This is a genomic window from Petrotoga sp. 8T1HF07.NaAc.6.1 (assembly GCF_016772115.1).
Taxonomy (GTDB): Bacteria; Thermotogota; Thermotogae; order Petrotogales; family Petrotogaceae; genus Petrotoga; species Petrotoga mobilis.
Genome location: NZ_AUPG01000004.1, coordinates 57,672 through 115,342 on the forward strand (window position 1 = coordinate 57,672; position 57,671 = coordinate 115,342).

The window sequence follows — 57,671 nt, forward strand, 5'->3', positions numbered from 1 at the left end:
TAAGTATGTATGAAATCATTTTTGTTTTTTCTTCTGGATTTTTGCAAATTTTTACTGAATAGATGGCACGTCCGAAGTAATTAAAATAAGCAATTTTTCTTTCTTTTTCATTTAAAAGATGCTCGTAATTCAACAGAATTTTATGTAATCCGATTATTCTTCTAAAACTTCCTATATGCTTAGATGTAACATTGTTACTATGTTCGTATCTAAATGATAGATCCTTGAAAACAAACTTTGGCTTAGAAATATTTACTAGTTTTAAGTAAATATAATAATCATAACCGTATAAACCTTTTTGAGATAGAAACTCGTCCTTGTCGTTAAGATAATCAATTTTCATTAAGTTTTCTTTATTAAATAGTACATTGGAATCTGTTCCTACATAATTTCCTTTTATAACTAAAAATTTTAATAAATCTTCTTTGTTCAACTTGTTAGGATCTAATTCGAAATTATTCCAAATTTTCTTCAAATAATTTGAAACTATATTCTCGTCGGTTATATAAGTAAAATCATTTACTATAAAAGAATATTTATAAACATCATTTATTCGTGAAATTTCCACGGCATAACTTTCATATAATCCATCGTCTTGATGAACAACTTTAACAAAATCTCCGTTAGCCTTCTTCAATAATTCTTTCGTAGTTTGCAATCCTCCAAGATTTGTGTTATTTCTAAATAATTTTATATTCTGAAATCGTTTTTGATATTTACTAAGTATTTTATAACTATTATCAGTTGATGCATCATCAATGACTATTATTTCATATGGTTCAATTTTTTGCTTTAAGATCGAACTTAATGATTTTTCTATAAACTTTTCACCATTGTATACAGGCATCACATAACTTATTTTCAAATCATTAACATTTTTTTTTAGATAATTGATAGATAAATCCTTCTTTGGATAAGAAATAATTTCTTCGATTTCATATATTTGCTGCTCCAACGTGTAATTATCTTCGATAAACCTACGGTAACTTTCTGAGTCGTAAGTTTCTTCTGTTACTTTTTCTACCGCTTCATCGATTGTGTTATATATAAGCTCATTAGGCCATTGTTCTTTTGAACCACTATAATTTAAAATTACTGGTTTTATTCCTCTTGCCATGCTTTCTAAAATGTTGTAAGGATGGCCTTCATGTATGCTTGTTGAAATTATGTAGTTTTTATCTTCCAAAAATTTTTCTACTTCGTTTATCCAACCATGTAGAATGAAATTGTCTTCCATTTTCATTTCTTTTTTTATGTGTTCAAAGTATACTTTGTATCTAGGGTCTTGAAAATCTCCTCCAATGTGTAATTTGTATTTGTTATCTATTTCTTTTAATTTGCTTATTATTTGGATCCAAGCTGCTGGATTCTTTTTGTAGTTTATGTGAGCTAACACCGCTAAATTGTATCCTGGATTGTGTATAGAGAATTTGAATTTGTCTAAGTCAACACCGTTGTAAACAATTTCTTCTTTGCATGATTGAAGATCAAGAACAGAATGTAATTGGTGAAAAATCTTTTTTATTGGTTCTGATACAAAGATCAATTGATCGATATTTTCCCAATTTATTTTTTCAGGAAATTGAGTGAAACTTCGTAACTATGCAACCTACAAATAACTTTTTTATTTGCTATTTCAGGCACCTTGTTTGTTGCAAATATTGTTAAGTCATTCGCCCATTCAAGCCAGACTATGTCTGCCCATTTTATCGCTTGTGTTATTTCGTTTGCGTCTGTTGATACTACGAGTTTGACATCGTATCCAAGCGAGAAGGTTTCTACTATGTCTTTTAGGAAGTTGTCTAAGCCAGGTAAGCAAAGGAAGGCTATCTTTGTGTCTTTTTTTATCTTGTTTCTTATTTCTAAGAATTTCTTTTTCATTTGTGGGTTATCTGTTAGTTCTGCTGCTTTTATGTAAAATCTCAAAGATGCTAGTTTGCTTCTGTTTTTGAATTCTATGTCTCCTAAGAGGTCATAAGTTGCCCAGTCTTTGTCGTGTATCCTCATGAGGTATCTCCATGCTTGGCTTTCTTGGTTCATTTCTTTTAGTAGATACCCATAATTGAATAATAGGTCTGGGTCAACGGGGTTTATTGCTAATCCTTTTTCGAATTCTTCTTTGGCTTTTTCGAGTTCTTTTTTGTTGAAGTGTATTAGTCCTTTTAAGTTGTATTTTTTCGGGTCATCATCGGATATTTTTTCTATTTGTTCTTGAGCTTTGTTTATTTCTCCTTTGTTTATCAATTCAATGATTTCTTCGTACATGGGAATCCTCCTTAGCTTTTGAAGTTGTCTTTAGAAGTTCTAAAACTTGTGTTAGCGCCCCTTCGCCCCGCAGCCCACCCTTTAAGGATGAGCAAAAGGCTTTGCCCTTCGCCCTGCAGCCAGTCCATAAGGATGATCGTATTTTTCATTGCCTTTTAATATTTCTTTTTAAGTAATTGTTTATCCTATTTTTATCGACTGAAATTGAGGGATTTTTAGCAGAGTTTTTTGAAAGTGATGTTTTTGACTAAAATTTTTGCTAAAAACTGTTGCTTTTAATTTTTTGTATGGTATAATATTTATAAGATTTTTATATGTGTCGTTTATTGGTATAAGGGTTCCATTAACAGGGCTTTTTGCCCGGAGGAGGAAGGGTCATGGCAGAGGAAAAAAAGAAAAAACAAGATAAGCCAAAAGATAAACCAAAGAAGTAGATAAGTGATATTGATCGAATAGGAGGCAGATAATTATTTATCTGCCTTCTACTTTTATTAGCACCATTTCCCCCCTCCCCACCCTTTGACGTTAAGGGGTTAACCCCTTAAAACCCCAAGTTCAAACTCAGAGTTTATTATAAAAAACATTTTGCACAAATCAGCAAAAGGGCTATGCCCTGTGAACCTTTGAAAATTACGAAGTTTCTAAAATAATTATTCTATCTATGTTTGCGCCCCTTCGCCCCGCAGCCCGCCCATATGTTGACTTCTTAGGTAAAATTATGTATAATGTTATATATATGTATGCCTAAGGAGGAAGTTTTATGTATTTTTTTGATAATCTTTTGGATATTAAAGGGCGAGAGGAGGAGTTTTTTAATAAGAAGATAAGCATAAAAGGCAAAATTTTTTATGTTGATGAGGCAAAGGATTTTTATTATTTGTTTGTTACTGATTATAGTTATTCTTTTTTGTGTAAGTCAGAAAGCAGGAAAACGCCCAGAACAGGGTCAAGAAAAGGTGAATGGTTTAGATTTGAAGGGGTATTAGAGTACGATAGTGAAATGGGGAGTTATTGCTTGAATGTGGGTGCAATAAAAGCCGCTGTTCCATTGGCTTGGCACGATCTTTCGGTAGAAAAGAGGGCTGAACTTCATGCGCATTCAAAGATGAGCTCAAAGCTCTCCATATTGGATATGGAGGAGTTAGTGGATGCTGTTTCTTCGTTTGGGCAAAAGGCGGTTGCCATTACAGATAACGAGAATGTGCAGATAATTCCTTATTTCCATGAGTATGCTAAGAAAAAGGGTGTAAAAGCCATTTTTGGTTGTGAGTTGAATGTGCACGATGAGAGAAGAGGGATCGTAAAACACGTGAATGTGCTGGTTAAGAATAAAGAGGGGTTGAAGAATCTTTATAAGATAGTATCGATTTCTCATATGAACGTTGTGAATAAAAGTGCGATAATTTCACTTTCTGATTTGAAGAGTTTAAGAAAAGGGCTACTTTTAGGCTCGTCACTGGATGGATTTTTGCTTTACGACTTTCTGAATAAGTATTCTACCGACAATTTAAAAGAATGGATAACCTTTTTTGATTATATAGAGCTTTTCCCGATGGATTGTTATAACGATTTATGTTTGGAGAAGGGTAAGATTATCGATTATTCTAAAACAGTATATGAGATTGCAAAAGCTTTCAAAAAGCCTGTTGTTATGTCCGGTGATGTTCATTATTTGAGAGAAGAAGATCGAGAGTATTTAAACGCTATGATCGTTGGTACCTCCACAAAGAGTAAACCAAGAAAGACTACGCGAAGTGTTAATTATTTTAGAAGCACTTCTCAGATGTACGATGCGGCATTTGAGATCTTTAAAAAGCACGGCATTGCAAAAGAAATCGTTGTGAAAAATCCGAATAAAATCGCTGGTGAGGTAGAGGAGTTTGCCCCTTTTGATTTTAAATTGAAGGCGCCTATTATCCCTTCTGCCGACCAAAATTTGAGAGATATCGTTTATAACAACGCAAAAAAGATGTATGGAGAAAAGTTGCACCGTATAATTATAGATAGGATAGAGAAGGAATTGAAAAGTATAATAGATAACGGGTATGCAGTGATATTTTTGATCTCAGCAGATATGGTCAAGAAGTCTTTAGAGATGGGCTATCCAATCGGTTCGAGGGGTTCGGTTGGTTCTTCGCTTGTGGCTTTTCTTTTGGGGATAACTGAGGTTAATCCGTTGCCACCACATTATTTTTGTGAGAGTTGCGGGTTTATAGAGTTCAGTGAGGATTTGAACTTGAGTGGTTTTGATTTAAAAGAGAAGTCATGCCCGAATTGTGGTGCGATTTTGAACTCCGATGGGCATAATATAAAGTTTGAGGTTTTTATGGGGTATTCCGGTGAGAAGATCCCAGATATAGACGTGAATTTTTCGGCTGAGATCTTCAACGATATACAGAGGTTCTTAGAAGAGAAATTTGGTAGGAATTATTGTTACAAAGCAGGTACGATAAGTACCATCTCAAGGTACAACGCTTTGAAGATGGCGTTCAATTATTTCAAGGATGAAGATATGAATTTTGCACATCTTTTTTGGGTTTCTCAGAAAATAAAAGGGGCAAAGTTGAATACAGGTCAACATCCATCGGCTATGATAATAATTCCTCAAGAGTACGATGTTCACGATTTTACTCCCTATCAATATTCTGCAAATTCTCCTGAGATTGGTATTGTTACGACACATTACGATTTTAAGGCTTTAGAAAATGATTTGTTGAAAATAGATGTGTTGTCTCACGATGGGCCAACATTTTTAAAAATGCTTAAGGATTTAACCGGTTACGATTACAACGATATTTCTATGCACGATGAGCGGATTCTCTCACTTTTCTCTTCTACAAAGGAGTTGGAAGTGGATCTTTCAGAGATAGGTACGGAGATTGGAACGTTGGGTGTACCGGAAGTTTGGACACCTTTTTCCCACAAGATGCTCACCGAGACAAGGCCCAAAACTTTTTACGATCTGTGTAGGACGAATTCACTTGCACACGGAACGGATATTTGGTTCAACAACGCCCGCGAGATAGTTTTGAAGAATGTTGCAGGTATCGATCAGATCGTTAGCTGCAGAGACGATATTTTGACAACGCTTGAGTATTTTGGAGTGGAACCAAAAACGGCCTTTATGATTATGGAAAAAGTGAGAAAGGGGAAAGAGCTTACAGAGAAAGAGTTGAAGGAGATAGATGATTCAGAAGCTCCCGAATGGTATCTTGATTCTCTGAAGAAGATTCATTATCTATTCCCAAAGGCACATGCGGTTGCCTACATGATAATGGCGTACAAGATAGCGTTTTACAAGCTGTATTATCCTCTTGAGTTTTACAGCGTTTATTTCACTATCAGAGCGAGGTTTTTTGATATAGATATTATAATGGATGAAGACTTGACTGTTAAAACGATTAAGAAGCTTTCAAAAAACGAATACCAACATAATTACGAAGAGTCCAACTTTTATTCCACACTTAAAACCGCCTACGAGATGAGAAAGAGAGGTTTTGGCTTTTTAAGACCGGATCTTTACAAGAGTGAAGCAAAGGTTTTTAAAATTGAAGGGAAATATTTGAGGATACCTCTGACCAAAGTGAGAAATATTGGGAGTAAGAATGCCCAGCGGATCCTAAAGGAAAGGGCAGGGTCCACAGATAAAACTCTCCTTTCAAAATAATGTTATTACTAAAGAAATTAATAAAAATTTAATAAATTTATGATATTATGTTTGTGTTACTTTTCTTGCATTTTTGAAAAAAATCAACATCAGGAGGGATACGTATGAAAAAGATAGTGGTTTCTTTATTTGCTTTAATAGTTTTAACTGCGGTTGTTTTTTCGGCTCCATTAGGTTTAGGTGTAAAAGTTGGTGAACCAACGGGGTTGTATATAAGGAGTTATACTAGTTCAACGAGTTTTGCCGGTATCACGGCTGCCTGGTCTTTTACTGACGAAAGCTTTTTAATTGACAGTGATTTCAACGCACTTTCTCCTAATTTGTTTGGCGATATAGGTTTTAGTTATGGAGCTGGTTTGCATGTTGGAGTAGCTTCCAGTAAATTAAGTGTGGGGGTAAGAATGCCTTTAGCTTTAAATTTTGAAATTCCGAGTACACCTGTTTTAACATTTTTAGAATTGGCTCCTGGCTTTAATATAATTCCAGAGACCAAATTTAACTTATCTGGCGGATTAGGTTTTGGTTATATTTTTTAATTTGACATAATTATCAGATTATGATATAATAAAGTGATAAGAAATATAGCTTAAGGAGTGTTAGAAGTGAAACAAGGTATTCATCCAGAAATGAAACTTATAACCGTAAAATGCGCCTGCGGTGCTGAACATACTATGTATTCAACAGTTGACAATTTCAGATTAGATGTTTGTTCTGAATGTCATCCTTTCTACAAAGGAGAATTAGGTTCACAAATATTGGATACAGAAGGTAGAGTTCAGAAGTTTAAGAACAAATACAAAGATTTTCTTGAAAACTAAAATCTCTAATTTTCTTATTGGGGGGGATTTATTAGAGTTAAGAAATAAAAGTATCGAGAGATGAAAAGCGTTATCCAGTTGGTCCTTGCTATTGGTAAATTTTTACCAATATCCATCTGGAAACACAACAAAAAATTTCGGAGGTGAAAACCAACGCCCGGACCCAGGCCATCCGTTTAGAAAGGGTGATATCACGACTTAGCAAGGTTCTCGTGATTAAGAAAAAAGGGCAAGGTAATTATTTTGGTAAATGAAAGTTTAGCAACAGGGGATTCTGTGAAAGGTAAAGTAGTCGATATCAAAAAGTTTGGTGCTTTTTTAGAACTTGAAAATGGTGAAGAAGGATTTGTACACATTTCAAAGATTTCAAAAAAGTATGTTAGAGAGATATCCAGCTTTTTAAAAATTGGTGATGAAGTTCAAGGAAAAGTCATTGGAAGAACGAAAGACGGAAAGTATGAGATTTCTTTAAAAGATTTTGATGAGGAAAAAGAGGATACGGGAAAATCACACAACTTTGAAAAAAGATTGAATCAGTATCTAAAAGACAGTGAAAAGAAGATATCCGAGTATAAAAAGCACCTAGATAAGAAAAAGAATACACGTAAAAGATAATTAATTATAGGTTATGCATATATAGAATAATATCTGAGAGGGAGATTTTCTCCCTCTCAATTATTTTTACAGCCTTAAAAATTCTTAACTTTGATCTTTTCTTTTAAAGTTATAAACTTTGTGGTAAAATAATTGAGAAAGCGCGGAGCGGGGCGAAGGGGAGCTAAAATAAGTTTTAAAGTGTCTACAAACAAGTACTACAATCAAGATCTAAGGAGGATTACTATTTGAGTACTTACACTAGAATAAAAGGTACAAAAGACATTTTTGGCGAAGAAGTTAAGTATTGGGAATACATCGAAAATACCGCAAAGAAACTTTTTAAAATATACGGATACAAAGAGATAAGAACCCCGTTAATTGAAAAAACCGAACTTTTTAGCAGAGGAATAGGCCAAGAAACAGATATTGTTCAAAAAGAAATGTACACTTTTGATGATAAAAAAGGAAGGTCACTAACTTTAAGGCCTGAAGGAACCGCTTCGGTAGCAAGGGCTTATATAGAAAACTCTTTAATAACCTTTGGATCTCCTCAAAAATTATTTTACATGGGTCCTATGTTCAGATACGAAAAACCCCAAGCCGGCCGTTATAGAGAGTTTTATCAAATAGGAGCAGAGATTTTTGGAACAGATCATCCCTTAGCGGATGCTGAATTAATCACATTTGTTTACGATTTCTTCAATAAGTTAAAATTGAGCAATTTTAAAGTGAAAATCAACAACATAGGCACCTTTGAAAGTAGAGAAAAATACAAAGAAGTATTGAAAACGTATTATCAACCGTTGTTACCCAACCTATGTGAAGATTGCCAAAGACGTTTCAACACCAATATTATGCGGTTGTTGGACTGTAAAATCGACGTGGAAGCTGCAAAAAATGCTCCTTCAATCTTGGATTATTTAGATGAAGAAAGTCGTGATCATTTCAATAGTCTCCAAAAGTATTTAAAGGCTTACAATGTACCCTTTCAAGTTGATCCAAAGATAGTTAGAGGTTTAGATTATTACACGAAAACCGCATTTGAGGTAGAACATTCTGATTTGGGTGAACAAGCTGTCGTAGCAGGTGGTGGTAGGTACGACGATCTCGTTGAACAATTAGGGGGTCCCAAAACTCCTGGGGTTGGTTTCGCTATAGGGATTGAAAGGGTAATAGAAGCATTAAAAAAAGAGAATGTCGAGGTCGAGAGTGAAAGCGAAATAGATGTTTACATAGCTTTTCAAGGTGAAAAGGGGGAAATGGCGGCAGTTACTTTAACGAAAGAACTGAGAAAGAAAGGCTTAAATACTTTCCTAAATATATCGAAAAGGAATTTATCGGGCAATTTAAACATGCCAACAGATTGAACGCTAAATACGTGGTAGTAATAGGAGAGGAAGAGATTTCTAGGGATATCGTTACAATAAAGAATATGAAAAGCGGAGAACAGACCCAGATCGAAAGAAATTGGGTGTCTGAAATCATTGTGGAAAAGCTTAGAGAAGAATAAAGACTTTTTTAACTGGAGGAAATGGAATGATTTTGCTGAGACCTTTTATTATTTTTATAACCTTTGTTTTATCATACATACCTGTCCTACAATTCGTTGGAGTGGCGTTATTATTTTTTATTTATCACGTTTTGATCAGAAATAGAAATCTTCATATTGAACGAATGAAGAAGGTCTATGAAACAAATAATTTGAGTTTTCCTGATTTAAAAGAGAAGAATCCCATAATTTGGTTAGTTTTGTACATGGTTTCTTTTTTGGTATTAAATGTTTTTTATTTATACTTGATACAACAAGTAGGAAGTTTAACATTTGAAGAAATGCAAACTTTCACACTACCAAGTTGGCAGATTTATTTATTTTTGGGAAGTTTTCTATTAAGCTGGATCTCCTATGCTAGTTTGATAAATAGGATTGACAAAGACCAATGGCAGCTTCAAGAGTCTGAAATTAGTAATAAAATAGTTAAAAATCGTTTCATTAAATTGAGAGACGGAAACGTCGTGATGTTATTGAGAATTGTTACCCTTGATGTATACCAGTGGTTTCTTTTGTTTTTCTTAATAAGAGAAACAACAATACATTATTTTGAGGATGGAACCGCTACTGGAAGGTATCTTGAACTAATTAAAAGAGAGGAAAAAGAATCACAAAACGATACCTTAACAGATGGCATAGCCGAAAAACCGACACAAGAGGATCCTTATGAAAAAATAATCAATCAAATTAAAAATATGGGGAAAGATGAAAGATATAGCACAATTTTTTCTCATGTTACGTCCATACCAGACAAAAAGAAAGCCGAAGAGATATTAGAAAAGTTGCTGGAAGATGGTTATATAAAAGAGGAAGAATACAAAAAACTCCAACAATTTTTGTAATTTTTGTTGGGTGGGCAGCGGGGCGAAGGGGCGCTATATAAAGGATTATAAAATATTTTTGTAAGATCTTAAGGGGCAAAGCCCTCGTGCAGCTTTGTGCAAAAAATTTTTTTTAAATAAAACTAGGTTTTGGGGTTTTTAAGGGGGATACCCCTTAAGTCCAATTGTGGGCGGGCTGCGGGGCGAAGGGGCGCTATATAAAGAATTATAGAATATTTTTATAGGATCTTAAGGGGGAACCCCCTTAATGCTTGGAGGTGAAATACCAGCTATGTTTGTCCCATTATCAGGTACAGATATTACCGACTTAGAGAAAAGAACCGTTATGGATGTTTTGAATTCTGAAAGACTTGCTTTGGGCCCTTATTTAGAAAAGTTCCAAAAAATAATAAAAGAATATGCTGGTACGAAATACGCTCTGGCTGTGAACAGTGGGACATCAGCCTTACATTTGGTTTTAAGGGCTTTAGATTTTCAACAAAATCAAAAGATGATCGTAACGCCTTTCACTTTTATTTCTTCAGCCAACGTGGCTTTGTTTGAGAAGGGAGTACCTGTCTTTGTTGATATAGATCCTCATACTTACAACTTATCCGTTAAAAATTTAAAAGAGTTCATAGACAAAGATTACGATGACGACGTTACCACTTTTATGGGTGTGGATATTTTTGGAGTCCCCTTGGAATGGGATGAGATACTTAAGATTCTTCCAGATAAAATTAAAATAATCGAAGATTCATGCGAAGCATTAGGTGGAGAATATAAAGGGCGTAAATTAGGAACTTTTGGAAAAGCTGGTACATATGCCTTTTATCCAAATAAACAGATAACCACCGGTGAAGGTGGGATTATAGTTACTGATGACGAAGAAATATTTGACTTATGTAAGTCCATGTGTAACCAAGGTAGAGGCAAGAGTGGTGAATGGTTAGTAAGTGAAAGGCTCGGATACAATTATCGAATGGATGAAATGTCTGCGGCACTCGGTTTTGCTCAAATGAAACGAATCGAAGAAATAAGTTCTAAAAGAAAAGAGAAAGCGATGAATTATTTTGAGTTGTTCAAAGGTGAAGAAAGAGTAGTTCTACCTTTTATTCCTCGAGAAGTTACTTCTCAGAGTTGGTTTGTCTTCGTTTTGAGATTGAACTTAGATTGGGTATCAGAGTTAATTGATATACCTACATGGGTTAGAAAGTTTGACTTACCTATGAAAATTGAAGGGGAACAGAATCGAAAAGAATGGAAAGAATTGGTAAATAAAATTAGAAATATCTTACAAACCTTCTTAAAAAAATTGGGTGAAAAAGGTGTTGAATCCAAAAATTACTTTTACCCTGTTCACTTGCAACCTTTTTATAGAAAAATGTTTGGATATGAAGAAGGAGATTACCCTGTTACAGAGCTAATCTCATCTTTAACTTTTGCGATCCCATTTTTCTCCAATATCAGTCTTGAAGAACAGAATTACGTATATCAAAAAATAACAGATAGCTTAACGGAGATGAAAGATGAAACATTTGTCTAAAAGATCTTTTAGATTGATGATAATTGACTATATTTTGTTTTTCCTTGCTTACATTGTTGCAATGTTCATAAGGTTTCAATTTGACTTTGTAGAGATGAGAAAGTACATCTCCCCAATATTTTTCTTTCCTTTGATTATGGTAATTGTTTTTTATTACTCTGGAATATATAGGTACATTTGGAGATTTGCCACTCTCAACGAATTAAGACCTGTATTCAACAGTGGTTTCATAGGTTTTCTTATCAACTTTTTTGTTTTTGAGTTTGTAAGAAGATATATAAGCGATACTTTCACTCTTCCTTTCAGTGTGGCTGCGACTGCATCGGTGGTTGGAGTTGTCTTTGTTTCAGCTAGTAGAATATATTGGTTTTCAAGGCATTCTCGAAATTATAAAAAGCGACTAAACGGAATTAAAAATATCCTTATAATCGGCGCAGGCGATGCGGGGACAGAATTGTTGGGAGAATACGAGAGGCATCCAGAAGAGGGATCAGTTGTAGGGTTTTTGGATGATGATCCAGAAAAGATAGGAAGAAACATTCGAGGCTATCCTGTACTGGGGAAGATAAACCAAGTTATGGATTTTGTTGAAAAATACAACGTTGAAGAGGTTATAATAGCTATTCCCAGCGCTTCATCAGATCAGATAAAAAAAATCATAGATTATGTTGATACAACAAAGGTTAGGCTAAAAACTTTGCCTGGAATCTTGGAAATTTTAGATAACAAGCTTTCGCTTGGTTTTCTACGAGAGGTTGATATTTCCGATTTATTAGGTAGAAAGGAAGTTAGCGTTGATTTAAAAGAGATCAAAGATTACATAAAAGGCAAAAAAATACTCGTTACTGGTGCAGGGGGAAGTATAGGCTCTGAAATATGTAGACAGGTTTTACCAATGGGGCCTAAAGCTCTTTTCTTACTTGGAAAAGGTGAAAACAGTATTTTTGAAATATCAAATGAATTGAGAGACAAGTTCTCAGATGCGTTTATAGAAGAAATTATCGCAGATGTATCCGATGAAAACAGAATGAGATATTTGTTTTCAAAATATAAATTTGATGTTGTTTTTCATGCCGCTGCTCATAAACATGTACCTCTCATGCAAAAAAATCCAACAGAAGCCTTCAGGGTCAACACAATTGGAACTTACACTGTGGCAAAACTTTCTGGAGAATATAATGTAGAAAGATTTGTATTTATTTCTACCGACAAAGCTATTAAACCAACATCTATAATGGGTGCTTCAAAGAGACTTGGAGAAATTATAGTAAAGACATTGTCTAATTTTTATCAAACAAAGTATGGAATAGTGAGGTTCGGCAACGTTTTAGGAAGTAGAGGGAGTGTAATTCCAATTTTCAAAGAACAGATACAAAAGGGTGGTCCCGTGACGGTCACACATCCCAATATGAAAAGGTATTTCATGACTATTCCGGAGGCTGTCTCTTTAGTATTACAATGTGGACAGTTTGCTCAAAAGGCTGAAATATTCGTTTTAGAAATGGGAGAGCCTGTAAATATTGATCGATTAGCCAGGGATTTGATCAGACTTTCGGGGTACATTCCTGATCAAGATATAAAAATAGTTTATACAGGAATCAGGCCTGGTGAGAAATTATACGAAGAAATATTTTTAGAAGATGAAGATTACGAAAAAACTAGAAACAGAAGAATCTTTATTTCAAAATCTAACAATCAAGAAATAAACGAAGAAAAACTAAATGAATTGATAGAGCGAATAAATATTATGATAAAAAATAACGATTACAACAGTGTTATTGAGATAATAAAAGATTACATACCAGATTCAAATATATCAGAGATCAGCTAAGAGGCGCTAACAACTACAACCATCATACAAGGAGGCAAAAAACTATGAAAGCATTAATACTCTGTGCAGGAAAAGGGACAAGACTTCGACCACTCACCTTCACAAACGCTAAACCATTGATACCAATAGCTAACAAACCAACCATCATGTACAGCTTAGAAAAAATAAGAGACGCAGGGGTTACAGAGATCGGTTTGGTAGTAAATTCAGAAAATATAGAAGATTTTAAAAACGTCTTGGGAGACGGTAGTCAGTTAGGTGTAAGATTATCATATATTATACAAGAACATCCAAAAGGTTTGGCTCATGCGGTAAAGGTTTCAAAAGAATTCCTTGACAACGATGACTTTATAATGTATCTAGGGGATAACCTGATAAATTTTGATCTTAAGAATTTTATAGACCAGTTTAAGCAAGGAAATTATGAATCTTTTATACTATTGACTTCTGTCGATAATCCTTCACAATTTGGAATAGCAGTGATGGAAGATTCGAAAGTGACAAAAGTTGTTGAAAAACCAAAAGATGCTCCATCGAATCTTGCAATAATTGGGGTTTATATATTTACCCCAAAGGTTTTTGAGGCAATTGAAAATATTCAACCTTCGTGGAGAGGGGAACTTGAAATAACCGATGCCATTCAATGGTTAATAGATAATTCAAACAACGTCGGAGCCCATATAGTAGAGGGTTGGTGGAAAGATACCGGAAAACCTGAAGATTTAATCGAGGCAAATAGAACGATTCTCAGTACCTTAAAAGAACAAAAAATAGAAGGAGAAGTAAGATCAGATTCTTCCGTTCAAGGAATGGTACATATCGGGAAAAACACTAAGATAATGAACTCTATCGTCAGAGGACCTGTAATAATTGGGGAAGACGTTACCATAAGTAATGCCTACATAGGACCTTACACCAGCATCGGCGATAGTGCTTATGTAAACTCTTCAGAGATTGAAAACAGTATAATCTTAAGTTATGCAAATATTTCAAATGTGTATATAAGGATAGAATCATCTATTATAGGAGAAAATTCAAAGATTTATTCTACAGAAAGAAAACCATATTCTCTGAAATTAGTGATTGGCGATTATAGCAATATACAGATACCAAAATAATAGTTAATTATCTTGGGGGTGAAAATAATAGACGATAAAATAGAGATAATAACTGAACTTTGGAACAAATTGTATTCTGACAACCAAAAATTGGAAATTCTCTTAGACTTTTTAAAATCAAAAAAAGATTCTTTTACCTATGCGCCAAAAGATAAATTTTGGTACAAGAAAGGTTTGGTCTATTCAACTTACGTTGATCTTTTCGCTGGTAATTTTGACAAAATGAAAGAAAAATTAGATTATTTGAGTAATTTAGGTGTAACTATCTTATGGCTTCTTCCTATTTTACAGTCTCCAATGAAGGACCAAGGGTTCGATATTTCTGATTTTTATAAAGTTAGAGATGAATTAGGTGGAAACGAAAGTTTTTTTGAATTCATCGATCTTGCCCACGAAAAAGGTATAAAAATTCTTTTTGATGTCGCAATAAATCATACTTCTGATGAACATCCATGGTTTCAAGAGGCAAAAAGATCAAAAGATTCTAAGTATAGGGATTATTACATATGGAACGACACCGATAAAAAATACTCCCAAGCCCGACTGCTTTTTAAAGGAATGGTAAACAGCAACTGGACCTACAACCCTGAAACTAAAGATTATTACTTTCATAGATTTTACGAAATTCAACCGGATTTAAATTACAAAAATCCTGATGTGTTGATAGAGATGATAAAAGTTTTCACTTTTTGGAAAGAACACGGTGTCGATGGTTTTAGAATGGATGCAGCACCGTTTTTATGGAAAGAAGAAGGCACTAACTGCGAAAATTTAATTCAAACTCATTGGATTTTAAAAATATTCCGGGCAGCTTTAGATTACCTAAAAGAAGGAACAGCATTGATAGCAGAAGCTAATCAGCCTCCTAAAGATGTTGTTGCTTATTTTGGTAATTCCGACGAATGCCAGGTTGCATACCATTTTCCAGTTATGCCAAAAATTTTTCTGGCTATTGCTGAAGGAAAACCAAATTATATAATAGATACTCTTTCTGAAAGAGTTACTCCACCCATTCCAGAAAATTGTCAATGGTTCGTTTTTCTAAGGTGCCACGATGAATTAACCTTAGAATTCGTCGATCCAGAAGAAAGGGTGAAGATGTTGAAATATTATCTGCTCGATGAAAGATGGAATTTTAGAGAAGGAGAAGGGATCGCGGGAAGATTGTACAACCAAATGGGTAAGGATTACAAAAAAGTGCTTTTAGCTTATTCAATTTTGTTTTCTTTGGACGGAACACCAATAAATTATTATGGTGATGAAATAGGAATGGAGAACAATGAAGAATTCTATAGGAAAATGACTGAAAAGATAAGCCATAAAGATTCAAGATTTTTCAACAGAGGACCTTTCGATGAAGAGAAAAGAAAAGAAGCTCTTAACAACACTGACAGCGATAGTTATAAGATTTTTCATGGAATAAAAAAGATGCTTGATTTAAAAAAGGAAAACGAAGATCTATTTTCAGAAAAACCAATCTATGAGAATATCGATGGTGTATTTAAGGTTACAAGAAGTAATCAAAATAGGCAGATTATTATTTATAACAACTTAACCGCTGAAAGCAAATCATTAGATAATATCACTTTGCAACCCTATGAATATTTTTGGAAAATAAGTTAAAAGCGCCCCGAAAGGGCGCTACATATAAAGTTTCTAAAGATAATCAAAACGCTTTAGGAGGAAAATTAATTGACAAAAAATGATTTCATTGAAATAAAAAGAATAGTCCACGATGCGGGAGAAAAATTAAAAATGTGGAGCACCGAGAATTTCCATGTTAATTCAAAAAAATCTCGAACCGATCTTGTAACCGATGTAGATTATCAAATACAGGAATATCTAATAGAAGAGATAAATAAAAGTTTCCCAAATTCATCCTTTTTGGCAGAAGAATCAGGATTAACCAAAACTCCCGAAAAAAATGAATATTGGGTTATAGACCCTATAGACGGAACGGTTAATTTTTCAAGGGGGTTGCCGGAGCATTGTATCTCGGTAGCCTATGTTGAAAACAAAGAGCCAACGATAGGTATTATCTATTCGCCTTTCATGAACCTTTTTTACTCCGCCACAAAAAACAATGGCGCTTATTTAAACGATAAAATATTGCGACCACATTGGGCTAAAAATTTTGAAGATGCTATGATCTCCCTTGGAAATGAGAGAGGGAAAACATACAAATATTTTAAAGCCTTGGAAGAAAAAGTTATGAGGATTAGATTGTTTGGTACCGCAGCCTTGCAGATCGCTTATGTGGCGTCGGGTTTTTTGGATGCCTTCATATCTATAAGATCTCATCCATGGGATGTAGCAGCAGGGCATCTAATATTAAAAGAATCCGGCGGGGAAATTGTAGATCTCGACGGAAAAAATGTGGATATTTTCCAGCCGAACGCTCTTTACTGCAATCCACATATTATTCAAGATCTGATAAATAATTTAAAAAATATTCAAAAATTTCATTGATGAATAATAATCCGCATTGATTCTCAAAACGAAACAAATGCGCCCAAAGGGCGCATTTTTAGTTAATTGATTCGTATTTTTATACTTTTTTCTACTGGTGTAATATAAATCTTTCCATCACCTACCTTACCTGTTTGTGCATGTGCTTTGATAGTTTCTATAATTTTTTCAACTTTGTTTTCGTCAGTTACTATTTCTAATTTGATCTTTTCCTTGAATTTTACTTCATATTCTTTTTTCTGTTTGTAATCTTCCACCTCTTTTTCTTCCCCTTTTTGACTACCATATCCATAGATTTTATCAACATTAATACCCTCAATACCAACTTTTTCTAATCCTACGATGACTTCCTCAAATTTTTCTGGCCTGATAAAACATTCAATTTTCTTGTATCCCATATTATTCACCTTCCTCATCAATTTTTACTCTCACGCTTCGCCCTTTAAGTGGAGTTAAATCAGGATAACTGACAGATCCATGCTCTGCAAAATCTAAGCCCTCTATTTCACTAGTAGAATCAATCCTTAAACCTATTGTTAAATCGATACTTTTAAAAAGGATGTAGGTAGTTACAACGGTCCAACCTGCAACAGCTAGCACCCCTTTTAGCTGAGTCAAAAACAGATTTAATCCTCCACCATAGAGTAATCCACCGTCCACGGCAAATATTCCAACCATTAATGTACCGAACGCTCCGCCAACTCCGTGCACAGAGATTGCTCCAACGGGATCATCGATATGTATTTTGTCGAAAAATTCTATCGCTAAAACAACTAAACTACCGGATAAAGCTCCTATGATAGCAGCTCCAACGTTTGTAACACTGGCACAACCGGCAGTGATCCCCACCAATCCAGCCAAAACACCATTTAGGGTAGCGTTGACGTCCGGTTTCTTGTAAATAATCCAGCCTATCGTCAATGCCCCCAATCCTCCTGATGCAGCAGCTAAATTTGTAGTCATCGCTATATCAGCGATTTTGAGATTCAAACCCGAAATAGTACTTCCCGGGTTAAAACCAAACCATCCAAACCATAAGATGAAAACACCTAAAGCAGCTAAAACTAAGCTATGTCCTGGTATCTTGTTTGGCGTTCCATCTGGCCTGTATTTGCCGGTTCTTGGCCCTAAAACCATTGTTCCCATCAGTGCTGCCCAGCCACCTACGGAATGGACAACTGTGGAACCTGCGAAATCGACCATATCTGATAACCAACCTCCACCCCATATCCAATGACCAACTATGGGATAGATAAATGCACTGATGAAAATACTGTAAATCAGATAACCTGTGAATTTAGTCCTTTCCGCCATTGCTCCGGATACTATAGTTGCAGAGGTTGCAGCAAATACCGTCTGGAATATTAAAAAGGCATTAAGCGGAATGTTTAACCCCAGATAATCAAAACTTCCTTGCCATCCTATGAAACCATTCCCAAGCCCAAACATAAGAGTAAATCCTATTAGCCAGTAAAGTATTGAGCCGACTAAAAAGTCCGTAAAATTTTTCATGATGATGTTTACCGTGTTCTTTGATCTTGTAAACCCTGCTTCCACTAGTGCAAATCCAGCTTGCATAAAAAACACTAAAAACGCTGCGAGTAAAGTCCACATAGTATCGATGGAGCGTACCACGTCCTCCATAGTAAAACTATCTGCAAGTAAGACGGTTGGAACAATAAAGGCAACGGACAACATAAACAAACTCTTCCAAACTCTCTTCATAATACCCTCACACTCCTTTTTTTGATTTTTTACAAACCCCAGAATATGGTACTTAACGTAGACTTTTTTCACCTCCCATTACAAAATAAAAAAACCGACGCATTGATTTTTCTGCGTCGGCTTTATAACAACAATACTACAGCGTTTTGAGCCGACGCTGTTTATTATTGTTATTATTGGAAGAAATTAAATATTCATTACACTCTTTTGCTGCTTGTTTCCCTTCATTTATTGCCCATACTACCAAACTTTGTCCTCTTCTCATATCTCCAGCTGAAAAAATCCCTTCTACATTTGTCGAATATTTTCCTTCTTCCGTTTTAACGTTTGATCTTTTATCTGTTTCTACATTTAACTGCTCAATTAAATACTTTTCGGGGCCTAAGAATCCCAAGGCTAAAAGAACTAAATCTGCTTTCCATACCTTTTCTGATCCATCGATTTCTTTTGGAAACAATTTCCCTGTTTTATCCTGTTCCCATTCTACTTCAACGGTATGGACCTCTTTAACGTTACCTTTTGCATCTCCAACAAATCTTTTAGTTGAAATGTTATACAATCTCGGATCTTTACCGAATAGTTCTGCATATTCTTCCTGAGCATAATCAACAGATAAAACTTTAGGCCATTCTGGCCAAGGATTGTTTTGTCTCCTTAAAAGTGGAGGTTTGTCCATAATTTCAAACTGTATGACACTTTTACAACCCTGTCTTAAACTAACTCCCACACAATCCGTTCCTGTATCTCCTCCCCCGATTACGATAACGTTCTTACCCCTGGCAGAGATCTCCTCAATATCTTTTTCACTTTTTAAAAGTTGAGACAGTATTCTCTCGTTCGCACTCTTCAAAAATTCTGTGGCAAAGTATATCCCTTTTAGGTTTCTTCCTTCTACATTTAGATCCCTCGCTTTAGCGGTACCTCCACATAATACAATAGAATCAAACTCTTCTTTCAGCTTTTGAGCTGGATAATCTTTACCAATGTTTATATTAGTTTTGAATTGTATGCCAGATTTTTCCATTATTTCTATACGCCTTTTTACAATCTTTTTGTCCAATTTCATATTTGGTATGCCGTAAGTCAATAAACCCCCAGGGTAATCATTCTTTTCAAAAACGGTAACTTCATGACCATATCTGTTTAATTCCCACGCACATGATAACCCTGACGGGCCAGAACCTACCACAGCTACCTTTTTACCAGTGGAGTAAGATGGCTTATTCCCTTCTACCCAACCATTTTTGAACGCTTCTTCTATAATATAATATTCAATACTTTTAATGGAAACTGGATCCTTTACCAAATTATTTACGCAAGCTTTTTCGCATGGAGCCGGACAGACCCTCCCCGTGAATTCTGGGAAACTGTTTGTTTCGATCAACCTTTCATAAGCTTCTCTCCAAAGGTTTCTGTATACTAAATCGTTCCATTCTGGAATCAAATTATTCAAAGGGCACCCCGAAACCATATTATTTATCAATATGCCATAGTGACAAAACGGCGTGCCACAGTTCATACATCTTGCTGCTTGCATTCGGAGTTCATCTTTTTCCATTTCTATATACAATTCTTCCCAATCATTTATTCTTATTTTTGGGGACCTTTCTTCAGGGCCTTTTCTTTCATACTTTAGAAATCCTTGAGGGTCGCCCATACAGTGACCTCCTTTACAAATTTTGAATGTTCAATGCGTTTGAACCAAAGATTGTTGCTTGTAATTTTCTTCAAATGCCTTCATAAGAGCTTCTTCGCCAGTAATCCCTTCAATATGCATTCTATTTACAATATCCATCATTCTCTTGTAATCTTTTGGTATAACCTTAACGAATCTTTCCTTAGCCTTTTCCCAATTGACTAAAATGTTTTTAGCCACATTACTACTAGTGTATTCGTAATGCTTTTTTATCAGTTCTTTTATTTCGCTCTCTTCGTTCTCATCTTCAACTTTTTCCAACAAGACTGTATCTTTATTACATTTAGATTCAAAGCTATTGTCTTTGTCATATACGTAGGCTATTCCACCTGACATTCCTGCAGCAAAGTTTCTACCCGTTTTACCGAGTATAACAACCTTCCCACCTGTCATATATTCACAACCATGTTCACCAACACCTTCGACAACAGCCGTAGCCCCACTGTTTCTGACCGCAAAACGTTCACCCACTAAACCGCTGATGTATATTTCACCGCTTGTTGCTCCATACAATGCAACGTTACCAACAATTACATTTTCTTCTGCATTGAATCGAGAATTCTTAGGGGGGTATACTATAATTTTTCCGCCCGATAAACCTTTCGCTATGTAATCGTTTGAATCGCCTTCTAATATCAACGTTTCCCCCTTGGGTATGAAGGCTCCAAAACTTTGGCCAGCTGATCCTTTGAAATTTATTTTTATTGTATCTTCAGGCAAACCTTCCTCACCATATCTTTTAATTATTTCACTTCCCAAAATTGTTCCAACGGTTCTATTCACATTTTTTATATCTAAAGTGGCTTCAATCTTTTCACCATTTTCTAATGCATTCTGGCAAATGGGTAGTAATTTAGTTATGTCCAAGGTATCTGATAAACCGTTGTTTATTGGTTTAGGATATTGACTGAATGAGTAATTTTTTATTTCTGGTTTGTGTAATAATTTTGAAAGATCAATACTATGTGCCTTCCAATGATTTTTCATTTCTTTCTGTTTTAATTTATCAACACGTCCAACCATTTCACTAACCGTTCTGAATCCTAACTTGCCCATATATTCCCTTACTTCAGATGCGAGAAAGTACATGAGATTGACAACGTATTGAGGATCGCCTTTGAAATTTTTTCTCAGTTCAGGGTTTTGTGTCGCAATTCCCACAGGACATGTATCCAAATTGCAAACTCTCATCATTACACAACCTAATGCAACTAACACAATTGTGGCAAACCCGAACTCTTCTGCGCCCAAAAGCGCTGCAATCACTATGTCTTTTCCAGTTAGTAACTTACCATCCGTTTCCAAAGTGACCCTGTCTCTCAACTTGTTCATCACCAAGGTTTGATGAGTTTCAGCCAATCCTAACTCCCATGGCAAACCTGCGTGTCTTATACTAGTACGTGGTGAAGCACCTGTACCTCCATCAAAACCGCTTATCAATATTACATCTGCTCCGGCTTTTGCTACGCCCGCTGCTATGGTACCTACACCAGATTTTGAAACCAATTTTACGTTTATTCGAGCGTTTCTATTAGCGTTTTTTAGGTCGTATATCAATTCTGCTAAATCTTCTATCGAGTAGATATCGTGGTGTGGAGGGGGTGAAATGAGAGTAACTCCTGGAATAGAGTTCCTTACCTTTGCCACCCATGGATAGACCTTGTTCCCAGGTAATTCTCCACCTTCCCCGGGTTTTGCACCTTGGGCTATCTTTATTTGGATCTCTTGAGCTTTGTTTAAATAGTTGATCGTGACTCCAAATCTTCCAGAAGCCACCTGCTTTATCGAACTATTCTTCGAATCCCCATTTCGTTCTTTTATAAAACGGTTTGAATCCTCCCCACCTTCACCTGTGTTACTCTTTGCACCTATTCGATTCATAGCTATTGCTATGGCCTCGTGGGCTTCTTGACTTATTGAGCCAAAAGACATAGCTCCTGTTTTGAACCTTTTAACAATTGATTCGACAGGTTCTACTTCGTCAATGGGAATTGCTTTCGTTTTATGGAAATTGAACTCAAAAAGGCTTCTCAAACTATATAATTTTGCATCTTCGTCGACTATAGATTGTGAAAACTTTTTCAAAAGTTCATAATCGTTGTTTTTAACGGCATTTTGTAAATAATATATGGATTCAGGGTTATACAAGTGATATTCACCTTTTGCCCTCCATTTTATAAGGCCTTCTGAATCAAGCATCGATTCTTTATTAACCTGATCAAATGCATTTGAATGGCGTTTAGAAACTTCTTGAGCTATTTCTTTTAGGCCTATTCCTTCTATTTGTGAAGTGGTTCCTGTAAAAAATTGATCTACAAAGGACTTTTTTATCCCTACTATTTCGAAGGTTTGAGCACCTTGATAGCCTTGAAGGGTTGATATCCCAAGTTTTGATAACACTTTTTGAATACCTTTCAAAGATGCATCTCTATATCTTTGAACGGCTTCTTCATATTTCAAACCTTTAATGTAGCCTTTATTAACTAAACTTTCAATACTTTCATAGGTGAGATATGGATTGATAGCAGAAGCACCATAACTTATGAGTGTACAAAAATGATGTACTTCTCTTGGTTCCGCTGATTCCAAAATTATTCCAATATCTGTTCTATTTTCTTTCCTAACCAAATGGTGATGCATACCCGATACCGCCAGTAAAGCTGGAATTGGCGCATAATCTTGGTTAACCCCTTTATCTGTCAATATCAATATGTTAGCACCATCGTTTATGGCAGAATCTGCTTTTTGAAAGAGGTTTGCAATTGCCGTTTTTAGCCCGTCTTCTCCATCTTTTACCTTGTATAAGATGGGTAAAGTGATGGCTTTAAAACCTTCTAAGTCAATATTTTTTATCTTTTCCATTTCATCGTTGGTAAGAATAGGGTTTTTGATCTTAATTTGCCTACAACTGATGGATGATGGATCAATAAGATTACCTTCAGAACCTATGTAAAGATGGGTAGAGGTGACTATTTTTTCTCTTATCGCATCTATTGGAGGATTGGTTACTTGAGCGAAAAGCTGTTTGAAATATTCGTACAACAACTTTGGACGTTCAGATAAAACGGCTAAAGGTGTGTCATCCCCCATCGCTCCAACAGGGTCGGAAGCATCCATAACCATAGGTTCTATGATCATTTCAATGTCTTCAAATGTGTAACCAAAACATTTTTGTTTTGTAGTTAAAGATAAATTATCAATTTCTGTATTTCCCCTTTTTGGATGCTCAGGAAGATCTTCAAGATTCACGATGTTCTCTTGCACCCATGAGAAATAGGGCTTTTCTGAAACTATAGATCGTTTTATCTCTTCGTTATTTAGAATTCGACCTTTGTCAATATCCAGCAACAATATATTCCCTGGGGTAATCCTTCCCTTACTTAAAATCTTTTGAGGAGGTATTTCAAGGACCCCAGCTTCTGAAGCAAGAATCAATTCATCATCCGTTATGTAGTATCTTAGTGGTCTTAATCCGTTTCTGTCCAATGTAGCTCCTACTTTGGTACCATCGGTAAAGATAATGGCCGCAGGGCCATCCCAAGGTTCCATCAAACAACTGTGAAATTCATAAAATGCTTTCTTTTCTGCATCCATAGTTTGATTGTTTTCCCAAGGTTCTGGTATCATCATCATTATCGAATGAGGTAGCGATCTACCAGACAAATAAAGGAATTCTAAATTGTTATCAAACATTGCTGAATCACTACCATCCTCATCGATTATGGGGAAAATATCGTTGATGTTTTCTCCAAAGATATCAGTACTTACCTTGGATTGCCTTGCCTTCATCCAATTAACGTTACCAATTATAGTGTTGATCTCTCCATTGTGAACCATATACCTATAGGGGTGAGCCCTTTCCCAACTGGGAAATGTGTTCGTACTGAATCTGGAGTGTACAATAGAAAATGCAGATTTGAAAAGAGGATCGGTCAAGTCTGGGAAAAAGTACTTTAATTGTTCCGCTGTTAACATCCCTTTATAGACAATTGTTTTAGAAGATAGACTGGCTATATAAAAGTTTTTATCTTCATCTGTGTGGGGTATTTTTATCTCTTTCTCACTTTTTTTCCTAATTAGGTACAATTTTCTTTCAAATTCTATTCCAGATTTCAAGGTAGGATTTTTAGCGATAAAAACTTGGAGAAAAGATGGCATACTTTTTAACGCAGTTGGACCAACAAATGCTTTATTGATAGGTACATCTCTCCAACCTATCACCTTTTGTCCTTGATTGTTAACTATTTTTTCGAATTGTTGTTTGAAGATATTTGTAAGAGTTTTATCTCGTGGGCAGAAAATCATACCCACGGCATATTCACTTTGATTTGGGAGAATGAATCCTAAGTGTTTTGATACGTTTAATAAAAAATCATGGGGAAGCTGCAGCAGTAACCCTGCACCGTCCCCATCATTTTCTCCTCTGCCTCGTGCACCACGATGAGCCATATTTTTTAAAACGGTTAACGATTGGTCAACTATTTCGTGTGACTTTATTCCTTTTGTACTTGCAACTAATCCAACTCCACAAGCATCATGCTCAAATTTTGGATCGTAAAGTCCTTTATTCATTTTAACCCTCCCTCCTATATTGGAGACTGTCCCAATACAGTGTGTTTCTGTACAATGCTTTTTAAAACCCCGGTTTATACACAAAAAAGAAAATAATAATAATAATATAGATATTAAAGGTTTATCAAAATTGGTTTATGTACCTACTAATCTCCCAATCAGTTACCGCTATCCTGAACTCTTCAATCTCTTTTTCTTTTAATTCTACAAATTTTTCAAATATATGTTCTCCCAAGACTTCTTTCATAAGTTCATCATTTTTCAAAGCTTCCAAGGATTCTTGGAGTGAACCCGGTAAATATCTAATATTTTTTTCGTTCTTTTCTCTATGGTCCATTTCGTAAATGTTTCCATCAACGGGTTGAGGAGGTTCGATCTTGTTTTTTATACCTTCTAAACCAGCTGAAAACACACTTGCTAGCAGTAAATAAGGATTTGCCGTTGGATCTGGAGATCTCAGTTCTAATCTAGTTCCTTCACCTCTTGACATCGGTATTCTTACTAAAGCACTTCTGTTTGATACTGACCACGCGATGTTAACAGGGGCTTCGTATCCCGGAACTAACCTTTTATATGAGTTTATCGTAGGATTTGCCAAAACGGTTATCGAATCAATATGTTTAAAAACACCACCAATAAACCATCTAAGCTCATTACTTAACTGATAAGTACCGTTTGGATCGTAAAATATATTTTTTCCGTCTTTAAAGATACTCAAGTGGGTATGCATCCCTGAACCGTTCATACCAAAAAATGGCTTAGGCATAAACGTTGCCCACAGCCCGTTCAATAGGGCTATCGTCCTTACAACCAATTTAAAAGTTTGAATATTGTCAGCGGTTCTTAAGGCGTTGTCGTACCTGAAATCAATCTCGTGCTGAGAATTGGCTACTTCGTGGTGAGCAGCCTCCACTCTAATACCCATACTTTGTAGAGTTTCCACCATGTTTTTTCTGACCCTTTCCCCTAAATCTATCGGAAGTAAATCAAAATAGCCTCCCTTATCAAGAGGAGATAACACTGGCTGCCTGGTTTCCTCATCTCTTGGGAGAATAAAAAATTCTGGTTCCGGACCGGCATATGGGGTATAACCGTACTCTTTCATCTCATTCATGACTTTCTTCAACACATATCTGGGGTCACCTTGGAAATGCTTCCCATCTGAAGCATAAATGTCGCAAATAAATCTACCAACTTTTTCTCTTTCGACTGTCCATGGTAAAACTGTAAATGTATCTAGGTCAGGTTTAAGTAACATATCCGATTCGTTGATTCTCACTAGTCCCTCAATTGATGAACCATCAAACATAGTCCCGTTTGTCAAAGAAGATTCCAATTCAGTAGATGGAATTTCTACGTTTTTTAATGCACCGTTGATATCTGTAATCTGGAGTCTAATAAACTTTATTCCTTGACTTTCTATCTGTTCCAATAGTTCCTCTTTTGTCATAAATTTTTTTCCCTCCTGTAAAAGTAAAATCTCTAAGATATTGTTTTCAAAAATTAGATTAAATTGAAAAATGTTTCATTATTTCTAATTATGGGTAAATATTTATGATTAGAAGTATTTATTTGCGATTATACACTGAAATCTCCATTTATCAAAATTTGAAAAAAATTTCGTTATATTTGCACAAAATCTTTTATTTATAGGTATTTCAAGAAGACCGATAGATTTTATCATATTTTAACAACACAAAACATTTTCTTTTTATTAACATTTTTGATATATAAAGATCGAAAGATGCTCAATTATGAATTCAAATTCATCCAACTTTTACATATCTTGAGTCCTTCACTTGCATCTTTAGCGTAGGCATCACATCCAAAAGTTTCAGCTAGTTTTCTGTTCATCGAAGCACCGCCGGCAATAACTTTCACGTTAAGGTTCAATCTTTTTAGTTCATTTACCACCTCTTCTATTTTTCCCACGGTAGTTGTCATCATAGCCGAGAGCCCTAATATATTTGGTTTTTCTTTTTGTACAGCGTCGATTATTATAGAAGTTTCCACATCTTTGCCAAGATCTATAATTTTGAAGTTAGCGCTTCTTAATACTGCTGCTACTATATTTTTACCAATATCGTGTATATCTCCTTCTACCGTGGCTAGTACGACTTTAGCTTTTTTATCGTTTTGAGATTCAGGAATCAAATTGTTTAGGTAATCAAAAATGGGTTTGACAGTTTCAGCTGCTAACAACAACTCAGGAAGATATATGTTCCCTTGTGCATAGAGGTCTCCGATCTTTTCCATCGCTTTACCCAGCACATCTTGACTAACTTCTAATGGACTTTTCTCTTTTAACTGATTTTCAATGATTCGTTTTACTTCACCTTCTTCACCTTGTAGGATTTTCTCGGTTAATTCATCTTGTTTTTCAACCTTAGTTGGTATTACAATATTTTTATCCAACAATAGGTTGCCATTCAACGTGTTCATAAGAAACTCATCTTCTGGATTTAAGATGGCTGAAGTCAAGCCTTTACTTTTTGCCCTTGAGAGAAAAGCTGCATTTATATAATTTCTGTTTGGTAAACCGAAACTAAGATTCGAAAGACCCATAGTGGTATTGAACCCATTTTGCGAGAGTAATTTTACTGTCTCCAAGGTAACGTTTGGATCGTTATTGGCAGCAAGGGACAGCACCAATGGATCAACTATAATTCTATCTTTACTTATTCCTTTACTTTCTATGTATGGCCATTTTCTTAGCACCAGCTGTAGTCTTTCTTCTGCAGATTCTAAGATTTCTTTCTCAAGCGCTAATACTATTAATAACCCACCATATTTTTTAATCAACTCTAGTTTTCTGTCTAGATCTTTTTTACTCAATTTAGAAGAATTGATTATTGGTCTTCCTGGATACTCTTTTAAAGCGCTCTCTAAAAACCCAATATTTTGAATGTCAAAAGAAATAGGAAGAGAAGAGTGTTTGTCTAATTCTATGATAATTTTTTTGAAATGCTCTTCGTTCAAAATCTTTTCGATACCCAAGTTAACGTCTATTGCATGGGCTTTTGCATTTTTTTGATTGTTTGCCCTTTTTATTACATTATCGAAGTTGAATTCTTCAATTTCATTTTGAAATTTTTTGTTACCGGCAGGATTTATTCTCTCCCCAATAACTGTGAAAGGATAAAGCTTGTTTAAAATCGTTCTTGAAGAGTACATAATAGGTATTTCTTTTACTATTTTTTTAGGTCTTCTTTTTACCATATTCCTAATTACCTTTATATGTTCTGGAGAGGTACCACAACAGCCTCCAATAATATTTACTCCTAAATCTAAATAGTCTTCAACAAACATTCCAAATATTTCGGGCGTCATTTTGTATTTCAAATTTTTTCCATCAAAAATGGGTTTACCAGCGTTTGGTTCGACTGATAAAAACTTGTTTGTTGAGAGTGATAGACGCTCAAAAACCTTTAAAAGATCCTCGGGACCCAAAGTACAGTTAATTCCTAGTACATCTACATCTAAATCATTAAAAACATTCGCAAAGATTTCCACAGAAGTCCCCGTAACGGAACGGCCGTTCTCTTCAAACGTCATATGAGCTATTAAAGGTAAATCTTCTGTAACTTTTCTTATTCCATATACAGCAGCTTTTAGCTCTTTTATATCTGTCATTGTTTCAACGATAAATCCATCTACACCGCTTTCAAACAACACTTTTGCCTGTTGATAATACTCCTCAATAGCTTCGTCCATTTCAAGAGCTCCCATAGGCTTTGGATACTCTCCTAGAGAAGATAGATCGCCAAAGACCAAAGCTTTGCCTTTTGATGCTTGCTTGGCAATTTCAACTGCTTTGACGTTGACCTTTTCGAATGCTTCTTCATAATTTAGCTCTTTGAGTTTTCGTCGATTTCCACTAAAAGTATTAGTTAAAAGAATGTCTGCTCCAGATTTTACGTATTCACTTTGTAGATTGTAAACTACTTCTGGATATTCGATGTTTAAAATCTCAGCAGGAATATTTTTATATCCTCTTTTTATAAATTCTGTTCCATATCCTCCGTCTAAAATGAGTATCTTTTCATTCAATATTTCTGCAAACTCTTTTCTATTCATCATACCACCCTATCATACATACAGTACTTTTTCTTGGAGTTATGATACCAGTTTCTTTGTTGACAACTACTATCTCTGTTTTGAGTAAATTACAGACGATATCCCAATTTTTTCTCACATCTATATCCGAATATCCAGGAGAAAATCTCCTGGTACCTTTACCGAAATCTTTTCTAAGTTTTTTATCGATAGATTCGTTGAACGCTTCTATGGCTTCTGAAGCCCAAGCATCCATTAACATGGAAGAGAGAGTATTGGCGTTTGATATATAGTTGTCTATTTCGTATCCTAAGGTGGATACAAAAAAAGTGATCGACTTAACACCTTCGAAAGATTTAGGAATCAGCTCTTTTGGAAGTGAGTCTACTTTATATGTGTCACATATGGCTTTTGGTTGTGCTAATTCTAAGCCGATCTTGTATATTTTATTTATTTCTTCTTTTAATTTGTCGTTGATTTGGAATTTAGATCCATTGAAGCCTGCTCGGAGTAAGTATATTTTTTTTTGAGGCATTATTTCATAAGTTTCTGGAATGTAGATTTTAATAAAATTCCCCCTCCTGTTATTTCGATAATAACATCTTTAGAAAGTCCTGCGATAGCGCCCCTTCGCCCCGCAACCCGCCCATAAGGAAAAGGTTCTTTACCCTTTCATCCAACTCCCCACCCATAAGGAAAAGATTCTTTGTCCTTTTATCCATTTCCCCCCATCTACGGAAGAACAAAAGACTATACCTTTAGCCACGTCCCCCATCTATGATTAGATCTGCAAGTTGTCCTAAATCGTCAACTACAAGATCCGGTTTTATTGCAGAATCTTTTAGGTCCTCTAATTTTGCTTCCCCGGTTAATACTAATGTAGATAACGTACCAGCGTTTATTCCAATTAATATATCGGTATACAACCTGTCTCCAACTATACAGGTTTTTTCTGGGGTTACTTGATAATCTTTCATTATCATTTCTAAAATCTTGGGATCTGGTTTCCCAAAGATGATGTCGGGTTCTTTATTGCATGCTTTAGATACTACACTTGCAATAGCAGCGGTATCGGGGATAGGCCCTTCTTCAGTTGGACAGTTCAAATCTGGATTGGTAACAAAAAAGAAGGCTCCTTTAGATACAAATATGGAGGCTTTTGCTAACTTATCATAGGTTAAACTTTTATCGAAAGTAACTACCACCATCTCAGGGAAATCTGTAACAATTTCATGGCCTAACTTTTCATACTCTTCTATCATTGAGGGAGTAGCCACCAAAAAGATTCTTTTTGTACCAAATTTATTTTTTATATACTCTGCAGCAGCGATACCTGCTGTGTAGATTTCGTTTTCTTTTATTGGATAGTTTAAAGCGTCAAACTCTTGTTGGTATTCTTTCTTCGATTTGTTTGAATTGTTGGTTAAAAAGACAAGCTTTTTATTTTGCTTTTTTAAAAGGTTGGAGAATTTTAGTGCACCGTTAACTAACTTTTGGCTGACATAAAAAGTACCGTCTATATCTAAAACGAAGAGTTCTATTTGTTGTAATTTTTCGATTGTTTTTATATCGTTTATCAGAGTAAAAACCACCTTTTTTTAAAATTTAATTCTGTTTTTAGAAACTCTAAACCTTTTATTAGCGCCCCTTCGCCCCGCTCCCCACCCATAAGGAAAAGATTCTTTTGTCATTTCATCCAGCTCCCCACCCATAAGGAAAAGGAGCCTTTACCTTTTTGACCCGCAGGCCTGCTTATGCATTTAATTATATCAAAAAATTAAAAGTTTGTTGCTTTTTTTCTATTTCAAACGATAGCTAAGAATAAAATATGTTATAATAAATGGAATAAAAAGTATTCAAATTCTTTTAGATCAAGAGGTGAAATAATGCAAGTCAACGTTTCTAATAGTGGTTTGTATTTATCAAGAATAGTACAAGGGATGATGAGACTTAGAGACTGGAATTTTTCAACAGAACAAACAGAAAAATTTATTATGAAAGCGATAGATTTAGGAGTAACTACTTTCGATCATGCCGATATTTATGGAAATTATACTTGTGAAGGCTTATTTGGAGAAGTTTTAAAGTCAAATCCTTCTTTAAGAGATAAGATGCAAATTGTAACCAAGTGTGGTATAGTACTTCCTAACAAGGAGACAAAAAGAATTCATTATTACGATACTAGCAAAGAACATATTCTGAAATCTGTAGATAATTCCCTTCGTAGTCTTCATACCGATTATATCGATTTACTACTGATACATCGCCCAGATCCCTTCATGAACCCAGAAGAAATTGCAGAAGCCTTCTTAGAATTACACAAATCTGGTAAAGTTCGTTTCTTCGGAGTGTCAAACTTCACCATCAATCAGTTTGAAGCTTTACAATCGAAATTGAATCTTCCTTTGGTGACTAATCAGATAGAAATCTCTCCATTCAACTTAGAACATTTTGAAAACGATAATATTTATTTTCTAAAAGGGAAAAATATCAATCCAATGGCTTGGTCACCTTTGGCTGGCGGGAAGTTATTCGATGGTTCAAACGATAAATCAGTAAGAATATTGACAACGTTGAAAGAAGTTGGCAAAGAACTCGGTATCGATTCTGTAGATACTGTTGTATACGCATGGCTTTTAAACCATACTGTCGGGATAATCCCTGTTTCTGGAAGCGGTAGATTAGAAAGACTTAAGAACGCTGTTGAAGCTCTGAACGTAGAAATGACGAGAGAACATTGGTTTAAGATCTATGAAGCAGCCCTCGGCCATGATGTACCGTAAAGGAGACGATGATTTTATACGATATTTACAATAACGCTTAATCCATGTTTAGATAGATATTTTAACAAAGATTTGGGAGGTGCAAATTTTAAATGAATAATCTTCACGTCGTTGATCATCCTTTGATAAAACACAAACTTTCTATAATGAGAAATAAAGACACAGGACCTAAAGAATTCCGGGAACTTTTGAAGGAGATAACCCTGTTGCTAACCTATGAAGCAGCCAGAAATCTCCCTACGATGGAAGTTGAAGTTGAAACGCCAATTGCACAGACAAAGGGAGAAATGGTTGAAGATAAAAAAGTTACCATAGTTCCTATATTGCGAGCAGGTTTAGGTATGCTGGATGGTGTTCTTTCATTGGTTCCAAACGCCAGTGTGGGCTTTCTGGGTGTGTATAGAGATCCCGAAACCCTCAATGCAATAGAGTATTATGTGAAGTTTCCGCCTTTGACAGAAGACCATCAAATCTTTATTCTCGATCCTATGCTTGCCACAGGACATTCTATGAATCATGCTATAAAGCAAGTGAAAAAACAGGGAGGACAAAATATCACTATTATGTCCTTGATAGCCGCTCCTGAAGGGGTTAACGTAGTTGTAAGTGAAAACCCAGATGTGATTATTTATACTGCTGCTTTGGATAATAAACTCAATTCAAAAGCGTATATTGTTCCCGGATTAGGGGATGCAGGAGACAGATTGTACAGGACCAAATAAAGAATATCGGGGGCATTTGGATGTCGAAATTGTTGAGGCATACATTTCTTTTCTCTTTGGCAACTCTTATAAGTAGACTTTTAGGCCTTTTGCGGGATGCTACCTTTGCTCATTATTTTGGGATTAGTGCAGAGTACGATGCATATTTAGTTGCCATTCTTCTACCTTTTTTTCTTCGGAAAATCTTCGCTGATGGAGCCCTCTCCTCAGCTTTTATTCCTTTATTTACAAGAAAACAAGGAAAAGATTCTCAGGTTTTTCTTAGCACCACAATATGGTTTGTATTAATAACGACTGTTTTATTATATATACCTGTATATCTCTTTTCCGACCAAATAGTTTTAGTTTTGGGAACAGGTTTGGCCGAATCAACTATGGAATTAACCTCTTATTTGTTGAAAATTACATATCCATTTATAATTTTTATCTCTTTGTGGGCAATAGCTACCGGTGTTTTAAATAGTAAAGATATCTATTTTGGGCCTGCTTTCGCTCCAGCTTTATCCAACCTTTGCAGTATCGTTTTTATCTTTTTATCTTCTTACTTTTCCCCAAGAATATTGGGACCAACTATAGGATTCACAGTGGGTGGAGTTTTACAGTTTTTGTTGGTTTATTATCTTTTGAGAAAGATACACTTCCGGATGACACTTGATTTTAATTTCAAAGATCTGAAAAGTATAATGAACTTGTTTGGTCCCGCATTATTAGGAGTAGCCGTAGCTTCCTTGAATACATTGGTCGATACCAATATCGCAACCTGGACCGGTACTGGCGGTGTCTCGACCATTCAATACGCCCTAAGAATTTATCAGCTCCCTTTAAGCATCTTCGCCATCAGCGTTGCAAACGCTCTTTTACCTAAATTATCGTATTCTTCGAGTATAAAAGATGAAAAAGAATACAACAAGAATTTGAAAGATAGTATAGAACTAACTTTGTTCTTTGCAATTCCTTCCATGTTCGGTTTGATATTTTTAAACAATGAGATCGTTGCTTTGATATATCAACATGGTAGTTTTACCTTTGAAGATACGTTGATAACAGCAAAAACTTTGTTGTATTATTCTATAGGGCTTCCATTTTATTCTTTACATACCATCTTCATTAGGACTTATCACTCTAAATTGAATACAAGGTATCCTTCTTTAGTCGCAGTTGTAATGCTTTCAGTGAACGCAATTCTCGATGTTTTGTTGGCTTTCAGATATGGTGTTGTTGGAATTGCCTTTGCAACTTCTATTTCTGGAATTATCGGCATGTTTATGACTGGTTTCAATATTATTAAAGGTTTGACTGGTGAAGATTGGGTAGAAATATTTAAAATTTTCATCGCAAGCGCTTTTATGTCCATATTTATTGTGACTTGTAAAGGATTTTTCGATTCGAGATTGTTAGTTGTTCTCCTGATTGCTCTTAGTGTCATCGTCTACTTCCTATCAGCGTACCTTATAGGTTCTAAAAAGTTAAAATTAGCAATAAACCTTTTCTTGAAAAGAAAATAAGATCTAAACGGCACTCTTTTCATATTCTGAATCATAGAGATGACAGGCAACTTCTTGGTTTTCAACATTTTTCAAAATGGGTTCTTTAATTTTACAAATTTCTTTTGCATACGGGCATCGAGGATGAAACCTACAACCTGTAGGGATGTTAACGGCATTTGGAACTTCCCCTTGAGGTATTATTCTTCTTTTCTTGCTCTTGGGGTCAGGTTCAGGAACGGCTGATATTAGAGCTTGAGTGTACGGATGTTTGGGTTTTGTATATATTTGCTCAAAATTTCCAACTTCGATAATTTTGCCCAAGTACATTACGGCGATTCTGTCACATATATATTTGGTTGTAGCTAAATCGTGTGTGATGAAAAGATAAGTCAGATCAAAATCGTTTTTTAAGTTGATCATCAGTTGCAACAATTGGGATCTAACAGAGACATCCAACATCGCAACTGCTTCATCCGCCACAACAAAAGTAGGCTTTAAGATCAAAGCTCTTGCTATTACAACCCTTTGCCTTTGACCACCAGATAAATCACGAGGATATCTATAATAATACTCACTAGCAGGTGATAACTGTACCCTTTCCAACATCTCCATAACAAGCTTTTGTCTTTCGGAATGGTCTTTGCCAATATTGTGTATTTCTAGAGGATGCATCACAGCCTCACCGATCCTCATATGAGGGTTCAAGGCTGCAAGTGGGTCTTGAAAGATTATTTGAATCTCTTTTCTTATGTGTTTTAATTCTTTTTTTGTTAATGTACTGATGTCTTTTTCTTTGAATAAAATTTTTCCTTCAGTGGGATCTTCTAACCTTGTAATCAGCCTACCTGTAGTTGTTTTCCCGCTTCCTGATTCACCAACTAAACCAAGAGTTTCACCTTTTTTTACTTCAAAATTAATCTCATCTACCGCCCTTACGTATTTTGGTGGAGTTCTAGTTAAAACTTCCCCCACCGTTCTTTTTAGAGGAAAATATTTTTTCAAACCTTGAACTTTTAAGATTGTATTTTCAGTCATTAGTACCACCTACATTTACATTATTTAAATCTTGAGAATTTTCATAAAGCCAGCACTTAACTTCCGATCCTTCGATTAAAAAACTTGGGGGCTCCTGCTCATGGCAGATATCCATAGCATACTCACACCGAGGGGCGAATCGGCATCCTTTTGGAGGTTTACCTAAATCTGGAGGACTTCCAGGAATATATTTTAAATCTTTGTCGTTGATATCTGTATTTGGGATTGAATCTAAAAGAGCTTTTGTATAAGGGTGCTTGGGATTGTAATAAATATTTTCCTTTGAAGATATTTCCACCAAATGACCGGCATACATTACTCCAATCTTATCTGCAAGTTGAGCAACTACACCTAAATCATGTGTTATAAGCAACATAGACATTTGATATTCATCCCTTAATTTATTCATCAACTCTATTATTTGTGCTTGAACTATGACATCCAAAGAAGTTGTTGGCTCATCAGAAATGACAAAGGACGGTTTTAAAACAAGACCTAGGGCGATCATCACCCTTTGTCTCATACCACCACTGAATTGAAATGTATATTGGTTCATCCTACTTGGGTCTATTCCCACATCCTTTAGGACACCACCACCCATTTCTATAGCTTTTTCTTTAGATATATCGGGAAAATGAGCTCTTACAATTTCAACAAACAGGTCTTTGACTTTCATGATGGGATTGAGAGAAGTCATCGGATCTTGAAAGATCATGGTAATATCTCTACCACGAATTTCTCGCATTTGTTTTTCGTTCATTTTAATAATATTTTGACCATTTAATATAATTTCGCCGTACAATCGTGCATTTAACGGTAATATTTTCATTATAGCTTGTCCTAAGGTAGACTTCCCACAGCCCGATTCTCCCACTAGGCCCAGGGTTTCTCCGTCTTTTACCTTAAAACTAACATCGTCAACCGCTTTTATAATACCCTCTTCACTTTTATAATAAACTTTCAGATTTTTCACTTCAAGCACTCTTACTACCTTCTTTCCCTAATTGTAGGATTCAGCATCTCGTTCAAACCTTCGCTGAACATGGAAAATCCTAGTGTAACAGTCATTATAGCAACACCGGGAAACGTCAAAGCCCACCAAGCACCACTCAAAATGAATCTTTGACCGTTGCTCAAATCAAAACCCCAATCGGGAGTTGGAGGAGCTATGCCTAATCCCAAAAAGCTCAACCCAGCTTCTGTCATTATGGCGTCTGCTAGGTTCATAGAAAGCACAACCACAACGGACGGAAGCACATTTGGAAGTATATACCTTCCCAAAATAGACAAGTTCGAAGCGCCTATAGCCCTTGCGCCATCGACATAAAGTTCATTTTTTACTGAAGATACTTGATTCCTAATGACCCTAAAGTATGTGGGTATGTAAACCACGGCTATTGAAATAGCGATATTCATAATACCTGGTCCTAAAAATGCAGCTATCGCAATGGCAAGAATTAAACCTGGAAAGGAATATACAGCATCCATAACAATGGTCATTATTCTATCGAATATTCCTCCTACAAATCCCGATAATAGTCCTAACGGTATGCCAATTGCTGAAGCTATTGCTACAGAAACAAAAGCTATTGTTAAGGCAATTCTAGCCCCATAAACAACCCTGCTAAATACATCTCTTCCAAGGTTATCAGTTCCAAACCAGAACTCATTACTCGGAGGGGTTAAAGATCTTCCAACCCTTTCTGTAGGGTCGTAAGGAGCTATCTGAGGTGAAAAAATGGCTAAAAAAATGTAAAAAATTAAAATAACCATACCTATGAAGGTAAGCCATGCATTGGAACCTCTAAAGAATCTGGAAAATCTCTTCCCAATCTTCGATGAAATGAATTTATGTTCTTCCAATTTTATACCCTCCTCAGTACCTTACCCTTGGGTCTATTAAGGCGTTGATAATTTCTACTATTATATTAATTATTATTACGAAAATTGCGAAAAAAACTATCGTTCCTTGAATAGCAGGAAAATCTCTATATCTGATTTTCATGATGAGGTAACTTCCTATCCCTGGCCAAGAAAAAGTTGTTTCAGTTAAAACAGCCCCAGCCATCAATAGTGCAAGCTGTAATCCCATAACGGTTAAAATAGGAACTAAAGCGTTCCTTAAAGCATGCCTGTACAATATCCTATTTTCAGGTATACCCCTTGCTTTAGCAGATTTAACATAATCAGAGGTTAACGTTAAAATTGTATTATTTCGAACCATTCTTAAAAAAATACTTGAGATAAGTTTGTCTCTTTTTTGTGCGGCTTTTGAACCCCAAAAGATCCCTATAACTACTGCTACAATAAACGCAAAAATTGTTAATTCAAGTGTAGCGGGAAATCTTTCTAATATCTCATCAAGTACAGGTCTTCCTGTCATTGTTGAAGTTCCCAAGTCACCTTTGAACAGTCCCCCTACGTATTTAAAAAATTGAACCAATATGGGATCGTTAAGTCCTAATTCTGCTCTCCTGGCTTCAATAACTTCTTGAGAGGCTCTTCCACCTAACATTGCTGCAACGGGATCTCCTGGAATTATCCTAATAACAAAAAATATTATTATTTAAATTAAGTTATTTTAAATTAACATAATATATATTAACATTTCTTATTATTCAAAAATTAATACGTTTGTATATTATACATTTTTATTTTTTAAAACAAAGATTTAACAATTTTCGTTCCACAATTTGCTTCTTAAATCTTTTGAAGACGAGGGATCTAAAAATTTTAAGTTCTATATCAAGCATAAATAGCGTCTAATCAGATTTTTAATCAAAAATTTTCTTGATTAAGTTCACCCCTTATGATAAAGTATATATTGGGTTTTATTCCAAGGGGTGAAAATAATGGAAAAGCATGAACTAATTGAAAAACTACGTTCCAACATGTCTAGAGATACCTGGAATAATTGGCTAACAACGGCTCAAATTTTGGAATTAGACAACAAAAAAGTCGTTGTTGGATTAGGAAATTTATTTATTAAAGAAGCTGTCGAGAAAAGATTCGGTTCAATAATAAAAGAAACTATAAACAATATCCTAGGCAAACCTGTAGAGGTTGTTTTTAAGGAAATCCCTATTAGCAAAGAACAAAAAAATGCAGTAAATGGCCCAATAATAAAAAACAGGCCTTTGAAACTATCAGAGTTTAATCCTGAGTTCACCTTTGACAGCTTTGTTACAGGAAATTCCAATAGAATAGCTTATTATTCAGCCTTGGAAGTTTGTAAAAATCCTGGCAAATATAATCCTTTATTTATATATGGAGATGTTGGACTAGGTAAAACTCATCTTTTACATGCAATAGGGAACTTTTTGATGGAAAATGCTCCTGATTTGAAGGTTAAGTATGTAACCGCTGAGGATTTTATGAATCAAATGATGGATGGAATAAGAGCTAGTGATATGGAGAACTTCCGAGAACGCTTTAGAAGGAATGTTGATTTTTTATTGATAGATGATGTTCAATTTTTAATTGGGAAAAATACCGTACAAAGCGAACTTTTTCATACCTTTAATTCTCTTTTTAACTCAAGAAAACAGATAGTAATATGCTCCGATAGAACACCTGATGAATTGGCAACCTTTCATCCTAGATTGATTAGTAGGTTTGAAATGGGTTTGATAACTGATATACAAGCACCTGATAAGGCAACAAAGTACCTAATAGCTAAGAAAATGGCACAAATGATTTCTCTTCAACTTACCGATGATGTTGCTTATTATTTGGCTGAACATGTCGATACAAACTTAAGAAAACTTCGGGGCGCCATTATGAACCTTCTGTTGCAAAGTCAAATTTCAGGTGCACCAGCAAATATTGAATCTGCAAAAACGATAGTGAATTCAATGATGAGAATGAACGCGAACAAAGTTAGGTTCCAATCACCAGAAGTTCTTGAAACTGTGAAAATAGATACAGTTATAGATTTGGTTGCTGCTGAATTTGATATAAATAGAAAGGATATCTTCTCATCATCTAGAAAAAAAGAAATAGCATTAGCACGTCAAGTTTTAGCTTATCTTTTTAAGACCACTATGAAGTTGAAAACCAAAGATATCTCCGAAAAATTAGATAAAAATCATTCTACTATTATTCATTCCATCAAAAAAATAGAACATTCTTTGTTGATGGGAAATGAAATGATAAAAAATAAGATCAACAACATCAAGAACAAATTGGAAGATGAAAAAGGAATTCTTACTTTATAAAAATAGAAGAAATCGGCCTCAAATTATGATTTAAACAAGAACAAATTGAGGCCGATTTTTTTATTTATAATAATCAGGTTGTTGCAACAAATGTTTTTTAAAAGTAATTTACATTTCTAAACCCACTATAGCTTCTGGCGTTACTACATGGAAGGTTAAACTTTCAGTGAAGAAAAATTTGAGCTGCTCGTCAAACTTGCTTTCATATCCTAAGGAAATATCTTGGCCTAAAATTAATTTAAAGTCTCCACCACGGTTAGAAACTACAAAACTTTCATCCACTTCATGCATAGGTTTTACTTTGGCGTCTATAATTTCTTTAACAACTAAATCCAAAGGATACGATAGATTCATGGTAAATAAATCTTGCCATAATTCTTTGTTGATCACTAAAGTATACGGTCCCTCAATCCCTTGCTCCATGAATCTCTTTTTTACTTCAAATAAAGATTTAACAAAATCTTTAAGGCTTTCTTTGGAGCTCTCCACAGAATTTTGTTTAGCAAGCGTTTGCAAGCCAATTATATTGGCTTTTTCTATACCTTTTAAAATTAATTTATTTTCAAAGGAAGCCAACTGCTTAGCAGCGGTTTCTAACCCTTCCAAATCCGGAGTTTTTAAGCCCCTTTCGATATTATCAAGCTCCCATTGTTTCAAAACAAATGGGTTTCTAATCTCTACTATAGGTAAAACTTGTCTTATTCCCCATCCCAATCCATCTCTTGGGTTTTCTATAAGCTCGTTGGTACCTAAATTGTATGAAGAATAATCCCATCCATAAGGACCTTCAACATCAATAATTGGTCTTATTTTTAATTTGTTCTTAAAAATCTCCTTTGCCCTTTCGTCTAATTCTTCCCAAGCTTCTTCAGTTATTGGAGCTAACTCTCTTTTAAGAAAATCCATTTTTACCCCTCCTCGTATAATATGTATGGATATGAAACTCAAAAAATGGTACTAAAATCAGTCTTTTGATCTTTTTATTATTTCTTTTGTAAAGAGATGCCCTAATGCTAAAATAGTACCAGGATGATTAGCGAGGGAAGATTCCTCGCCTCCTTGCAAGACCTTTTGGCCGTTGCTTAAAAAGCTTGTTTCCTGACTTAGCAGTCAATTTGCTAACCGATTACTGCATCACCTTTGATTAGGCCATCAGCAAGGCTATTTTTCATTGGTGGATGCTCATAGAGCGCGAGGTTGCCTTTGGCTGCTAAGATTAGGGCATCTCTTTCTTTCATCCTTTATCTTTATTCGAAAGGTGGTGAAATAACTATGAATTACGACGTTTTATCTACTTTATTCGTCGGTATCGATGTGAGTTCTCTAACTAATACAGTTTGTGCAATTGATTTTCAAAACAACAAACTTCTTGATTTTGATACTAAAAATAACAGAATAGGTGCTGAATACATCGCTGAGGCTATCGTCAATTGCCTTGTTTCTAATAACCTTGAATATGTCGTTATTGCTTTGGAAGCTACTTCTTTTTACAGTACTCACATAGCCAATTTCCTATCAACCAACAAGAAACTTTTGCCTTTTAAACCTCTTGTGTACCAGCTCATTCCAAAAACTACCGCCAATTACAAAAAGACTTTTGTCGATATCGATAAAACAGATCATTTGGACGCTTACGTCATAGCCGATTTCGCTAGATGTGGCAAGATTTCTTCTTCCCCTTGGCGTGGTTCTCAGTTTTTGGCTTTACAAAGACTCACACGCCATAGGTTCCATTTAGTTCAAACACTCGCTTCTGAAAAGAATTGGATGCTTTCCAACATTTATTTGAAATTCAGTGAATTGGCTGTGAATAATAGGGATAAGCCCTTTTCCGATATATATGGTGCTACGTCTTGTGCTGCTTTGACTGAGTTCTACTCTTTGGATGAAATAGTTTACAAACCCATCGATGAGTTAACTCAGTTCGTTATGAAAAAAAGTAAAAACAGATTCAAAGATCCCGTGAAGGTTGCAACACTTCTTAAACAAGCAGCCAATAATTCGTACAGATTAGACAAAATGGCTTATGAACCTTTGAATATCGCTATCTCTTCTTCCTTCAACGTAATAAAAGCCTTGGAAAATGAAATAGAAACCGTTGATAAGGCTATTGAAAAAACGGTAAAAGGGCTTAATCCCATAGAATATCAATCACTCATCTCTGTCAAGGGTATCGGTCCTGTTATATCCTCTGGTATCATCAGTGAGATAGGTACGATAGCTTCCTTTCCATCTCACGATAGTTTAGCTAAATTCGCAGGACTGACATGGAGAAAACGTCAATCAGGGAATTATTCCTCTGATGAGACAGAAATGACTAAAACAGGTAACCCGTATCTTCGATACTATTTTATAGAAGCTGCTAACTCCGTTAAAAATCATATCCCTGAGTTCGAAGAGTATTATCAGAAAAAATACTACGAGGTTACCACTCATCAACACAAAAGAGCCCTCGCGCTCACGGCTCGTAAGTTGGTTCGCATGATTTTTGCATTGCTGAGCAAAAATCGAATCTATTCGAATTACTAAGTTGAATAGATACAAGTGAATCTTTTTGTGTTTTCAAGCCTATTTTGTGTTTTTCTGAAAGTATGGGCATTGTCAGTTACGCTAATTTTTAACAATTTTTTTGATTTTTACCCCTTGACATATCACCGATTAGCTTCATCTTTAGTATTTTTTCTACTTCAATCCTCTTAGTCCTAAATCACCTTTTTTATTCGAAGAAGATTCTTCTTTGCTTTCTCCTTCAACAGCTTCTTCCTCTACTTCCAGCAATGGCTTTTCTGTGAAAAGATAAGTCTTCAGTTCTTCATCCCATCCATCCATGTTTCTTCTTAACCATTCAATAAGCATTACCGCATGTTCAATTTCTTCGTCTCTATTGTGTTCCATAATTTCTTTGATGGTTGGATCTTTGGAAACAGCCGCCCTTTGGTTGTACCAATCTATTGCTTCAATCTCCTCTTTTAAACTGTTTAATGCGTATACATAAGAACGATCTTTGTCACTTAGTTCTTCATAAGGTTCGTGGTAATCTTGCATTTAGTTTCCCTCCTTTTAATTTTTGATTTACTTTCTTTAGAAACTCTTTATATAGCGCCCCTTCGCCCCGCAGCCCGCCCATTAGGAACGCAACCTGCTCTACAAAATTACTTTTACATTTAAAATTATACCATTTTTTTATTTTTTTCAAAAAATTCCTAGATAGATCACAATATATGTTATAATTAACGTAGATGAGACATATTTTCTTTGAAACTTTGTTTGGAGGAATGTATTATGAGCGATTACGATGATGAAGATTTTAAAAAATTTTTAGATAGATTGTTTAAGGAACATCCAGAGCTTCAAAAGTTCAATCTTGAATTTTTAAAAAACGCAGATCCCAGTGAAATGGACGAGATTATAGAAAATCTAAAAGAGGCTGCTTATAAATTCAAAGAAGCAGAGATCAGTGTAAGGTCAGAAGTGGAGGAAAAATTAAATTACAATATCGATGATTTAGAAATTAATTTCGATAACTTCTTAGAGACTATAACTATATTTCCGTTCGCATTAACTATCAACAGTGAGATGTTGAAAGAAAAAGATGCCAAAGGGAGATTGAGCGGTAAATTTTTTGGAATGTATATTGATTTTAAATACGATAACGTTTTTGAACTTTTATCTATTAGAAAGGTTGGAGCAATGAAGGTTGCTAGTTTGATGAGAAACAATTTTTTTAAATTTTTACCAATAAAACAAAAGATATATGATTACATAAAAACCGCCGTAAATAATTATTTAAAGACCACCGGGCTCATAAAATATTTTGAAATAGATGAGATTAGAGAATTCAATATGTTAGTTATATTGAGGAATAAACTTAATATTTCTAACGATAAATTGTTTGAAGAGGTTTTAAGTAATGAGGAAAACGAAAAATATTATATGATGAAAGCATATTTTATTACGGAGTTCGCTATTGCTGTAGTTGAAAAAGATAATATTTAAATTTCCGACTTTTTTGCAAATTTATTGCTAATATAAAAGATAAAGAAGATTATAATTATGTTCAGCCCACTTAAGGCATTTGCTTCCTGATACAATCTCCCTGAGGAAAGAGAATAGTTAACCACACTTACAAGAGGAAAGTAATCCCTTACTTGCATAGTGTAGCTGATGGTGAATTCACCAAAAATTATTGCAAATATCTGAAGAAACGCACTCGTAATGGAAGAAAGCAGAAGAGGTAATTCTACTTTTAGAAAGATAGTCAGTTTGTTTGCCCCGTCGATTTTTGCAGCTTCAATTATTTTATTGTCAAATCCTCGAACCGGCTGGAATAAAAATGAATACGCAATGGGTATGGTTATCAAGAAATATCCCAAAATCAACAACAATACGTACGGAATATTAAATAGTATATTTAAATAAAGTAAAGCCATACCCAAAAATGCAGATGATATTCCTAAAGTAGCCATTACACTGACATTGATGAGCTTACTGTAATTTTTCAATAAAAAATATGCTGTTATTACAGCAAAGAAAGCTGATACCGTGGATACTAAAAAGGAATTTAAAATCGATCTAACAACTGGATATACACTATTCAACTCTTTAGAGAATAAATTCAAAAATGAAGATATATCAAATTTCATATTTATAAAATCGAAAAAAGAAGCTGCAATACCAATTAAGACGATAGAATATTCAAAGATTAAGTAAAATATCGATATTGTCCTGCTTAGGTATCCGGATTTTTTTTGAGATAATGGCTCAAATTCGAAAGATATAGGTTCAAATTTTGATATAAAGATATTAAGCATCGTGAGGATTATGAGTTGAATTAATGCATAAGATAAAGCCTTGGGAAAGTCCAAGGAGCTTCTTAATGTTGTAGAAATAGCTACTTCCAAAGTAGAATATCTTACTCCACCTAAACTCAAAACAATCGCGAAACTTGTGAAATTATATGTAAATACTAGAAATAAAGCCCTTGAAATGGATGGAATGATCAAAGGTAATTCTACGTTTATAAAAGTCTTAAATTTTCCCGCTCCTTCCATACTGGCTGTTTCAATAAAACTTGCTGGCACCCTTCTAAGAGCCTCCGATATGTAACGAACAAATATGGGAGAGTTATAAAAGATATGAGCTAAAATTATCGCTTTCAACGTGTACATAATATTTAAATTAAAACCTAATTTTGAAAGTATACCAACTGAAGAATAAACAAGAGTGAAAGCCATAACTGCCGAGACCGGAGGAAAAAAGAAAGGGATGAAAATCGTGTTGTCTAATAATTTAGATATGATCCCTTCATTTCTTGAAGTAAAATACGCCGGAATCAAAGTTATAAACATTGACAACACAGATGAAAGAAAGGCTTGATAAAAAGTAAAACCAAGGATCCGCCACGTACGCGGATCCAGGAAATTAACTAAACCTTCCAAACGAAAAAAATCTTTAAATAAAAAAGAAAAAGGAATCAACCACAAACTCAAAAATAAAATAAACAGCAAATTCTTGCTTCTTCTATTGTTCATAAGTTCAGTATAATAGATCCTCCCATTCTTTCAGCCATATTTCTAGATTGTTTGAAATTTCTTGGGCTGGTATAGTCAGAATTTTTTCGGGAACCACTGCATATTGGTAAACCTCAGGTAGTTCAACATCAATTACAGGGAACATCCATTGATTTAAAGGTATTTCTTTTTGAAAATCTTCTGTCAACATAAATTCTATGAATTTCTGAGCTAAATCTAAATTATCAGTACCTTTAACGATACCTGCACCTTCTATTTGAACATATGCACCTTCTTTGGGGATAAAAACCTTGTACTTACTAGATCCGTAATAATATTGCGAATATGCGCTATCAGTTGCATAGCTGACCATCATAGGCGCCTCACCAATTTCGAATTTTGCAAAAGAATCATCCCAGCTAGGACTCACCGTTAATATTGCAGGCTTAAGTCTTTCCCAAAAATCTTTCCACTCATTTTCATAAACGGCTATTGTCCATAGTAAAAAAGCCTGACCGGTGCTTGATGCTCTTGGATCCTGAATTATCAAAGAATTTTTATATTTCGTTAGGTCTTCAAAAGATACTAATTCTTCTTGTATCTTTTCAGGATCATAAATGATGGCAATAGCTCCATAGTCGTAAGGAATTACATAATATTCGGGATCAAATATCAAGGCTTTGTCTGCAACATTTTCAATGTTTTTTGGCTTGTAAGGGATCAATAGATCTTCTTCAACAGCTTTTGCAGCTAAAGACTGATCAAGCCCAATGACTACATCCGCTCTAGGATTTTTCTTTTCCAAAACTAGCCGTGTAAGTACATTACCTGCATCACCCAATTTTACCACTTTTACATCGCAGCCGTACATCTCTTCGAACTTTTGAACCGTACCTTGCTCAATCCAACTGAAACTTTCATAAACATAGACAGTCAATTCCTCAGAAAAAGCAAAAGATAACAAAACAACTATAACACCCAACATCGCTAAAAACTTTTTCACCTTAACTCACCTCTTTTAAATAGTTATTTAGTTAGCTTAAATGAGATAATTTCCAACATGGAATCTCCTATTATTACCCTGTTGTGAAAAATAAAAATCCTGTTCTTCACCAGCAAAGTGAGAACAGGATCAAATTGAATACATATTTTTAGCCTCCCTTCGCTGGTATTATCCAGATCAGGTAGTCAGGGTCGATACCTTTTTGGCATCCTCTCAGCCTTTCAGCTCCCCTGGCCATTTATTATTTACTTTCAAGATTATTATACCACATTTTTTTAAAATATGATAAAATATTTCAGAAATTATTTTCGAAAGACAATCTTATTATTTAAGGGAAGGAGCCAAAACATGAGAATTTCAGAATTAGAAAAGATAATCAAAAATGAAACAAGAAGGGTTGAAAAGGAATTCACTTTTGAGGAAAGACAGGCAGATTTAAAACCCCAAGAAGTGGCAAAATATATTGATCATACCATGCTTAAAGCTACCTCAACACCTTTAGATATCGAAACTCTCTGTAAAGAAGCTAAAGATAACAATTTCTACGCGGTTTGCATTAATCCAACTTATGTAAGTTTATCAAAAGAAATCCTTACAGATAGTGAAGTAAAAGTAGCAACAGTGATTGGATTCCCTCTGGGAGCCAATACTATACAAACAAAAGTTTACGAATCTGAAAATTCGATTAAAGATGGCGCTGATGAATTAGATATGGTGTTGAATATAGGAAGGCTTAAGGTGCAACAGTATGATTATATCTATGAAGAAATACATGCTATTTCTTCATTGACTAAAGATGCTAAAAAATTGTTAAAAGTTATAATTGAAACCTGTTATCTTTCGAAGGAAGAAAAGATAGCTGCCGTTGTAATTTCAAAACTAGCTGGAGCGGATTTTGTTAAAACTTCTACAGGCTTTGGAAGTGGAGGGGCTGAATTAGAGGACGTGGCATTGATGAATTTCCTCGCAGGAAATGAAATGAAAGTAAAAGCATCCGGAGGTATTAAAGACTTGGAAACAGCTTTAAAAATGATAGGTTGTGGAGCTGATAGAATAGGAACAAGCTCAGGATTAAAGATAATTCAAGAGAGCAAATAAATAAAGGAGCGCTTTCGCGCTCCTTGGTGTATTTTGGGTTTAGATTATGGTATACACTTATAAGGGTTATAAGGGTCTTACATTTGAAGCTTGAGGACCTTTGTCACCTTCGACAACTTCAAATTCAACTTCTTGATCTTCTTCTAACTTTCTGTAGCCATCCATTTGAACAGCTGAGAAGTGTACAAATACATCGTTCCCATCTTCCCCTGTGATGAAGCCATAACCTTTCTTTGAATCAAACCACTTTACTTTACCTTTCACTTTGTTACCTCCAAATTTCTACCGCGCCACCCATTGCAGCATACGGAATGTGTTGCAAAAGTATTATAATACAAAATGGATAGGAATGCAAGTTAATTTTTTATAAACAGTATATGAATTATGAGTAAACCTAGCTAAAAGATAATTAGGTACAACATTTTAAACAAACGTACAAGAAAAGACTTGACAAGTTAAGAAATAATTGCTAAATTTATTCTGTAGTGAAGTTTTGCCTATTATTAGTCATCATTAAAAAAATATAATTAAAATGAATTTGTGGGGTTTTAGTTTTTTTATGCCCCTTTAATTGAGATTAACTGAAAATCAAGGAGGAAATTGAATGATCGATGTAGGAGACTTAAGAAAAGGAGATTTTATAGTTTATCAAAACGAAATGTACCGTGTAATTGAAGCCAATAAGCATTTTATGGGAAGAGGCAGCGGATTAATTAGAACCCGCCTAAAAAGTGTCATGACAGGATTAATAAAAGAGGTTAGTTTTTCTAGTGGTGAGAAGGTTGAAGAAGCTGATATAAGTTTTAGTAAAGCCCAGTATTTATACAACGATGACGATCATTATTACTTTATGCTACTCGACACCTATGAACAATATTCTTTGCCTTCTCAAGAGTTAGAAGATGAAAAATTTTATTTAACCGAAAATTTGGAAGTCGATCTAGTCTTTTTTAATGGAAATCCTGTTTCTATTCAACTTCCCACAGTTGTGGTTCTAACCGTTATTGACACAGAACCTAATTTTAAAGGAAACACCGTGTCTGGTGGTGGCAAACCGGCAACATTAGAAACAGGATTGAAAACCACTGTCCCTTTTTTTGTGGAAAGAGGTCAAAAAATAAAAGTAGACACTCGTACAGGAGATTACTTAGAAAGAGCATAAAAAGCGTATATATTAAAGGCTCGATATATTTTTATCGAGCCTTATTATTTTTCTTGGGGTTGGTATTCATGCTTACCTTCCGATGTATAAGATTCCTCAATTTCTTTATCTTCATTGTTAATTTGAACTTGCTTTTTCTGTAGAGTATTCAAAATTTTTATCTCTCTAATCACAAAAAATAATGTTAACAATGCTGATAAAACATCTGAAATAGGAAATGTGTACCAAATGCCCATTAATCCAAAAAAGTGTGACATTACAAACACCATTGGAATAAATATCAATATTTGTCTTGACATTGATAACAATAGTGCAGGACCAGCTCTACCAATAGCTTGAAATAAAGATGATCCAACAACTTGAAAGCCAACAACCCATATAAACATCGCGTCTATTCTTAGAGCAGGAATACCTTCACTAATCAAGGACGGATCTGTTGAAAATATTGACAGTAGAAAACCAGGAAACAATTGAACTAAAAAGAATGAAACTATGGACCATGTAAGAGCAGCAATTGTTGCTTTTTTCAAAACTTCTTTTACTCTGTCATATCTTTTGGCTCCATAATTATAACCAGCTATTGGTAAAAAACCTTGCGCTATACCAAACATAGGCAAAAAAAAGAACATTAAAAGTCTATTTATTACCCCAAAAATTGCTATATGCAGAGAACTCCCGTACGTACCTAGCAAATTATTTAAAACTATTGCTAGTAAACTTCCAGCAACTTGTCTAACAAAAGCAGAAGCTCCAACCCCTAGCGTTTCAGACATGATATGCCTATCTAATATGAAATTCTTTCTGTGAAATTTCAAAGAACTTTTTCCACTGAAAAAGTAATATCCTATATAAATAACACCAACAAGCTGAGAAAGAACAGTAGCTACTGCTGCGCCTTTTACTTCCATATTCAATCCAAATATAAAAATAGGATCAAGAATAATGTTCAATACTCCTGGAACGATCATAGCTATCATGGCATATTTCGCATTACCTTCTGCTCTCATAACGTTGTGACTTGCCATTCCAATTGTAAAGAGTATTGCTCCATACAGGATTACACTCATGTAATCCTCTGCGTATGAAAGGATATCAGGTGTGGCCCCGAAGAGATTTAAAATAGGATCTAAAAAGATAGTACCAAGAATAGTAAGAGCTATGCTTAAAACGAAGATAGCAGAAAAAATATTCCCTAAAGCGTTTTCTGCCCGCTCAACATCTTTGGCTCCTAAACTTCGGGATATTAATGTTCCCCCACCGATTCCTATCATTCCACCAAAAGCCATAATGATCATCTGAATTGGAAAGGCAACAGATACTCCAGCTATTCCAAGTGTACCAACACCTCGGGCAATGTATATAGTATCGACAAAATTGTACAAAGCTTGGACCAACATGGCAACTATTGCTGGTAATGACAGTTCCATTAATAGCTTCCCTATCTTCTTGTCTTCAAGCTTATTGGTATTTTCTTCCAATTACGACACCTCCTCATGATCTTTAGCTTTGTATTTTAGTATGTTAGTGAGCATTTTATCCAATATATGTTGAACCATTTCTTTTTCCTCAGTTGAAAGATTGTCTGTTATAATTCTTTCCCAATAATCATTCATCTTAACCATTTCGTTATAGATTTGGTAAGCTTTATTTGTCAAAAATATTCTATTGATTCGATGATCATTATCATCGATTTTTTTTGTAAGATAACCATTTTTTATAAGCTTCTTGATTGCTCTTGCGGTAGTTGCTTTATCGAAATTTAGCTGCTCGTTTAATTCTTCTTGACTTATTCCATCTCCTTTTTTAAGTAAGTACATAAGAAACTGAAATTGACCTCTTCCAATGTCAAACCTTTGAAGTTCTTTTTTCATCATCGAATTCATGGTTCTGAATAAACATGATATCTTGCTAATAACCGATGGATCTTGCTCTAAATTAAGCAACTTTTGATTTTGCCTCCTTTAAAAATCAGCTCTCCACTCTTCTAAGGAAGAGCCCAGTGATCAATTGAAACCTACAGCCTGACCATAAGAGAGAAATGGAAACAAAAATAATTATAGAAAAAAATTGTTGCATATACAACCATTTTCCCGTTAAAATTTGGTTGCATGTGCAACTAATATTTTCTGGTTTTATATTTTACTACCATGCTTTTTTCTCTTTCCATCTTCCCTTTTGATAAAAATAAAAAAGGATGAAAGATTCTGCGATATCCCCGAACATATAAGAAAGCCACACCCATGTTAAGGGCTGGTTAAAAATATTAATAGCTACGATTAAAATGCATAATTGTATTCCCCACCTTGAAATAATGCTCGATAAAAGAAACGGAAAATTGTACCCCGATGCAGAAAAAGCACTTGCAAGGCCATAACCATATCCTAATACAACTAAACCTACTGATCCATACTTTAGAAATTCAGTTCCATATTTAATCACAATAGCGTCGTTTGTGAAGAGAGAAATCACACTTTCACCAAAACCAAACGCCATTACAATGAAAAATAACATTGCAACTGAACCTAATATTCCCGTGATATTTGCAGCTCTTTCAGATCTTTTTATATCTCCGGCTCCTATCGCCTGACCAACCACAGAAGATGCCCCCATAGTAAGACCAAACAAAGGGACGAAGGCAAATCCAAAAATCCTGCCAGCGATCCCATTTGCTGCGATAGCCTGATTACCAAAAAGTGAGACAAAACCTAATATAGCTATATTTGAAAGATTTCTAAAAAGTATTTCTACACCGTTTGGCATTCCTATAGTTATTAATTTTATATCAATATCTTTATTTAGTCTAAATAAACCTTTTATACGAGGTTTGACTTCATGAGTTCTGGAAAAAAGAATTAAAAAGCCTATAAGAAAAGCAATGGACTGAGAAACCACGGTTGCAATTGCTGCTCCCAAAACTCCAAAACCCAAGCCTGGTAAGTTGATAAAAGGTACCGTTTCAAAGATAAAAATAGGATCAAGAAAAAGGTTTAGTATGCTAACAAATATCATTATAATCATTGGTGTGTTAGCATCCCCCAAACATCTAAAAACAGTGTTTACAGAGTAGGAAGAGAACATTATCGGTAAAAAGAACAATCTTAAATAACCATACTCTAAACCATAATTCACCACAGTTTCATCTGCAAAAAGAGACATCAATGGTTCCAAAAACACTGCCATGAAGGTTGCAGCTATTAATGCCACCAAAAATTTGAAACTTATAGTTTGTTCAATTGATCTTGCAGTTTGATTATAATCTTTTTTACCGTAAGCTTGAGATACCAATGAGATTGAACTTACACCAATAATCTCATTTAATGAATCTACCATCCAAAAAATAGTTGAAAAAATCGTCACCCCCGCTATCGCCTCACTGGAAATCATGCCTATCCAAAAGATATCAACAAGATCGTAAACCATTTGGGCTGCCATACCAAACATTGTAGGTAGTGCCATCAACAAAATATGCTTTATTACACTACCTTTTGTTAGATCTTTTTCCATATATTCCTCCCATAAACATTAAAATAATTTAATTAATAGCGCCCCCTCGCCCCTTCCCCACCCTTAAAAATTCTTTTTAAGAACCTTTGATTATTTTACCATTAATGTATAAATAACTCAACTTTGTAAATTGTCAGATTGATTTTTCAAGAATATGATATACTATATTAGATATTGCGTTTTGATCATGACTGAATCCAGAAAATTAGAGAAATACTTCATAATCTGGGGAGGAATAAAATGGAAAATAACCCTTCAATTCAAATGGAAAAGATGATTAGAGAGATTTGCTCAAAAGTAAAAAGTGAAGGAAGAAAAGTTTTAAAAGAGTTCAACATTTCTCCGGCTCAGTTTGATGTTTTGCAAACCGTTTATTTCAAAGGTCCTAAAATGCTCAGTGACATCAGTAAAAGATTGGGGGTAACAAAAAGCACAACAACTGGACTCATTAGAAGATTGGAAATTGCAGGATATTTGGTTAGGGAAAAATCAAAGAAGGATAAAAGGGTATATGTTGTTCAAATTACTCAAGACGGGACTAATATAATAGAAAACGTGATAAAAAACAGGGTAATATTGATGGAAAAAGTATATGAAAAATTGGGAGAAAAAGAAAGAAGTGTAGAAATATTAAATGAAATCAATAAAATTTTGAATGAAAATCAAGGTGGGATATAACAGTGTATAGAAGGTTTTTAGTGTTTCTCGTATTAATCTTTACAACATTTCTTTTTTCTTACACAATAAATCTAATAGCATTACCTGGTAGTGAAGTTTATTTTGATTCTCAATTTATGGGAACTGTTACAGAAACACCTTTTACAATCGAAGTACCTAATGATACGGATGGTTATCTCCATGTAAAAAAACTGGGATACAGCGATTTTATTGCCCGTATAGAGCTTTTAGGAAGTGAATCCCAAATTACAGCTGAACAAGTTCCTTTAGCCAAACTTATTTTTGATATCAACGTTGATTCTGCCAATATAAAATACACCTTTTTAAATCAAGATTACAATATAGCCTTACCCACATCTAATGAAGTTGATATCCCTTATAACTTAGAAAAAATAATTATAGAAAAAGATGGATTTTTTGCAAAAGAACTAAACCTTGAGTTGAAACCATTTGATAAGAAAAATTTAAGGGTCTCTCTAATTCCTTCTAATGAAATATTGATTGAATCAAATCCTAACCAAGCAAACGTTTTTGTAGATGGAAAGTTAATTGGAACAACTCCTATTACCGTAAAAAGAGATAATTTCGATATAATTTTGTTGGAAAAAGAAGGTTATTTAGTTAAAACAATAAAAAATTTGCCTCAAGATGATAGAATCTTAATTGATTTAGAAAAAGGAATAGAACTCTTTGTTGATAGCGAACCAAAAGATGTGGGGGTATTTTTGGATGGTGAATATGTAGGAAGTACACCAATGAATGGTTTATTCCCTACTGGCACATATAATTTAACATTATCTAAATTAGGATACGAATCTAAAGAAATGCTGATTGAATTAACCCAAAACGGCTTGAACAGATATTATGTTGAATTGAATCCATTTTTAAATACAATAAATTTTCTAAATTCTGAAAATTATGAATTCAATATCGATGGTAAATACGTAGGGAAAGGAATTGATTCGATTATTTTGGATGATTCACCACATTTTGTTAGAATTGTATCCGGAACAAAAAGTTTAGAATTTCCTATTTATAGAGATTTTTATGACAAAATGGAAAGTATAGATCTAAATAAACTTAGCACAGTAAATGTTTATGCTATGTCCAATACGAATGTGAGCTTTTTAGGAAAAACTCAAAAGACTCCTGCATTCTTTCTTTACAATATGTTAAACAATGCCCAGTTTGTTAACTTAAGGACACTAAATAGAACGTACAGTGTACTTTTGGAACCTTCTGAAAGTGTGGATATTTATACGAGTAGTGATTTTGGTAATATTTTTATTACTACTAACGTTAAAGATCCCCTTATCTACATTGACGGTCAATATTTGAATTATAATGATCGGTTTGGTTACCCTCTTAAATCTGGAGTCTATATGGTAGAGGTTAGAAAGTTTAACGAAATAAAACAACAAAAAGTAACCATAAACCCAGGCGAAAAAAGTTTCGTACATTTTGAATTTGACTCTCCTGTACCTGTAAAGGTCAATTTTACAGGGGAGAAGTATACTATCAATGGTGAAGAATATACCAACTCTCAGAAAACTTTCTTTTTACCGTCAGGTCCAACTCTGTTTTCAAATGGAGGCGTATCTGTAGTTCTTTTTGTAAACGAACCTATGTACGTTGATCTAGATAAACTTTTTGGAGGGTTATAACGATGGCAAAAAAAATAGTTTTATTTTTACTTTTTACTTTTATTTCATTGAGTTTGTTATCCCAAACCAACATATCAGATTTACAACCATCCTCGCCAATATATCCTCAAGTGGTGAGAATGGTTGAATCAGGAATCATGTATCTGGACAATCAAGGCCGGTTCAGGGGTTCTCAACAAGTTTTAAGATATGATTTGGCCGAATTTGGTTCAAACATGCTCGATTATGTAGATGGACTTTATGGTCAAGATCTACAAGAAATAAGTAATAGATTACTTAAGCTCGAAAATTTAAATACTGAAATAAGACTGTACAATTTAGAAAGTACCGTTTTTGCCCACGATGACCGACTATCTTATTTGGACTCTACTATCCAAAATTTGGGGAAAAATGTATCGGATATTTTAAAAGTAATTGATCCCAGTCAACCAATTAACGAAGACAATATTATCTTCCAAGAGATTTCTCAAGGAGCAATTGATATTGCAAAAAAAACTGCACAAGATGAAGTTCAAATGATTGCTGACTCTTCAATGGCATCTTTAACAATTTTTCAAGAACAACTTCACAATTTTGAACAAGAGGTAAAGAACTTAAACTCCAAATACGATCAAACTATTGAAAGTTTGGAATCTGTATTGCTAACTTCTACACAAGAAAATAGAGAAGAACTAAAAAATTATATAGACATGTTGTTAAATCTCGAAATAGACGGATTGAGAACATCTTTGACAAACATCGCTAAAAATGAAGTTTATCTATATAACGACACATTGTCTGCTACACTGAATAATCTTGATCAAAGAATTTTAAGGTTAGAAAGTGAGATACTTCCATATGAAAACAGTTATAATGAACTGAGTAAAAAGATTAATGAAAACGAAGCCAAGCTGAATTTCATTCTCTCAAATGTTTCAACAAGTATTTCATCAGAAACATTAAACGATGAACTATTGTTGGAAATGAGAGCCGATATCGAAGGGTTGAAAGTAAAAACTAATAATCTCTCAAACGATCTAACTGTATTATATGATCAAGTGTCTTCTAACCAATCTTACATAGAAACTTTCGATGCAAGGCATGCCTACTACAACTCTAAAATATTAGATTTGCAAAATAAATATAACACTCTTTCTGGGCAAATAATAATTCAGAACAAAAAATTGGATAACATAATTTTTGAATTATCAAAGCTTACGCCAACGTCATCAGAGATGGTTGCTCCTCAGTATACTATTGATATCAAAAATCTTCAAGAAAGAGTTTCAAGTTTAGAAAGAACTATTGGTGCTTATTATGATCAAATTGGTGAGCTGACTGTATATGCTACGATGTTTGAAGAATTTAATGATAATTTGAATGAACTTTATTTGGCATTAGAAAAAAATAACGGTGATATTCAAACTTTAAAAGAACAAACAGAAGCGTTAAATGCTCAAATATCGTCTTTAGCAACTTTGACTAATTTAAATAAAGATACATTATCACAAATAGGTGATATTACAAAAATAGCTGAAACAGTAGATTATTTGAATGATAACTATCAAGATTTGAACAGAACAAATGCGCAATTACAAAACGACTTAATACAAGTAGAGAATAGATTATACAATATTGAAAATACTTTGAACAATTTTCAAATAACTTCTTCTGAGATAGAAGAACTTAAAAATTCTTATAATTCTTTACTTGAAAAATACTATGAAATTAAAAGTGAGTCTGAATATTTGAATGATCCTATGATGTTAAAAAACGATCTCAAGGCAGAACTATCTCAGCAGTTAGCAACGGAGTTAGTTTCCCTCGAAAAAGAATTGAAAAATATCGAAGATGAACTTTCAAGTGTTGAATCAAGAATTTCTAACCTTGAAAAAACCGTTTTTCTTCACGATGAAAGTATTGCCATGCTTTCACAAAAAACTGATGAGACAGTAGAAAAAATTAATAATTTAGAAAGTTCTGTACAACAGATTGAAAAACCTAATCAAACTTATATTTCATCAATAATTATAGGACTTGTGGGGGTTTTGGTTGGTGCAGGAATTGTTTTATTATTCCAATAATTGCGGGAGGGAACCATGGTTTACGGAATAGCCTTAGGGAGTGGTGGCGCTAGAGGAGCCGCTCACGTTGCCTTAATAGATGAACTGAAAGAAAGAACAGTAAAGATCGAAGTAGTAACAGGATCGAGCGTAGGTGCATTAGTAGGTGCCCTTTTTGCCTTAAATCCTGATGTGGACCTGTTTAAAATATTCAAAGACTTGACACTTAAAAAGAAAAAGACAATTGATTCACAGTTTAGAACTCTAAACAACAGAATCACTAATTTCCCTAAAATGGTTGCAGGTAAAAGTTTTTTAAAAAGTGATTTCGTTTACGATATTTACAAGCAGTTGTATGGACGTAAACGTTTTTCCGATTGTAAGATAAAATTAGGAATCGTTTCATATGATTTAGAAAGCGGTGAAGAAGTGGAGATCACAGAAGGGTACATAATCGATGCTGTTATGGCTTCCTCAAGTGTTCCCGGCGTTTTCCCTCCTTTAAGGTTAGGGGGCATGAGCCTGTTGGATGGAGGCGTTTTAACTCCTGTTCCAGTAAAATTAACTAAAAAACTAGGAGCAGATTATGTAATAGCAAGTAATTTAAATGGTGAGGTTAAGAATGATTTTAAGTTTAACGACGGATTAGATTATATTATTTCCATTGAAGATTTTAAAAATGATCTTATGGTTAACTATGAAATAAATATAGCCGAAGAGGTTTATACATTCCCAATAGAGTATTCTTGGGAAGGATTTTCTTATTTTAACGAAATATACCAAGATGCTAAAAATTTTTTAAAATCCATACAAAATAAAGCGAGGGAACAACTTTGAACTTAGTAATGGGTGGCTTTTTTGAAGGATTTTATTGGGAATCTGGCGTTTTAGAGTCTATAGCAAAAAAAGAAAACGCCTTAAATCTATATACTTCTAGTCTAGGAAGTTTAAGAGGATTATTTTATGCATTGTACGGAGTAAATTTTTTCGGACGTTTAAAAGATTTCATATACGAAAAAAATAATCCTTTACGCGAAGTAATAACTAATACAGAATTATACAACAGTAGATACGCCCAAACAACAGCATTGATAAGATTGGGAAGAGGGAAAATGTCGCTTTACAACCCTGATAATTTAAAAAAATTTTTGGAAGGTTATTTTGGTAACCAAACACTTTCTTCACTTCGGAAAAACGTAAGTTTCGAAGTCTTCGAGCTAAAAAATAAAGAAGTAATTATACTGAAAAATGAAACAAAAATCGTTGATATGTTAATGATGGAATTAGCGTTCCCGCCTTATTACAGTTATTATGAATATCAAGGTGGATTTTTTATTCCAACCTCATATTTATCGTTTATTCCTCAAAAATTTCCTAAAGATGCAGTAATTATATCATTTGATCCCGCTTTAACTTATCCAGATCCAAAAAATACCGTCGAAATTCTTTTAAAAACCTCCTATTCTAGAACGTTAAAAAATTATCGTTTATTGACCGAAGACTTTAGTACTATCGAACCGCAAAAACAGTTGAAAGATTATTTTAATATGTCCGCTTTTTTTGATGGTCAAAATCATGCTAATAATTTTTTGGAGGCAAAAGTATGAAGCGTTTCACTTTATTTTTTTTAATGCTTATATTAACAAATTTGATTATTTATTCCGCACAAATAAATGTAAGAGCAGATGAAGTAAAAGGTGAAGAAAGTAGATACATACTGAAAAATAATGTCCTTATACAGAAAGAAGATCTCTCTATTTCAACGGATTTTGCTACCATTACACTCGTTAACGACGAGTGGCGAGAAGTAAACACCGACAAGGTTTATATAACTGCCGACACGTTTGAAGCCACATCCTCTTCTATGAACTTTGACCTTCAGACTGAAAAAGGAAAACTTTCAGGGAATGTTTTAGCTAAGATTTTTTTGGAAGAATCAGAGATCGAGATAAATTCTGACGAACTTCAGATTGATAACAATAACAAAAGATACGAGGGAAGATCTGAAAATATGGTTTTGATTAAAAAAGGAGATT

The 57,671-nt window shown here is 34.6% G+C and carries 46 protein-coding genes, 1 pseudogene and 1 riboswitch (2 of these 48 cut by a window edge); of the genes and pseudogenes, 25 read left to right on the top strand and 22 right to left on the bottom strand.

Translation table 11 applies throughout. The features are described from left to right. Together NAAC61_RS03835 and NAAC61_RS03840 are read right to left on the bottom strand one after the other, a co-directional pair. A protein-coding gene (locus tag NAAC61_RS03835; protein WP_202695328.1) for a glycosyltransferase crosses the window boundary here: on the bottom strand, positions 1-1,546 show its 5' portion. The gene continues 59 nt to the left of window position 1, outside the view; only the first 1,546 of its 1,605 coding nucleotides appear in the window; it begins with the start codon at positions 1,544-1,546; its stop codon lies beyond the left edge, outside the window. A 20-nt stretch (positions 1,547-1,566) separates the two neighbouring features. Further along, positions 1,567-2,265: a tetratricopeptide repeat protein gene (locus NAAC61_RS03840; protein ID WP_202695329.1), complete on the bottom strand. Its 699-nt coding sequence runs from the start codon at positions 2,263-2,265 to the stop codon at positions 1,567-1,569. A 760-nt stretch (positions 2,266-3,025) separates the two neighbouring features. Between NAAC61_RS03840 and NAAC61_RS03845 the strand changes: the two genes are divergently transcribed. The 11 genes and pseudogenes from NAAC61_RS03845 (at position 3,026) to NAAC61_RS03895 (ending at position 16,681) form a co-directional block, all read left to right on the top strand. Further along, complete coding sequence (locus NAAC61_RS03845; protein ID WP_202695330.1) at positions 3,026-5,932, top strand: PolC-type DNA polymerase III; 2,907 nt, start codon at positions 3,026-3,028, stop codon at positions 5,930-5,932. Between the two features lie 104 nt (positions 5,933-6,036). Beyond that, positions 6,037-6,468 carry a hypothetical protein gene (locus NAAC61_RS03850; RefSeq protein ID WP_202695331.1) on the top strand — a complete coding sequence of 144 codons (432 nt, stop codon included), beginning with the start codon at positions 6,037-6,039 and terminating at the stop codon, positions 6,466-6,468. A 66-nt stretch (positions 6,469-6,534) separates the two neighbouring features. Continuing rightward, positions 6,535-6,750: a 50S ribosomal protein L31 gene (gene rpmE, locus NAAC61_RS03855; RefSeq protein ID WP_103076638.1), complete on the top strand. Its 216-nt coding sequence runs from the start codon at positions 6,535-6,537 to the stop codon at positions 6,748-6,750. 243 nt (positions 6,751-6,993) lie between these two features. Next, positions 6,994-7,365: a S1 RNA-binding domain-containing protein gene (locus NAAC61_RS03860; protein ID WP_202695332.1), complete on the top strand. Its 372-nt coding sequence runs from the start codon at positions 6,994-6,996 to the stop codon at positions 7,363-7,365. 227 nt (positions 7,366-7,592) lie between these two features. After that, positions 7,593-8,857 (top strand): annotated as a pseudogene (hisS, locus tag NAAC61_RS03865) (histidine--tRNA ligase). 26 nt (positions 8,858-8,883) lie between these two features. Continuing rightward, positions 8,884-9,738 (top strand): hypothetical protein, encoded by an 855-nt coding sequence (locus NAAC61_RS03870; protein WP_202695333.1) that lies wholly within the window; start codon positions 8,884-8,886, stop codon positions 9,736-9,738. Positions 9,739-10,009: 271 nt separating this feature from the next. After that, positions 10,010-11,263: a DegT/DnrJ/EryC1/StrS aminotransferase family protein gene (locus NAAC61_RS03875; RefSeq protein ID WP_202695367.1), complete on the top strand. Its 1,254-nt coding sequence runs from the start codon at positions 10,010-10,012 to the stop codon at positions 11,261-11,263. Next, a complete protein-coding gene (locus NAAC61_RS03880; protein ID WP_202695334.1) occupies positions 11,247-13,094 on the top strand; it encodes a polysaccharide biosynthesis protein in 1,848 nt (615 codons plus the stop codon). Before NAAC61_RS03875 ends, NAAC61_RS03880 begins: the two co-directional genes overlap by 17 nt. Positions 13,095-13,138: 44 nt before the next feature. Further along, positions 13,139-14,212, top strand: a complete 1,074-nt coding sequence (locus NAAC61_RS03885; protein ID WP_202695335.1) for a glucose-1-phosphate thymidylyltransferase — start codon at positions 13,139-13,141, stop codon at positions 14,210-14,212. A gap of 18 nt (positions 14,213-14,230) precedes the next feature. Beyond that, on the top strand, positions 14,231-15,835 hold the full coding sequence (locus tag NAAC61_RS03890) for an alpha-amylase family glycosyl hydrolase (protein ID WP_202695336.1): 1,605 nt from the start codon (positions 14,231-14,233) through the stop codon (positions 15,833-15,835). A gap of 69 nt (positions 15,836-15,904) precedes the next feature. Beyond that, entirely contained in the window at positions 15,905-16,681 is a 777-nt protein-coding gene (locus NAAC61_RS03895; RefSeq protein WP_202695337.1) for an inositol monophosphatase family protein, read from the top strand. Positions 16,682-16,743: 62 nt separating this feature from the next. Here the strand turns inward: NAAC61_RS03895 and NAAC61_RS03900 are convergent, their stop codons facing one another. From NAAC61_RS03900 to NAAC61_RS03935, 8 genes are all read right to left on the bottom strand, one after another. Then, positions 16,744-17,079, bottom strand: a complete 336-nt coding sequence (locus NAAC61_RS03900) for a P-II family nitrogen regulator (RefSeq protein ID WP_202695338.1) — start codon at positions 17,077-17,079, stop codon at positions 16,744-16,746. 1 nt (position 17,080) lies between these two features. Continuing rightward, positions 17,081-18,406 (bottom strand): ammonium transporter, encoded by a 1,326-nt coding sequence (locus NAAC61_RS03905; RefSeq protein ID WP_202695339.1) that lies wholly within the window; start codon positions 18,404-18,406, stop codon positions 17,081-17,083. 136 nt (positions 18,407-18,542) lie between these two features. Beyond that, on the bottom strand, positions 18,543-20,063 hold the full coding sequence (locus tag NAAC61_RS03910; protein WP_202695340.1) for a glutamate synthase subunit beta: 1,521 nt from the start codon (positions 20,061-20,063) through the stop codon (positions 18,543-18,545). Positions 20,064-20,093: 30 nt separating this feature from the next. Continuing rightward, positions 20,094-24,674, bottom strand: coding sequence for a glutamate synthase large subunit (gene gltB, locus NAAC61_RS03915; RefSeq protein ID WP_202695341.1), 4,581 nt, complete (start codon positions 24,672-24,674; stop codon positions 20,094-20,096). A gap of 124 nt (positions 24,675-24,798) precedes the next feature. Next, a complete protein-coding gene (glnA, locus tag NAAC61_RS03920; RefSeq protein WP_121514290.1) occupies positions 24,799-26,124 on the bottom strand; it encodes a type I glutamate--ammonia ligase in 1,326 nt (441 codons plus the stop codon). A gap of 302 nt (positions 26,125-26,426) precedes the next feature. Further along, a complete protein-coding gene (locus NAAC61_RS03925) occupies positions 26,427-28,754 on the bottom strand; it encodes a homocysteine S-methyltransferase family protein (RefSeq protein ID WP_237729745.1) in 2,328 nt (775 codons plus the stop codon). After that, entirely contained in the window at positions 28,744-29,265 is a 522-nt protein-coding gene (locus tag NAAC61_RS03930) for a vitamin B12 dependent methionine synthase activation region (RefSeq protein ID WP_012209577.1), read from the bottom strand. Before NAAC61_RS03930 ends, NAAC61_RS03925 begins: the two co-directional genes overlap by 11 nt. 223 nt (positions 29,266-29,488) lie before the next feature. Then, positions 29,489-30,322, bottom strand: a complete 834-nt coding sequence (locus NAAC61_RS03935) for an HAD-IIA family hydrolase (RefSeq protein WP_202695342.1) — start codon at positions 30,320-30,322, stop codon at positions 29,489-29,491. A 294-nt stretch (positions 30,323-30,616) separates the two neighbouring features. On the opposite strand from NAAC61_RS03935, the gene NAAC61_RS03940 reads away from it, so the two are divergent. The 3 genes from NAAC61_RS03940 to murJ all read left to right on the top strand — a co-directional run bounded on the left by NAAC61_RS03940 (position 30,617) and on the right by murJ (position 33,740). Continuing rightward, on the top strand, positions 30,617-31,513 hold the full coding sequence (locus NAAC61_RS03940) for an aldo/keto reductase (protein ID WP_202695343.1): 897 nt from the start codon (positions 30,617-30,619) through the stop codon (positions 31,511-31,513). A gap of 92 nt (positions 31,514-31,605) precedes the next feature. Beyond that, complete coding sequence (upp, locus tag NAAC61_RS03945) at positions 31,606-32,235, top strand: uracil phosphoribosyltransferase (protein ID WP_012209573.1); 630 nt, start codon at positions 31,606-31,608, stop codon at positions 32,233-32,235. Positions 32,236-32,255: 20 nt separating this feature from the next. After that, the gene (murJ, locus tag NAAC61_RS03950) at positions 32,256-33,740 is read left to right on the top strand and encodes a murein biosynthesis integral membrane protein MurJ (RefSeq protein ID WP_202695344.1); all 1,485 of its coding nucleotides are present in this window, start codon (positions 32,256-32,258) and stop codon (positions 33,738-33,740) included. 3 nt (positions 33,741-33,743) lie between these two features. Here murJ and NAAC61_RS03955 read toward each other — a convergent pair whose 3' ends face one another. The 4 genes from NAAC61_RS03955 to NAAC61_RS03970 are packed head-to-tail and all read right to left on the bottom strand — an operon-like array spanning position 33,744 to position 37,323. Continuing rightward, a complete protein-coding gene (locus tag NAAC61_RS03955; protein ID WP_103064742.1) occupies positions 33,744-34,757 on the bottom strand; it encodes an ABC transporter ATP-binding protein in 1,014 nt (337 codons plus the stop codon). Then, positions 34,750-35,739 (bottom strand): ABC transporter ATP-binding protein, encoded by a 990-nt coding sequence (locus tag NAAC61_RS03960; protein WP_012209570.1) that lies wholly within the window; start codon positions 35,737-35,739, stop codon positions 34,750-34,752. The genes NAAC61_RS03955 and NAAC61_RS03960 overlap by 8 nt, the downstream gene beginning before the upstream one ends. Positions 35,740-35,744: 5 nt before the next feature. Then, the gene (locus NAAC61_RS03965; RefSeq protein WP_202695345.1) at positions 35,745-36,620 is read right to left on the bottom strand and encodes an ABC transporter permease; all 876 of its coding nucleotides are present in this window, start codon (positions 36,618-36,620) and stop codon (positions 35,745-35,747) included. Positions 36,621-36,633: 13 nt separating this feature from the next. Next, positions 36,634-37,323 (bottom strand): ABC transporter permease, encoded by a 690-nt coding sequence (locus tag NAAC61_RS03970; protein ID WP_337919695.1) that lies wholly within the window; start codon positions 37,321-37,323, stop codon positions 36,634-36,636. A 286-nt stretch (positions 37,324-37,609) separates the two neighbouring features. Between NAAC61_RS03970 and dnaA the strand changes: the two genes are divergently transcribed. Next, positions 37,610-38,974 carry a chromosomal replication initiator protein DnaA gene (dnaA, locus tag NAAC61_RS03975; protein ID WP_012207857.1) on the top strand — a complete coding sequence of 455 codons (1,365 nt, stop codon included), beginning with the start codon at positions 37,610-37,612 and terminating at the stop codon, positions 38,972-38,974. Positions 38,975-39,082: 108 nt separating this feature from the next. Here dnaA and NAAC61_RS03980 read toward each other — a convergent pair whose 3' ends face one another. After that, a complete protein-coding gene (locus NAAC61_RS03980; protein ID WP_012207858.1) occupies positions 39,083-39,880 on the bottom strand; it encodes a family 1 encapsulin nanocompartment shell protein in 798 nt (265 codons plus the stop codon). 366 nt (positions 39,881-40,246) lie between these two features. Between NAAC61_RS03980 and NAAC61_RS03985 the strand changes: the two genes are divergently transcribed. After that, complete coding sequence (locus NAAC61_RS03985; RefSeq protein WP_443146882.1) at positions 40,247-41,503, top strand: IS110 family transposase; 1,257 nt, start codon at positions 40,247-40,249, stop codon at positions 41,501-41,503. A 153-nt stretch (positions 41,504-41,656) separates the two neighbouring features. Here the strand turns inward: NAAC61_RS03985 and NAAC61_RS03990 are convergent, their stop codons facing one another. Continuing rightward, positions 41,657-42,019 (bottom strand): encapsulin-associated ferritin-like protein, encoded by a 363-nt coding sequence (locus tag NAAC61_RS03990; RefSeq protein ID WP_012207859.1) that lies wholly within the window; start codon positions 42,017-42,019, stop codon positions 41,657-41,659. A gap of 237 nt (positions 42,020-42,256) precedes the next feature. Between NAAC61_RS03990 and NAAC61_RS03995 the strand changes: the two genes are divergently transcribed. Beyond that, entirely contained in the window at positions 42,257-42,970 is a 714-nt protein-coding gene (locus NAAC61_RS03995; protein ID WP_121514297.1) for a hypothetical protein, read from the top strand. Here NAAC61_RS03995 and NAAC61_RS04000 read toward each other — a convergent pair. Together NAAC61_RS04000 and NAAC61_RS04005 are read right to left on the bottom strand one after the other, a co-directional pair. Further along, the gene (locus tag NAAC61_RS04000) at positions 42,967-44,505 is read right to left on the bottom strand and encodes an ABC transporter permease (RefSeq protein WP_202695347.1); all 1,539 of its coding nucleotides are present in this window, start codon (positions 44,503-44,505) and stop codon (positions 42,967-42,969) included. The two genes, NAAC61_RS03995 and NAAC61_RS04000, sit on opposite strands and share 4 nt — an antisense overlap. Before the next feature lie 4 nt (positions 44,506-44,509). Further along, complete coding sequence (locus NAAC61_RS04005; protein ID WP_121567509.1) at positions 44,510-45,487, bottom strand: thiamine ABC transporter substrate-binding protein; 978 nt, start codon at positions 45,485-45,487, stop codon at positions 44,510-44,512. 137 nt (positions 45,488-45,624) lie between these two features. After that, positions 45,625-45,729, bottom strand: a riboswitch (TPP riboswitch). 106 nt (positions 45,730-45,835) lie between these two features. Between NAAC61_RS04005 and deoC the strand changes: the two genes are divergently transcribed. Next, a complete protein-coding gene (deoC, locus tag NAAC61_RS04010; RefSeq protein WP_121567510.1) occupies positions 45,836-46,585 on the top strand; it encodes a deoxyribose-phosphate aldolase in 750 nt (249 codons plus the stop codon). A gap of 66 nt (positions 46,586-46,651) precedes the next feature. Here deoC and NAAC61_RS04015 read toward each other — a convergent pair whose 3' ends face one another. After that, the gene (locus NAAC61_RS04015) at positions 46,652-46,849 is read right to left on the bottom strand and encodes a cold-shock protein (protein WP_012207866.1); all 198 of its coding nucleotides are present in this window, start codon (positions 46,847-46,849) and stop codon (positions 46,652-46,654) included. A gap of 340 nt (positions 46,850-47,189) precedes the next feature. Between NAAC61_RS04015 and efp the strand changes: the two genes are divergently transcribed. After that, positions 47,190-47,747 carry an elongation factor P gene (gene efp, locus NAAC61_RS04020; RefSeq protein WP_103064751.1) on the top strand — a complete coding sequence of 186 codons (558 nt, stop codon included), beginning with the start codon at positions 47,190-47,192 and terminating at the stop codon, positions 47,745-47,747. A gap of 44 nt (positions 47,748-47,791) precedes the next feature. On the opposite strand, the gene NAAC61_RS04025 is transcribed toward efp, so the two are convergent. The 3 genes from NAAC61_RS04025 to NAAC61_RS04035 form a co-directional block, all read right to left on the bottom strand. After that, positions 47,792-49,225, bottom strand: a complete 1,434-nt coding sequence (locus NAAC61_RS04025) for an MATE family efflux transporter (protein WP_202695348.1) — start codon at positions 49,223-49,225, stop codon at positions 47,792-47,794. Further along, positions 49,226-49,690 (bottom strand): MarR family winged helix-turn-helix transcriptional regulator, encoded by a 465-nt coding sequence (locus NAAC61_RS04030; RefSeq protein WP_103064753.1) that lies wholly within the window; start codon positions 49,688-49,690, stop codon positions 49,226-49,228. It lies immediately after the preceding gene. Positions 49,691-49,889: 199 nt separating this feature from the next. Beyond that, positions 49,890-51,251: an MATE family efflux transporter gene (locus NAAC61_RS04035; RefSeq protein ID WP_199171469.1), complete on the bottom strand. Its 1,362-nt coding sequence runs from the start codon at positions 51,249-51,251 to the stop codon at positions 49,890-49,892. A gap of 240 nt (positions 51,252-51,491) precedes the next feature. Between NAAC61_RS04035 and NAAC61_RS04040 the strand changes: the two genes are divergently transcribed. The 6 genes in view from NAAC61_RS04040 to NAAC61_RS04065 are tightly spaced (at most 20 nt apart) and all read left to right on the top strand, a layout consistent with a single transcriptional unit that may run on beyond the window. Further along, positions 51,492-51,929, top strand: a complete 438-nt coding sequence (locus NAAC61_RS04040; protein WP_012207871.1) for a MarR family winged helix-turn-helix transcriptional regulator — start codon at positions 51,492-51,494, stop codon at positions 51,927-51,929. Between the two features lie 20 nt (positions 51,930-51,949). Further along, positions 51,950-53,593 carry a PEGA domain-containing protein gene (locus tag NAAC61_RS04045; protein ID WP_146026677.1) on the top strand — a complete coding sequence of 548 codons (1,644 nt, stop codon included), beginning with the start codon at positions 51,950-51,952 and terminating at the stop codon, positions 53,591-53,593. Between the two features lie 2 nt (positions 53,594-53,595). Next, on the top strand, positions 53,596-55,656 hold the full coding sequence (locus tag NAAC61_RS04050; protein ID WP_121959132.1) for a hypothetical protein: 2,061 nt from the start codon (positions 53,596-53,598) through the stop codon (positions 55,654-55,656). Between the two features lie 15 nt (positions 55,657-55,671). Continuing rightward, positions 55,672-56,472 (top strand): patatin-like phospholipase family protein, encoded by an 801-nt coding sequence (locus tag NAAC61_RS04055; protein ID WP_121959133.1) that lies wholly within the window; start codon positions 55,672-55,674, stop codon positions 56,470-56,472. Then, a complete protein-coding gene (locus NAAC61_RS04060) occupies positions 56,469-57,242 on the top strand; it encodes a patatin-like phospholipase family protein (protein ID WP_012207875.1) in 774 nt (257 codons plus the stop codon). Before NAAC61_RS04055 ends, NAAC61_RS04060 begins: the two co-directional genes overlap by 4 nt. Next, positions 57,239-57,671, top strand: the 5' portion of a protein-coding gene (locus NAAC61_RS04065) for an LptA/OstA family protein (protein ID WP_012207876.1). Its footprint extends 194 nt past the window's final position; 433 of the gene's 627 nt are visible here — the first part of the coding sequence; the start codon lies at positions 57,239-57,241; its stop codon lies off the right edge, out of view. The genes NAAC61_RS04060 and NAAC61_RS04065 overlap by 4 nt, the downstream gene beginning before the upstream one ends.

Excerpts from the sequence above, each read along its gene's own strand:
- NAAC61_RS03840 (WP_202695329.1), bottom strand. The coding sequence starts at position 2,265 with ATGTACGAAGAAATCATTGAATTGATAAACAAAGGAGAAATAAACAAA.
- NAAC61_RS03845 (WP_202695330.1), top strand. The coding sequence starts at position 3,026 with ATGTATTTTTTTGATAATCTTTTGGATATTAAAGGGCGAGAGGAGGAG.
- NAAC61_RS03850 (WP_202695331.1), top strand. The coding sequence starts at position 6,037 with ATGAAAAAGATAGTGGTTTCTTTATTTGCTTTAATAGTTTTAACTGCG.
- NAAC61_RS03870 (WP_202695333.1), top strand. The coding sequence starts at position 8,884 with ATGATTTTGCTGAGACCTTTTATTATTTTTATAACCTTTGTTTTATCA.
- NAAC61_RS03875 (WP_202695367.1), top strand. The coding sequence starts at position 10,010 with ATGTTTGTCCCATTATCAGGTACAGATATTACCGACTTAGAGAAAAGA.
- NAAC61_RS03880 (WP_202695334.1), top strand. The coding sequence starts at position 11,247 with ATGAAACATTTGTCTAAAAGATCTTTTAGATTGATGATAATTGACTAT.
- NAAC61_RS03885 (WP_202695335.1), top strand. The coding sequence starts at position 13,139 with ATGAAAGCATTAATACTCTGTGCAGGAAAAGGGACAAGACTTCGACCA.
- NAAC61_RS03900 (WP_202695338.1), bottom strand. The coding sequence starts at position 17,079 with ATGGGATACAAGAAAATTGAATGTTTTATCAGGCCAGAAAAATTTGAG.
- NAAC61_RS03905 (WP_202695339.1), bottom strand. The coding sequence starts at position 18,406 with ATGAAGAGAGTTTGGAAGAGTTTGTTTATGTTGTCCGTTGCCTTTATT.
- NAAC61_RS03910 (WP_202695340.1), bottom strand. The coding sequence starts at position 20,063 with ATGGGCGACCCTCAAGGATTTCTAAAGTATGAAAGAAAAGGCCCTGAA.
- gltB (WP_202695341.1), bottom strand. The coding sequence starts at position 24,674 with ATGAATAAAGGACTTTACGATCCAAAATTTGAGCATGATGCTTGTGGA.
- glnA (WP_121514290.1), bottom strand. The coding sequence starts at position 26,124 with ATGACAAAAGAGGAACTATTGGAACAGATAGAAAGTCAAGGAATAAAG.
- NAAC61_RS03925 (WP_237729745.1), bottom strand. The coding sequence starts at position 28,754 with ATGATGAATAGAAAAGAGTTTGCAGAAATATTGAATGAAAAGATACTC.
- NAAC61_RS03930 (WP_012209577.1), bottom strand. The coding sequence starts at position 29,265 with ATGCCTCAAAAAAAAATATACTTACTCCGAGCAGGCTTCAATGGATCT.
- NAAC61_RS03940 (WP_202695343.1), top strand. The coding sequence starts at position 30,617 with ATGCAAGTCAACGTTTCTAATAGTGGTTTGTATTTATCAAGAATAGTA.
- upp (WP_012209573.1), top strand. The coding sequence starts at position 31,606 with ATGAATAATCTTCACGTCGTTGATCATCCTTTGATAAAACACAAACTT.
- murJ (WP_202695344.1), top strand. The coding sequence starts at position 32,256 with ATGTCGAAATTGTTGAGGCATACATTTCTTTTCTCTTTGGCAACTCTT.
- NAAC61_RS03955 (WP_103064742.1), bottom strand. The coding sequence starts at position 34,757 with ATGACTGAAAATACAATCTTAAAAGTTCAAGGTTTGAAAAAATATTTT.
- dnaA (WP_012207857.1), top strand. The coding sequence starts at position 37,610 with ATGGAAAAGCATGAACTAATTGAAAAACTACGTTCCAACATGTCTAGA.
- NAAC61_RS03980 (WP_012207858.1), bottom strand. The coding sequence starts at position 39,880 with ATGGATTTTCTTAAAAGAGAGTTAGCTCCAATAACTGAAGAAGCTTGG.
- NAAC61_RS03985 (WP_443146882.1), top strand. The coding sequence starts at position 40,247 with ATGAATTACGACGTTTTATCTACTTTATTCGTCGGTATCGATGTGAGT.
- NAAC61_RS03990 (WP_012207859.1), bottom strand. The coding sequence starts at position 42,019 with ATGCAAGATTACCACGAACCTTATGAAGAACTAAGTGACAAAGATCGT.
- NAAC61_RS03995 (WP_121514297.1), top strand. The coding sequence starts at position 42,257 with ATGAGCGATTACGATGATGAAGATTTTAAAAAATTTTTAGATAGATTG.
- NAAC61_RS04000 (WP_202695347.1), bottom strand. The coding sequence starts at position 44,505 with ATGAACAATAGAAGAAGCAAGAATTTGCTGTTTATTTTATTTTTGAGT.
- deoC (WP_121567510.1), top strand. The coding sequence starts at position 45,836 with ATGAGAATTTCAGAATTAGAAAAGATAATCAAAAATGAAACAAGAAGG.
- efp (WP_103064751.1), top strand. The coding sequence starts at position 47,190 with ATGATCGATGTAGGAGACTTAAGAAAAGGAGATTTTATAGTTTATCAA.
- NAAC61_RS04035 (WP_199171469.1), bottom strand. The coding sequence starts at position 51,251 with ATGGAAAAAGATCTAACAAAAGGTAGTGTAATAAAGCATATTTTGTTG.
- NAAC61_RS04040 (WP_012207871.1), top strand. The coding sequence starts at position 51,492 with ATGGAAAATAACCCTTCAATTCAAATGGAAAAGATGATTAGAGAGATT.
- NAAC61_RS04050 (WP_121959132.1), top strand. The coding sequence starts at position 53,596 with ATGGCAAAAAAAATAGTTTTATTTTTACTTTTTACTTTTATTTCATTG.
- NAAC61_RS04055 (WP_121959133.1), top strand. The coding sequence starts at position 55,672 with ATGGTTTACGGAATAGCCTTAGGGAGTGGTGGCGCTAGAGGAGCCGCT.